The organism is Cobetia sp. MMG027, from assembly GCF_027947415.1.
GTDB lineage: Bacteria > Pseudomonadota > Gammaproteobacteria > Pseudomonadales > Halomonadaceae > Cobetia > Cobetia marina.
In genome coordinates this window covers 115,343-173,013 of record NZ_JAQJIO010000007.1, presented here as the reverse complement: position 1 = coordinate 173,013, position 57,671 = coordinate 115,343, and the positions used below count along the sequence as shown (strand labels likewise).

52 protein-coding genes and 1 pseudogene (2 of these 53 running past the window's edge) are annotated in these 57,671 nt (G+C 62.2%); 21 read left to right on the top strand and 32 right to left on the bottom strand.

Translation table 11 applies throughout. The features are described from left to right. Window positions 1-576, bottom strand: the 5' portion of a protein-coding gene (locus PJK54_RS11445; protein WP_271302881.1) for a DUF1989 domain-containing protein. It extends 1,851 nt beyond the left edge of the window; 576 of the gene's 2,427 nt are visible here — the first part of the coding sequence; its start codon is at window positions 574-576; the stop codon falls past the left edge of the window. 274 nt (window positions 577-850) lie between these two features. Between PJK54_RS11445 and PJK54_RS11440 the strand changes: the two genes are divergently transcribed. The 7 genes from PJK54_RS11440 to PJK54_RS11405 all read left to right on the top strand — a co-directional run bounded on the left by PJK54_RS11440 (window position 851) and on the right by PJK54_RS11405 (window position 7,268). Further along, the gene (locus PJK54_RS11440) at window positions 851-2,161 is read left to right on the top strand and encodes a sensor histidine kinase (protein ID WP_271302880.1); all 1,311 of its coding nucleotides are present in this window, start codon (window positions 851-853) and stop codon (window positions 2,159-2,161) included. Continuing rightward, entirely contained in the window at window positions 2,158-3,045 is an 888-nt protein-coding gene (locus tag PJK54_RS17840; protein ID WP_333781915.1) for a response regulator transcription factor, read from the top strand. The genes PJK54_RS11440 and PJK54_RS17840 overlap by 4 nt, the downstream gene beginning before the upstream one ends. Next, on the top strand, window positions 3,042-3,899 hold the full coding sequence (locus tag PJK54_RS11425) for a PAS domain-containing protein (RefSeq protein ID WP_271302879.1): 858 nt from the start codon (window positions 3,042-3,044) through the stop codon (window positions 3,897-3,899). Before PJK54_RS17840 ends, PJK54_RS11425 begins: the two co-directional genes overlap by 4 nt. 171 nt (window positions 3,900-4,070) lie before the next feature. Next, entirely contained in the window at window positions 4,071-5,480 is a 1,410-nt protein-coding gene (locus PJK54_RS11420; RefSeq protein ID WP_191237177.1) for an NAD(P)-binding domain-containing protein, read from the top strand. 224 nt (window positions 5,481-5,704) lie between these two features. Continuing rightward, entirely contained in the window at window positions 5,705-6,073 is a 369-nt protein-coding gene (locus PJK54_RS11415) for a DMT family transporter (protein ID WP_077371218.1), read from the top strand. A 14-nt stretch (window positions 6,074-6,087) separates the two neighbouring features. Then, complete coding sequence (locus PJK54_RS11410; protein ID WP_077371216.1) at window positions 6,088-6,408, top strand: DMT family transporter; 321 nt, start codon at window positions 6,088-6,090, stop codon at window positions 6,406-6,408. A gap of 110 nt (window positions 6,409-6,518) precedes the next feature. After that, window positions 6,519-7,268 (top strand): 2OG-Fe(II) oxygenase, encoded by a 750-nt coding sequence (locus tag PJK54_RS11405; RefSeq protein WP_271302878.1) that lies wholly within the window; start codon window positions 6,519-6,521, stop codon window positions 7,266-7,268. Between the two features lie 21 nt (window positions 7,269-7,289). Here PJK54_RS11405 and PJK54_RS11400 read toward each other — a convergent pair. Next, window positions 7,290-8,148, bottom strand: a pseudogene (locus tag PJK54_RS11400) (LysR family transcriptional regulator). A 203-nt stretch (window positions 8,149-8,351) separates the two neighbouring features. Between PJK54_RS11400 and PJK54_RS11395 the strand changes: the two are divergent. Both PJK54_RS11395 and PJK54_RS11390 read left to right on the top strand, forming a co-directional pair. Next, window positions 8,352-8,813 carry a LexA family protein gene (locus PJK54_RS11395; protein WP_176503848.1) on the top strand — a complete coding sequence of 154 codons (462 nt, stop codon included), beginning with the start codon at window positions 8,352-8,354 and terminating at the stop codon, window positions 8,811-8,813. An 8-nt stretch (window positions 8,814-8,821) separates the two neighbouring features. After that, window positions 8,822-10,153: a Y-family DNA polymerase gene (locus tag PJK54_RS11390; protein WP_271302975.1), complete on the top strand. Its 1,332-nt coding sequence runs from the start codon at window positions 8,822-8,824 to the stop codon at window positions 10,151-10,153. Here the strand turns inward: PJK54_RS11390 and PJK54_RS11385 are convergent. The 3 genes from PJK54_RS11385 to PJK54_RS11375 form a co-directional block, all read right to left on the bottom strand. After that, window positions 10,110-11,000, bottom strand: coding sequence for a LysR substrate-binding domain-containing protein (locus tag PJK54_RS11385; protein WP_191237181.1), 891 nt, complete (start codon window positions 10,998-11,000; stop codon window positions 10,110-10,112). The two genes, PJK54_RS11390 and PJK54_RS11385, sit on opposite strands and share 44 nt — an antisense overlap. Before the next feature lie 160 nt (window positions 11,001-11,160). After that, entirely contained in the window at window positions 11,161-12,015 is an 855-nt protein-coding gene (locus PJK54_RS11380) for a trimeric intracellular cation channel family protein (RefSeq protein WP_333781914.1), read from the bottom strand. Between the two features lie 63 nt (window positions 12,016-12,078). Continuing rightward, window positions 12,079-13,173 (bottom strand): GlxA family transcriptional regulator, encoded by a 1,095-nt coding sequence (locus tag PJK54_RS11375; RefSeq protein ID WP_255303267.1) that lies wholly within the window; start codon window positions 13,171-13,173, stop codon window positions 12,079-12,081. A 342-nt stretch (window positions 13,174-13,515) separates the two neighbouring features. Here PJK54_RS11375 and PJK54_RS11370 point away from each other — a divergent pair, with 342 nt between their 5' ends. From PJK54_RS11370 to PJK54_RS11360, 3 genes are all read left to right on the top strand, one after another. Beyond that, complete coding sequence (locus PJK54_RS11370; protein WP_077371205.1) at window positions 13,516-14,685, top strand: iron-containing alcohol dehydrogenase; 1,170 nt, start codon at window positions 13,516-13,518, stop codon at window positions 14,683-14,685. Window positions 14,686-14,774: 89 nt separating this feature from the next. Further along, window positions 14,775-16,208 (top strand): hypothetical protein, encoded by a 1,434-nt coding sequence (locus PJK54_RS11365; RefSeq protein WP_271302877.1) that lies wholly within the window; start codon window positions 14,775-14,777, stop codon window positions 16,206-16,208. 65 nt (window positions 16,209-16,273) lie between these two features. Further along, window positions 16,274-17,893 (top strand): sigma-54 interaction domain-containing protein, encoded by a 1,620-nt coding sequence (locus PJK54_RS11360; protein ID WP_271302876.1) that lies wholly within the window; start codon window positions 16,274-16,276, stop codon window positions 17,891-17,893. Here the strand turns inward: PJK54_RS11360 and PJK54_RS11355 are convergent. The 3 genes from PJK54_RS11355 to PJK54_RS11345 form a co-directional block, all read right to left on the bottom strand. Then, window positions 17,877-19,103 (bottom strand): GGDEF domain-containing protein, encoded by a 1,227-nt coding sequence (locus PJK54_RS11355; RefSeq protein ID WP_176494118.1) that lies wholly within the window; start codon window positions 19,101-19,103, stop codon window positions 17,877-17,879. The genes PJK54_RS11360 and PJK54_RS11355 overlap by 17 nt on opposite strands. Before the next feature lie 241 nt (window positions 19,104-19,344). Beyond that, entirely contained in the window at window positions 19,345-20,856 is a 1,512-nt protein-coding gene (locus PJK54_RS11350; RefSeq protein WP_077371197.1) for a sodium:solute symporter family protein, read from the bottom strand. Continuing rightward, window positions 20,849-21,184, bottom strand: a complete 336-nt coding sequence (locus tag PJK54_RS11345) for a hypothetical protein (RefSeq protein WP_271302875.1) — start codon at window positions 21,182-21,184, stop codon at window positions 20,849-20,851. The genes PJK54_RS11350 and PJK54_RS11345 overlap by 8 nt, the downstream gene beginning before the upstream one ends. Before the next feature lie 401 nt (window positions 21,185-21,585). Between PJK54_RS11345 and PJK54_RS11340 the strand changes: the two genes are divergently transcribed. Further along, the gene (locus tag PJK54_RS11340; RefSeq protein ID WP_271302874.1) at window positions 21,586-22,530 is read left to right on the top strand and encodes a hypothetical protein; all 945 of its coding nucleotides are present in this window, start codon (window positions 21,586-21,588) and stop codon (window positions 22,528-22,530) included. 94 nt (window positions 22,531-22,624) lie between these two features. On the opposite strand, the gene PJK54_RS11335 is transcribed toward PJK54_RS11340, so the two are convergent. From PJK54_RS11335 to ltnD, 6 genes are all read right to left on the bottom strand, one after another. Then, window positions 22,625-24,001, bottom strand: coding sequence for a GntP family permease (locus PJK54_RS11335; RefSeq protein WP_136939259.1), 1,377 nt, complete (start codon window positions 23,999-24,001; stop codon window positions 22,625-22,627). Between the two features lie 155 nt (window positions 24,002-24,156). Continuing rightward, window positions 24,157-25,152 carry a D-erythronate dehydrogenase gene (denD, locus tag PJK54_RS11330; protein WP_271302873.1) on the bottom strand — a complete coding sequence of 332 codons (996 nt, stop codon included), beginning with the start codon at window positions 25,150-25,152 and terminating at the stop codon, window positions 24,157-24,159. A 100-nt stretch (window positions 25,153-25,252) separates the two neighbouring features. Then, window positions 25,253-26,065: a 2-oxo-tetronate isomerase gene (gene otnI / locus PJK54_RS11325; RefSeq protein WP_271302872.1), complete on the bottom strand. Its 813-nt coding sequence runs from the start codon at window positions 26,063-26,065 to the stop codon at window positions 25,253-25,255. Window positions 26,066-26,103: 38 nt separating this feature from the next. Beyond that, window positions 26,104-26,757 (bottom strand): 3-oxo-tetronate 4-phosphate decarboxylase, encoded by a 654-nt coding sequence (gene otnC, locus PJK54_RS11320; protein ID WP_077371185.1) that lies wholly within the window; start codon window positions 26,755-26,757, stop codon window positions 26,104-26,106. Beyond that, on the bottom strand, window positions 26,754-28,106 hold the full coding sequence (gene otnK, locus PJK54_RS11315; RefSeq protein ID WP_271302871.1) for a 3-oxo-tetronate kinase: 1,353 nt from the start codon (window positions 28,104-28,106) through the stop codon (window positions 26,754-26,756). Before otnK ends, otnC begins: the two co-directional genes overlap by 4 nt. Beyond that, the gene (gene ltnD / locus PJK54_RS11310; protein WP_271302870.1) at window positions 28,106-29,044 is read right to left on the bottom strand and encodes an L-threonate dehydrogenase; all 939 of its coding nucleotides are present in this window, start codon (window positions 29,042-29,044) and stop codon (window positions 28,106-28,108) included. The genes otnK and ltnD overlap by 1 nt, the downstream gene beginning before the upstream one ends. A 208-nt stretch (window positions 29,045-29,252) precedes the next feature. On the opposite strand from ltnD, the gene PJK54_RS11305 reads away from it, so the two are divergent. Next, window positions 29,253-30,245: a LacI family DNA-binding transcriptional regulator gene (locus PJK54_RS11305; protein WP_271302869.1), complete on the top strand. Its 993-nt coding sequence runs from the start codon at window positions 29,253-29,255 to the stop codon at window positions 30,243-30,245. Between the two features lie 23 nt (window positions 30,246-30,268). On the opposite strand, the gene PJK54_RS11300 is transcribed toward PJK54_RS11305, so the two are convergent. The 7 genes from PJK54_RS11300 to PJK54_RS11270 all read right to left on the bottom strand — a co-directional run bounded on the left by PJK54_RS11300 (window position 30,269) and on the right by PJK54_RS11270 (window position 41,037). Beyond that, window positions 30,269-31,984, bottom strand: a complete 1,716-nt coding sequence (locus tag PJK54_RS11300; protein WP_271302868.1) for a sodium:solute symporter family transporter — start codon at window positions 31,982-31,984, stop codon at window positions 30,269-30,271. Between the two features lie 184 nt (window positions 31,985-32,168). After that, window positions 32,169-32,861 carry an oligogalacturonate-specific porin KdgM family protein gene (locus tag PJK54_RS11295; RefSeq protein WP_167592992.1) on the bottom strand — a complete coding sequence of 231 codons (693 nt, stop codon included), beginning with the start codon at window positions 32,859-32,861 and terminating at the stop codon, window positions 32,169-32,171. A gap of 336 nt (window positions 32,862-33,197) precedes the next feature. Continuing rightward, complete coding sequence (locus tag PJK54_RS11290) at window positions 33,198-34,985, bottom strand: sodium:solute symporter family transporter (RefSeq protein ID WP_077371173.1); 1,788 nt, start codon at window positions 34,983-34,985, stop codon at window positions 33,198-33,200. Between the two features lie 224 nt (window positions 34,986-35,209). After that, window positions 35,210-37,351, bottom strand: coding sequence for a heparinase II/III domain-containing protein (locus tag PJK54_RS11285; protein WP_271302867.1), 2,142 nt, complete (start codon window positions 37,349-37,351; stop codon window positions 35,210-35,212). A gap of 105 nt (window positions 37,352-37,456) precedes the next feature. Continuing rightward, the gene (locus tag PJK54_RS11280; protein WP_271302866.1) at window positions 37,457-39,616 is read right to left on the bottom strand and encodes a heparinase II/III domain-containing protein; all 2,160 of its coding nucleotides are present in this window, start codon (window positions 39,614-39,616) and stop codon (window positions 37,457-37,459) included. Window positions 39,617-39,753: 137 nt separating this feature from the next. Further along, entirely contained in the window at window positions 39,754-40,527 is a 774-nt protein-coding gene (locus PJK54_RS11275) for an SDR family NAD(P)-dependent oxidoreductase (RefSeq protein WP_271302865.1), read from the bottom strand. A gap of 165 nt (window positions 40,528-40,692) precedes the next feature. Further along, window positions 40,693-41,037 carry a cupin domain-containing protein gene (locus PJK54_RS11270; RefSeq protein WP_271302864.1) on the bottom strand — a complete coding sequence of 115 codons (345 nt, stop codon included), beginning with the start codon at window positions 41,035-41,037 and terminating at the stop codon, window positions 40,693-40,695. Window positions 41,038-41,388: 351 nt separating this feature from the next. On the opposite strand from PJK54_RS11270, the gene kdgR reads away from it, so the two are divergent. The 6 genes from kdgR (at window position 41,389) to PJK54_RS11240 (ending at window position 47,935) form a co-directional block, all read left to right on the top strand. Beyond that, window positions 41,389-42,189, top strand: coding sequence for a DNA-binding transcriptional regulator KdgR (kdgR, locus tag PJK54_RS11265; RefSeq protein WP_077371163.1), 801 nt, complete (start codon window positions 41,389-41,391; stop codon window positions 42,187-42,189). Window positions 42,190-42,786: 597 nt separating this feature from the next. Beyond that, window positions 42,787-43,815: a polysaccharide lyase family 7 protein gene (locus PJK54_RS11260; protein WP_205632749.1), complete on the top strand. Its 1,029-nt coding sequence runs from the start codon at window positions 42,787-42,789 to the stop codon at window positions 43,813-43,815. A gap of 728 nt (window positions 43,816-44,543) precedes the next feature. Beyond that, on the top strand, window positions 44,544-45,479 hold the full coding sequence (locus tag PJK54_RS11255) for a 3-keto-5-aminohexanoate cleavage protein (protein WP_024952191.1): 936 nt from the start codon (window positions 44,544-44,546) through the stop codon (window positions 45,477-45,479). Further along, window positions 45,476-46,429 (top strand): L-carnitine dehydrogenase, encoded by a 954-nt coding sequence (locus PJK54_RS11250; RefSeq protein WP_136939245.1) that lies wholly within the window; start codon window positions 45,476-45,478, stop codon window positions 46,427-46,429. Before PJK54_RS11255 ends, PJK54_RS11250 begins: the two co-directional genes overlap by 4 nt. Then, on the top strand, window positions 46,429-46,896 hold the full coding sequence (locus PJK54_RS11245) for a thioesterase family protein (protein ID WP_271302863.1): 468 nt from the start codon (window positions 46,429-46,431) through the stop codon (window positions 46,894-46,896). Before PJK54_RS11250 ends, PJK54_RS11245 begins: the two co-directional genes overlap by 1 nt. A gap of 118 nt (window positions 46,897-47,014) precedes the next feature. Continuing rightward, entirely contained in the window at window positions 47,015-47,935 is a 921-nt protein-coding gene (locus PJK54_RS11240) for an alpha/beta hydrolase fold domain-containing protein (protein WP_271302862.1), read from the top strand. Window positions 47,936-48,103: 168 nt separating this feature from the next. Here the strand turns inward: PJK54_RS11240 and PJK54_RS11235 are convergent, their stop codons facing one another. The 11 genes from PJK54_RS11235 to PJK54_RS11190 all read right to left on the bottom strand — a co-directional run bounded on the left by PJK54_RS11235 (window position 48,104) and on the right by PJK54_RS11190 (window position 56,961). Continuing rightward, window positions 48,104-49,012, bottom strand: a complete 909-nt coding sequence (locus PJK54_RS11235) for a hypothetical protein (protein WP_271302861.1) — start codon at window positions 49,010-49,012, stop codon at window positions 48,104-48,106. Window positions 49,013-49,112: 100 nt separating this feature from the next. Beyond that, complete coding sequence (locus PJK54_RS11230) at window positions 49,113-49,811, bottom strand: PEBP family protein (RefSeq protein WP_271302860.1); 699 nt, start codon at window positions 49,809-49,811, stop codon at window positions 49,113-49,115. 75 nt (window positions 49,812-49,886) lie between these two features. Continuing rightward, the gene (locus PJK54_RS11225) at window positions 49,887-50,513 is read right to left on the bottom strand and encodes a YbhB/YbcL family Raf kinase inhibitor-like protein (RefSeq protein WP_084208411.1); all 627 of its coding nucleotides are present in this window, start codon (window positions 50,511-50,513) and stop codon (window positions 49,887-49,889) included. Continuing rightward, window positions 50,510-51,631 carry a YHYH protein gene (locus PJK54_RS11220; RefSeq protein WP_271302859.1) on the bottom strand — a complete coding sequence of 374 codons (1,122 nt, stop codon included), beginning with the start codon at window positions 51,629-51,631 and terminating at the stop codon, window positions 50,510-50,512. The genes PJK54_RS11225 and PJK54_RS11220 overlap by 4 nt, the downstream gene beginning before the upstream one ends. Before the next feature lie 135 nt (window positions 51,632-51,766). Next, window positions 51,767-52,318, bottom strand: a complete 552-nt coding sequence (locus PJK54_RS11215; protein ID WP_176503826.1) for a hypothetical protein — start codon at window positions 52,316-52,318, stop codon at window positions 51,767-51,769. After that, the gene (locus PJK54_RS11210) at window positions 52,315-52,905 is read right to left on the bottom strand and encodes a HupE/UreJ family protein (RefSeq protein ID WP_271302858.1); all 591 of its coding nucleotides are present in this window, start codon (window positions 52,903-52,905) and stop codon (window positions 52,315-52,317) included. Before PJK54_RS11210 ends, PJK54_RS11215 begins: the two co-directional genes overlap by 4 nt. A 270-nt stretch (window positions 52,906-53,175) precedes the next feature. After that, window positions 53,176-53,454, bottom strand: a complete 279-nt coding sequence (locus PJK54_RS17885) for a YHYH protein (RefSeq protein WP_442870678.1) — start codon at window positions 53,452-53,454, stop codon at window positions 53,176-53,178. Beyond that, entirely contained in the window at window positions 53,340-54,236 is an 897-nt protein-coding gene (locus PJK54_RS11205; protein ID WP_271302857.1) for a hypothetical protein, read from the bottom strand. The genes PJK54_RS17885 and PJK54_RS11205 overlap by 115 nt, the downstream gene beginning before the upstream one ends. Window positions 54,237-54,385: 149 nt before the next feature. After that, window positions 54,386-54,676 carry a hypothetical protein gene (locus PJK54_RS11200; RefSeq protein WP_176503824.1) on the bottom strand — a complete coding sequence of 97 codons (291 nt, stop codon included), beginning with the start codon at window positions 54,674-54,676 and terminating at the stop codon, window positions 54,386-54,388. A 100-nt stretch (window positions 54,677-54,776) separates the two neighbouring features. Beyond that, a complete protein-coding gene (locus PJK54_RS11195) occupies window positions 54,777-55,820 on the bottom strand; it encodes a YHYH protein (protein ID WP_271302856.1) in 1,044 nt (347 codons plus the stop codon). 184 nt (window positions 55,821-56,004) lie between these two features. Beyond that, window positions 56,005-56,961, bottom strand: coding sequence for a GlxA family transcriptional regulator (locus tag PJK54_RS11190; RefSeq protein WP_176494141.1), 957 nt, complete (start codon window positions 56,959-56,961; stop codon window positions 56,005-56,007). Window positions 56,962-57,444: 483 nt separating this feature from the next. Between PJK54_RS11190 and PJK54_RS11185 the strand changes: the two genes are divergently transcribed. Continuing rightward, window positions 57,445-57,671, top strand: partial view of a BCCT family transporter gene (locus tag PJK54_RS11185; protein WP_271302855.1) — the 5' end (the start) only. It continues 1,480 nt past the right edge of the window; only the first 227 of its 1,707 coding nucleotides appear in the window; the start codon lies at window positions 57,445-57,447; its stop codon lies beyond the right edge, outside the window.

Here is a 57,671-nt window from a genome sequence, read left to right as displayed (position 1 = left end):
CCCGGTGCAGAAATGGGACACCTCAAGCTCGGTGGCCAGCCGCTCTCCTTCGATCGTCATGTCACTGCCGGGGGCCAGCAGAATCAGGCGTGCGGCAGGCGCTTCCAGCGGCCAGCGAATCTCGGCCGGCAATCCGGCCGCTGACAGGCGCTGCCAGTACGATGGCGGGCAATGCGCGACCCCCAGCGCCTCCAGGCGTGCCTGAGTGTGCGGACTCCGAGTGTGCGGACTCCTGTTGCCGGACGTCTCCTGCGCCTCACTGGCCTGAGGCTGACTGGCGAAGGCGTGATCTCCCTGGCTGACGACGCTCGCGAAGTGCGCAAGCGACGCCTCGATTGTCGTGCCTGCCCCCTTCACCGCTTCGCGGGGGCTTTCCCCGCTCTGCTGTGCCGCATCGGCGGCTTCATCACCCGTTGCCTTCAGCGCCAGCCACTCACAGGACTGCGCACCGTCCACGGATGACACCTGCACGCTATCGCCGGGCGACAGATCAAGTGCCAACACCTCCAGGCCGGCGATTCGGTAACGATACGGCTGGTTCGGCGTGGCAGCGGGTATCTCGACTGCAAGTCCCATCCTGGTGATACCTCTTGTTGTCATGGCAGGCGAGCCAGTCGAAGGAAGTGCTCGAGGGGCAAGCCTGGATCAGATGTGCCTGGATGGTGCATGACCCCTTGCGTCGCGCACCACGTTCTTCATGGTTAATTAAATTTACTCTCAGTAGATACGACGACAATCCATCAAGAGAGGTACCCATGAAGGAGTAATCCATTCGCTGGCATGAAGCTTGCTGGTGTGACACTCGAATCATGGCGCGCCGCAGGGGCGGCGAAACGACAGAGGAACTCGCATGGCACTCAGTCTCGGCGCATCGAAGACAGGCAAGGCGCCTGCATCGCAAGGGATAGCGCATCGCCTTGATGTCCAGCGCGCACGAGGCTGTCGCGCCGATGCCGAGACTCCCGTTCGCCCTGCTGCCATCCCGCCGCCTGATCTGCGTGACAGACACCACCTCGATGCCATCACCTTGCGCATCGCTACCTGCGCTGACCTCGAGGAGGCGTTGCCATCCGTGCTGAGAGAGCTGCTGGACATGCTGAACGGCTGTCCTGAAAGCGGCACGGCGCACTCCTCGATTGGCGAACTCTGTGTCGTGCATCGCGCACCCGGTCAGGCGACCCATGCGGTGATTTCCCCTGCCGGCATCGCTTTGTCAGCCGCTGCGCGCCAGAGATTGCAGGAAGTCGTCAGGGATATCGGTCGCGATCCCGGCGCCCGACAGCAGGCGTCTGGCACAGCCGGCACGCCAGGTGGCGTGCTGATCGCCCTCACGGACGCCGCTGACAGAGGGGAGACGGGCAGAGGGGCGACGGGCGATGCCTGGTTATGGCTTGGAGAGCCGACAGCCGCAGCCCCCTCACGCGAGACACCGCTGGCACACGCCGTCATCGACGCTCTGAGCCGTGGCCTGGCATTGCAGCAGCAGCAACAGACGCGTCACGCTGAAGACAGGCAGGCAGCGGTGGCACAGGCCCTGAAGAACGAACGCCGACAACTGGCGGCAGAGCTGCACGATACCCTCGCCCAGGAATTGAGTTATCTGCAGATGCAGAGCGCACGCCTGACACGTGCCGCCCGCCATGCGCCACAGGAGGTGCAGGCACTGGCTGAGGAGGTGCATACCCAGGCCCGGCGCGCCTTCCGCCAGACCCGTGAACTGATCAATGGCGCGCACGCCACCTGGGGAGACGCGCCGCTTGCCTGTGTGCTGGAGGCCTTGATCGAGGAATTCGAGACCCGTTCCAGCATGGTGTTCGAGCTCGACAATCGCATCCAGTCACTGCACCTCCCCGATGCCCTGTCCCTGCAGGTGGTGTTCATCGTGCGCGAAGCGATGACCAACAGCGTGCGTCATGCCAGGGCCACCCACCTGCGCCTGCAACTGCTCTATCAGTCTTCAGGACAGCAGCCGGCGGCGCGGGTGTTGCTGACCATCGAGGACAACGGCTGCGGGTTCGATCCCGCCGAGATCCCCGCCGCGCATTTCGGACTGGGCATCATGCAGGATCGCGCACGCCACCTCGGGGCCGAGTTCGCCATCACCCAGCCTCGCCAGGGCGGTACCCGCGTGACACTGAGCTGGGAGCGCCGCGACACATGACCGCGACACGACAGACACCCTCGACGCACCCGACACGTCATACACTCCCGACAAGAGTGGTACTCGTCGACGACCATCCGCTGTTTCGGCGCGGGCTTGCCGAGCTATTGAGTGAAGGTGGCCTGTTCGAGGTCGTGGCCGACTTCGATGATGGTGCGCATCTGCTCGAGCGCCTCCCCATCCTCGCCCCCGAGCTGGTGATCGTCGACTGGCAGATGCCGCAGCTTGATGGCCTGACCCTGATGCGCCATCTCAAGCAGCGTGATGCCGCTCTCAAGGTCGTGCTGCTGACCGCCTCCGACGACAGCCGCCACCTGCTGGATGCCATCCAGCAAGGGGCGGATGGCTACCTGATGAAGGACACCGCCCCCGAACGCATTCTCGAGCGCCTGCAGGCCGTCATCGACGGCAAGCTGGGGTTGGAGGAAGAGACCTTGCTGCTGCTGGCCAGGCGCCTGCAGCAGGACCACCGCCAGCGCTCGGCACGCGAACATGCACCGCCGGAAGGTGGCGTTCCCACGCCGGGTTCAGCCGTGCCGCTGACCGAGGCGACAGACGCTGCCCTGACTGACGGCATGGCTGAGACCGAGACGGCGGACTGGCATCGCGGTCTGACCGAGCGTGAGCGCGATACCCTCAAATGGATCGGGCGCGGCCTCAGCAACAAGCTGATCGCGCGCGAGCTGGGCATCAGTGACAGCACGGTGAAGGTCTACGTCAAGAATCTGCTGCGCAAGCTGGATCTGCATTCGCGACTGGAGCTGGCCGCCTGGGTCTACGCCCACCCGCTGACGCCAGCGAGTGATGCCAGCCGAGCGCCCGCCGAGGACGCGACAAGCGCCAAAGAGGCCATGACACGGGCCGAAAAGGAGAGCCTGAGATGATGCGCTTTCTCGAACAGTTCGCCTCCGCCTCACCCGCCTCGACGGCCTCGCCCTTCAGCGCACAGGCGATTCTCGACAGCCTGAGTGATGCCGTGGTCGTGGTGGATGCTGACAGCACGCTGCTCTATGCCTCGCGTGGCTGGCAGGCCCTGAGCGGACACGAATCGAGCGGCCCACGGGAAGACACGCCAACCGCCTCTCGGACGGAGGGGGGCGGCACGGCACCGCGGCGCCTGCGGGAAGCACTGCACCCCGCAGATCACGCGCGCTGGGACGTGCTCGCCCGGCACGTGTCACGCCGTGAGCGGCCTGACTGCTGGCGATTGCGCATCCTCGGGCCGGACCACCACTATCGCTGGTGTGAAGTCCGTAGCCAGTCGCTCTCGCTGGCCTCGCCCTGGCCCGCCACGCTCACTCTGCATGACATCAGCGAGCGCGTGCAGCAGGAGCAGATCGACGCCGCCAACCTGCGCAGCCTGACGCGCCTGATCAAGGGCCTGCCCGCGATGGTCTATCGCGCGCGCAACAACCGCCACTGGTCGATGGAGTACATCAGTGACGGCTGCCTGGCCATCACCGGACTCAGCCCGCGCGAGCTGCTCGACCACCCCTCCCTCACCTACGGCGACATGATCCACCCCGAGGATGCCGACCGCGTGTGGGACCAGGTACAGGCCGCCCTTCAGGCACACACACCCTTCACCCTTGCCTACCGCATTCGTCACCGCGATGGCGACGTGCGCCGGGTACAGGAAAAGGGCCATGGCATCTATTCACCTGACGGCACGCCACTGGCCGTGGAAGGCATCATCTTCGCCGTCGACACCTCGGACCTGGCAGGGGATTCTGCATGATCCGCAGAGCATGGCATCGACGTCGCATACTCCTTTATGGCTACCCTTTCCGAGCAATGTGCAGCCAGGTCACATCTCGCTAGCCTGTTTCGTTGTCAGTGTTTCACGACGTCATCACGTCACGAAACCTCAGGTAACGCATCAAGACACAACAAGAACAGGATGGTATCCATGACCCAACGTATCGCGATCATCGGCGCAGGCCCCAGTGGACTGGCTCAATTGCGCGCCTTTCAATCCGCTGCCGACAAGGGCATCGAGATCCCCGAGATTGTCTGTTACGAGAAGCAGGATGACTGGGGTGGTCTGTGGAATTACAGCTGGCGCACCGGCCTGGATGCCCACGGCGAGCCGGTCCACGGCAGCATGTATCGCTACCTGTGGTCGAATGGTCCCAAGGAGTGTCTCGAGTTCGCCGACTACTCCTTTGAAGAACATTTCGGGCGCCCTATCGCCTCCTACCCGCCGCGCGCCGTGCTGTTCGACTATATCAAGGGGCGTGTCGAGAAGGCTGGCGTGCGCAAGTACATTCGCTTCGGCTGTCCGGTCCGTCAGGTCACCTTCGATGAGACTACCCAGCAATTCACGGTCAGCGTGCATGATCAGGCGCTCGATCTGGTGACCAGCGAAGAATTCGATCACGTCATCGTGGCTTCCGGGCATTTCTCGACACCCAATGTGCCGGAATTCCCCGGTTTCGCGACCTTCAATGGCCGCATTCTGCATGCGCATGATTTCCGCGATGCACTGGAATTCAAGGGCAAGGATCTGCTGTTGCTCGGCAGCAGCTATTCCGCGGAGGACATCGGCTCGCAGTGCTACAAATACGGTGCGCGCAGCATCACCACCAGCTATCGCACCGCCCCGATGGGCTTCAAGTGGCCGGACAACTGGGAAGAGAAGCCGCTGCTGGTGAAGGTCGATCGCGATACCGCCTATTTCAGTGACGGCAGCCACAAGCGAGTCGATGCCATCATCCTGTGCACCGGCTATCTGCATCACTTCCCGTTCCTCGAGGAGTCGCTGCGCCTCAAGACTGCCAACCGCATGTGGCCGCTGGGGCTCTACAAGGGCGTGGTATGGGAAGAGAATCCGCGCCTTTTCTATCTCGGCATGCAGGACCAGTGGTACACCTTCAACATGTTCGATGCCCAGGCCTGGTGGGTGCGCGATGCGATTCTCGGCACCCAGACACTGCCGGCGAAAGCGGCGATGCAAGCCGATAGCCAGGCATGGCGCGAGCGTGAGGAAACGCTGGATAGCGACGAGGCGATGATCGTCTTCCAGGGCGACTACGTGAAATCGCTGATCAGCGAGACCGACTACCCGAGCTTCGATATCGATGGCGTGAATCGCACCTTCCTCGAGTGGGAGCATCACAAGCACGAGAACATCATGACCTTCCGCGATCACGGCTATCGCTCCTTGATGACCGGCACCCTGGCGCCCAGACATCACACGCCGTGGCTTGAGGCGATGGATGACTCGCTGGAAGCCTATCTGGCCCAGCCGGCCGAGGCCCAGGCGCCATCCGACGAGGAGTCAGCTGCTCCGGTGACGAGCACGCCGCTGGCCTCCTGACGCTTTCTGGTCACTGTACACAAGAGCTTCTGTTCACAGGGATGCAAGTCAGACGAGGCTGCACCAACGACTCGCCAGGCACCAGGCGGAGGGGCTCCCTCCGCCTTTTCATGGCCAGAAACATCAACAAAAACTCATATAGACTCGCATTCATGCAACGCATGTCTTTCGCTGGCGATTGAACGCCTCATTTTCCCGACACCTCACAAGGACGCCCGATCACCATGCGCATCACGCTCTATTTCCTGATCTCGACCCTGTGCGAAATCGGCTGGGCCACGGGCCTGAAGGTCGCCGACACTCCCCTGGAATGGGCACTGACGGTGCTGCTGGTCATCATCAGCCTGAGTCTGGTCACCCAGATCGCCAGGACACTGCCCGCCAGCACCACCTACGCCATCTTCGTCGGCCTGGGCACGCTGGGGACGGTGGTGACTGACCTGCTGTTCTTCGAGCTCGAGTTCCAGTGGTCCACGCTGGGCTTCGTGGTGCTGATGCTGATCGGCATCATCGTGCTCAAGACGGCCCCCGGCGCGCCTGCCGACAAGCAACCTCGCGCGAGTGCCACACCACAGACCACCGTCAGTGAATGAGCAGGAGGGATGACATGGATTGGGTCTATCTGATCGCCGCCGGCTGCTGTGAAGTCGTCGGCGTCACCGGTTTCAACCAGTACGCCAACCACCGCCGCCGACGGGGTGTGCTGCTGGTAACGCTGGGCTTCAGCGCCTCCTTGAGCCTGCTGTATCTGGCCATGGACACCATCAGCCTGGGCATCGCCTATGCCGTATTCTCCGGCATCGGCACCGTGGTCAGCGCCATCATCGGGGTGCTGTTCTGGCGGGAGCATTTCTCGTTTCGCCGCATGGCCTGCATCGGCCTCATCGTGCTGTCGATCGTCGGCCTCAACCTGACAGGCGGACATTGATCATTGCCATTCGTGCAATGACCAATTGCCGTCAGGTGCCTTTTTCTGTCGTCGGCAGTGCACTAGCCTCTCGGGCAACATTCGTGATCATGCCATTCAGGAGTCTTGCCATGAGCCTGTCCTTCTACGCCGTCAGTCACGAACGCGGCTTCTCTCCCACGCCCCTGCCCATCTGGACCGACAACGGTGACGTGTCTGACCTCTTCGAGACCGAGGCGACACCAGAGGTGGTCCGTCAGGAGGTCGAGGGTGTCCCGGGCGCCTTCCAGCTGCTCAATGTGCTGACGCCTGCCGAGGCCGACAACTTCGTCGCCACCCTGGAGGCAATGGGCTTCGAGGAGGATGCGCCCGTCTCCCTGCCGCGTTCGGTACGCCACAACCTCAACGTCAACTGGGTCGTCAGTGACGCCATCGATCAGGTCATCTGGGCGCGCTCGGCGCCACTGGTGACCGAGCAGATCCAGGGCGAAGGCGCAAAAGGCATCAATGCGCGCTTTCGTGTCTATCGCTACGAGGCCGGTGACTTCTTCAAGCCGCATACCGATGGTGCCTGGCCGGGCAGTCGCGTCATCAATGGCGAGATCGTCCAGGACGCCTATCCGGGCCTGATGAGCCAGTACACCTTCCTCATCTTCCTGAGCGATGGCTATACCGGCGGGCGCACCGAGTTTCTGGTCAGCCGTCGCGACCCCGAAAGGCCTGCCCAGTCACGGGACGACATCCAGACAGTCTCGGTCGCAACGCCCAAGGGCGGCGTGCTGTGCTTCCCGCATGGCTCGCACCCGCAGCACTGCGTGCACGCAGGCGAGCCGATCCGCGATGGTGCCAAGTACATCATCCGCAGCGATATTCTCTACTGATCACCACCTGCCGAGAACCTGCTAGCGACCGGCTAGCCGCTCGCGGCGGGCGAGCAGGAAATCGACCCAGGCACGCACGCGCGGGTTGTGCTGATTCTCGCGCGCGAAGACGACATGGATGCCAGTGTCGAAATCCGACGACGTGACCTGATGGTCCTCCAGCACCGCCACGAGGCGTCCCTGGTCCAGTTCTTCACGGATGGCCCAGAGCGGTTGCACCACGACACCAGCTCCCTCGAGGGCTGCCTGGGTCAGAATGTCGGCGTTGTTGGTACGCAACGCGCGTGCTCGCGCCGAGATGCGGTGCTCCCGCTCACCCTGCACCAGCCGCCAGTGATGATTGGCGGTGGTATAGCTGAAGGTCAGCAGGCGGTGCCGCGGCCAGCACGAAACGCTGGTCACTGATGTGCCGTGCGATCAGACTCGAGTCTTCCAGATGGCCGATGCGGATGGCGACATCGAACTGCTCCTCGATCAGATCCACACGCTGATCACTGCTGACGATATCCAGCGCCACCTCGGGGTAGCACTGCATGAATTCACTCACCAGCGGTGCCAGATAGAGGCGCGAATATCGCCACGGCACCGAGATGCGCAGCGGCCCCGCGACTCGCTCACTCAGCGTCTCGAGCTCATCCGTCAATTGAGCCACCTCGCCCAAGATGGCACGGAAACGGATCACGACTCGCTCACCGGCAGGCGAAAGCCGCACATGGCGCGTGGTGCGCACCAGCAACGGCTCGCCCAGCTGTCGCTCCAGATGATTGACGTGACGCGTCGCCGTGGAACTGGCGATCTCCAGCTCACGCGCAGCCGCATTGAAGCTCTGATGCTCCGCCACCTTGAGGAAGGTGCGCAGTCGTTGGGTCAGTTCGTTCATGGCTCTCCACAGTGAACCCGCCTTTCACGTAGACACCGGACCTTACGCCCGATGGCATTCGCCGATGCCGAGCATAACACCCTCGCCATCCGGGCTTCGCAGCGGCCACTTTCACTTGAGGCGGCTTTGCATATTAGCGGTTGCCTAACGCTTGCCTGCCACGGATACTGTATATAAATACAGCCATGACAGGAGAGCTTTCCATGACCGCATCTGCCCCCCTTGCCACTCACGAGACGTTGGCTCGCCCTCATCCCGCTCCTGCGCCATGTGAGCTGCCATACCCCCACATCACGGGGCGTGCGGGAATTTCCGGCTTTCCGTCACCGGCCGAGGATTACGCTGGCCGGACATTGGATCTCAACGAGCGGCTGATCAAGCGTCCAGCAGCGACCTTCTTCATGACGGTGGCAGGTGACAGCATGGAAGGCTTCGGCATCTACGAGAATGACACCCTGGTCGTGGATCGCTCCATCGACGCCCGCCCCGGACATATCGTGGTGGCGCTGGTCGAGGGCGAGGTGGTGGTCAAGCGCTACGAACTGATCGGCCAGCGGCCGTATCTGTGCTCCGGCAATGCCCTGTATCCGCCGGTGGCTATCGTCGATCTCGAGTGTCAGGTCTGGGGGGTGGTGCGCTCCGTCATCCACGAATACGCGGTATGAGCGCGCCGATGATCGGGCTGGTCGACTGCAACAACTTCTACGCCAGCTGTGAGCGAGTCTTTGATCCGCGCCTGGAAGGCCGCCCTGTGGGGGTGATGTCCAACAATGACGGCTGCGTGATCGCACGCTCTCAGGAACTCAAGGCGCTGGGCATCGAGATGGGGACCCCGGCCTTCCAGCTGCAATCCCTGGTACGCGAGGGGCGCATCCACCTGCTCTCCTCGAACTATGAGCTGTATGGCGACATGTCGGCGCGCGTGCGCGACGTGCTGGAGGAATACAGCGCGGGGGTCGAACCCTACTCCATCGACGAGATGTTCGTGCGCTTCGATGGCTTTGACCGCAACGCGATGCTGGCGCTGAGTCGTACCCTGCACCGCAATGTGCGCAAGTTCACCGGCATCCCGGTATGTGTCGGCGTGGCCCCCACTCGTACCCTGGCCAAGCTGGCCAACCGTACCGCCAAGAAGCGGCCGGAATTCGGCGGCGTCTGCGTGCTGGAACCTGCCGAAGTCGGCACCCAGCGCCTGCTGGAAGACACACCGCTGGGCGATGTCTGGGGCGTGGGCCATCGCCTGGTCGAACGGCTGGCACTGCAAGGGCTGCATACCGCCTGGGACCTGCGCTGTGCGGACCCGCGCGTCATCGGTCAGCGCTATTCCGTCGTGCTGGAGCGCACCGTGCGCGAGTTGCAAGGCACGCCCTGCTTCGAGATGAACGACCCCGATGATGCCCGTCAGCGCATCATGACCTCACGCTCCTTCGGCCGCATGACCGATGACATGAATGAGCTCAAGGATGCCATTCGCCAGCACGCCCAGCGCGGCGCCGAGAAGCTGCGCCATCAGGGCAGCCAGACACGTGCCGTGCTGGTCTTCCTCAAGAGCAACCGCCACCGCCCGGATCTCCCGCAATACTCGCCCAGCACCATCATCGAACTCCCCGAACCGACCAGCGACAGCCGCGAGATACTCGCCGCCGCCCATCAGGCGCTCGAGCGTATCTATCTGCGCGGCTATCGCTTCATGAAGGCAGGCGTGATGCTGCTGGACCTCATCGACCAGCCCCGAGAGCAGCTCTCGTTGCTCGACAGCGAGGCCGATATCGCCAGACGAGAACGCAACCAGCAGCTGATGGCGACACTGGATGCGATGAATCAGAAGATGGGTCGTGGCACCGTGCGTCTGGGCGTCGCGCGCCCGGATGCCGCCTGGCAGCTGCGCTGCGCGCATCGCAGCTCACGCTATACCACCCGCTGGCAGGAGCTGAAGCGACTGGGGAGCCCCCCTCGGCTCCCTACAACGTCAGGCGCGACGCAAGAAACTCGACAAAGGCACTGATACGGGGCGAGAGCGTGCTGTTGCGGTAGTACACCGCCTGGATCAACTCACGCGGATTGGGCGACTGGACCTGCCCCGGCAGCACTTCTACCAGAGCGCCCGACGCCAGGTCATCGGCGAGCATGAAGCGGGAGATCAGCGCGATGCCGTGGCCGGCCAGGCATAGCTGGCGCATGACTTCACCGCTGGAGGTGGAAAGGTGCGGCGTCGTTTCCAGCTCCCGGGGCGCACCCTTGAGTGGCCAGCGATTCAGGCGACTGGGCGGCAGGAACCCCAGCAGGCGATGCGACGCCAGCGCCGCGACGCTCGTCGGCGTGCCATGCCTTGCCAGATAAGCGGGGCTGGCGACCAGGTGCAGGGTCGAGCGCCCCAGTACCTTGGCGTGCAGGGTCGAATCCTCGAGCTCGCCGATGCGAATGGCGACATCGGTGCGCTGCTCCAGCAGATTGATGATGTCGTCACCCGCCGAAAGCTCCAGGGAAATGCCGGGATAGCGACGTTCGAACTCTCCCACCAGCGGCACCAGCTGATGCAGGACGAAAGGACTGGCGGCATCGACCCGCAGACGGCCGCTGGGTTGATCACGCTGCTGACGCAAGACGTCTTCGGCCTCGCTCAACTGCTGCAGCCCTTCCCTGATGCGCTCGACGAAAGCACGCCCCTCGTCCGTCAGGGCGACGCTGCGAGTGGTACGAGTCAACAGCGGTGTCTCAAGCTCGCTTTCCAGCCGCTGGATGGCCCGCGACACCTTGGCCACGGGCACATCCCGCTGCTTGGCGGCAGCACTGAAACCTCCGCTGTCGACCACCGCCAGCAACCATTCAAGGTCTTGTGAGCGACTGCGCATGATGAAACTTCTCCCAGAAGACGATGGCCCTTGTCAGACCTTGATGACCCCTTGTTCGGCCCGAATCCTTGCAGAAATCGCAATGATCGGCACCTGTCAGGCACTTCTTGCACCATAATCACGCACCGCTTCCAAGCGATCACGCCATGGCCTTCCGTGCTCAGTTCCTGCCTCGCCGGCTCTCGCCGGGGCGCAGCATGCGCACCCGCGCCTTGGGAGTACGACGTGGCAGCATCGGCGGCTCGGGGGGCTGGTCGATCTTCATCGAGGCCTCGAGCTTGCTGAGCCCCACTGAGCCCCCCAGGGTGGTGGCGAATTCGGCATCACCCTGCTCGCGCTGATTGTCTGAGGGCGTGCCCGACGTGCGGGGTTCACCACTCGCTGACAGGTCCGGTGGCGGGATGATGACCCAGGCGAAGGTCGGCAGCGTCAGGTTCCAGTAGATGGCCGGAAGTCGAATCATCAATACCATCACGATGGCCGCGCCTGTCGCCCAGGCAAGCGGCATCCCGAGCTCGAGCAGCGTGATATAGAGAATCCCGCCCGCCAGCGACGCCGAGGCGTAGATTTCCTGACGCAGCACCATCGGCACGCGGCGCGCCAGTACATCCCGGATCATGCCGCCTGCCACGCCGCTCATGGTGCCCATCACCACGACAACGATGCCGTCTACCCCCATCGTGCGGGCCTTGTGAGCGCCCAGCACGGTGAACAGCGCAAGGCCGAAGGCATCCGTCACGGGCAGAAAGACCCGCGTCAGGCGGTGGATGTAGTGAAAGCCCAATGTCGCCACGCCCACCGTGAGCAGGATCACCCAGAGATAGACCGGCTGCTCGACCCAGAACACCGGCCTGATGCCCAGCACAAGATCACGCAGGGTGCCGCCGCCGATACCGGTCACGGCGCCGAGCACCAGCATGCCGATCGGGTCCATCCGCGAACGACAGGCCACGACGACGCCTGTCAGCGCGAAGATCATCACACCGGCCAGATCCAGCCAGGTTATCCAGTTCATACCCATAGCATCCTCAGACGACGAAACTGTCATTCATGCGCCACACGCGAGCGTTATGGCCGTTCATTCAGCGGCCAGTCCGCGACGCGCCGTCACGCTGGGCGCCTCACCGAAACGCTGTTGATAGGCACGAGAAAAGTGCGCCAGATGGGTGAATCCCGTGGCAAAGGCCGCCTGGGAGACACTGACCCGACTGTCGGCGAGCACCCGCTGTGCATGATCCAGACGCATGCCGAGATAGCACTGCTTGGGGGTCTCGCCGAATTGCGCCACGAACAGGCGCGTCAGCTGGCGCTGTGACTGCCCCGCGAGCCGGCAGACCACCGGAATGGGCAGGGCCTGGGCAAGATTGGCCTCCATCACCGCCAGCGCCCGCACGACACTGCGCGGCAACGACGAATCGCGCGGAGTCGGGCTCTCCACATTCACGGCCGTGCGCTGGTGCATGATCTGACGTCCCACGGCATCGGCCAGCGAAGGGCCATAGAGCCGCTCGATCCAGGCCAGCATCATGTCGATGCTGGCCGCCCCGCCGGAGCCGGTCAGACGCTCACCCTGCCATTCATAAGGGGCCGAGCTGACGTCCAGCTCAGGAAACTCCTGCTGAAAGGCAGGCACGCTTTCCCAGTGCAACGCCACCGGATGCCCCGCCAGCACACCGGCCCGCGCCAGAATGAAGGGGGCGGTATCCAGTCCCCCCAGCCAGGCACCATGGGCCGCCAGCCAACGCAGCACGGCACGCGACTCACTGTCGACACTCGCTTCTGGCTCATAGGACGACACCACCATCAGGCGCATCCGGGCCATGGATGCCGAGGCCTGTTCACACACCGCTTCCGATGCCTGCCGGGGCTCCCACGTCATCAGCTGATCGAGGCGACCATCGACATCGATACGGACCCCGTTGCTGGCCACCACCGCCTCACCATCCGCTGACAACAGCCGCCAGGCGAACAGATCCCGCCCGAAGCGATTGGCGACCCTCAAGGGCTCGAGCAGGCAGAACAGCGTCAACATCGAGAAGCGCGGTACCAGCCAGACATTCAGCGTATTCTCGGCGGCGCCGGGCGCCAGCACGGGCGGTGAGTCCGGCCGCGGGTAGGGATGCGCGCCAGTGCTCAAGGGCTTCATGTCCAGCGCGGTCGGGGTATCAGGCATATGGCGATTTTCATCAATCCTTCGGCGGTTTTCATCAAACGATAATGACATTGGGGAAAAGAGACCAGTGACCTGTGCAGAATCGCGGCTTTCGATCGTCTGTCACCTGCCATCATCGCATCGCGTTTGATGACATAACGCATCACTCAAGCCACGCGAGTGATTCCATATGTCATCAGAACATCGACCTTGGGCGTAGCGACCTTAGGCGAAAACTCAATAAAAACCCATTGAATTCAGTAGCTTGTAAAGAGCAATAAACTGGCATGCCATTTGCTAACCATCATGACAGGAGACGCCAACCAGCGCCCTTCCCCATGTCATCCAGGACAGGATATCGCCATGAGCATCGCCAGCTTCAAATCCGCCCACCGCCTGATAACGGGCCAACAGGCCTCATCACGCCTCAGTGAAGAAATCCTTCGCCTGGGCATGCGCTGCCCGATGGTGGTCACCGACCCCGGTGTGCTGGGATCGGGTACCCTCAAGCCGATCACGGATCAGCTCGATGTATTGAAGGCCAATGGCCAGCTGACCCATTACCGCATCTTCAGCGAGGTCAGTGCCGAGCCGGAAGTGCACATCGTGGAGGACTGCATGAGCGTCTACCTCGAGGCGCAGTGCGATGGCCTGATCGCGCTGGGCGGCGGCAGCGCCATGGACATCGCCAAATGCGTGGCGGTGTACGCCACCCATGACGGCGATCTGGAAAGCCTGTTCGGGGAAGACAAGGCCCGTGTGCGTGGTGCACCGCTGATCGCGATGCCGACCACGGCAGGCACCGGCTCCGAAGTCACCAACATCGGCATTCTGTCTGACACCGAAGCACGCATGAAGAAAGGTATCGTGAATGACTACCTGCTGCCGGACGTCGCCATCGTCGCCCCGGAGCTGACGGTCAGCTGTCCCCGCCATGTCACTGCCGCCAGCGGCGTCGATGCTCTGGTGCATGCCATCGAGGCCTATCTGTCCAACTTCGCCACGCCCATCACCGATGCACTGGCCATCAAGGCCATGCGCCTGATCATCAAGGCATTGCCCAAGGCCTATGCCAATCCCGGCAATCTCGAGGCGCGTGAAGCCATGGCCACGGGGAGTCTGCTGGCAGGCATGGCCTTCGGCAATGCGGGGGTCGGGGCGGTCCACGCCCTGGCCTACCCGCTGGGCGGGCGCTACCACCTGCCCCATGGCGTGACCAACGCCCTGCTACTGCCGCATGTGATGCGCTGGAATGCGCTGGCCTGCGTCGAACGCTTCCGGGATATCGCAGAGGCACTGGATACTGCGCATCATGCACTCAAGGATGAGGCCGCGGCCGAACTGGTCGTCGAGCGCCTGCACCAGCTGTGCCGAGACGTGGACATCCCCAGTGGCCTGCGCCATTTCGACATTTCCGAAAAGGATATTCCTTCGCTTGCGGCAGATGCCGTCAAGGTGGAACGCCTGCTGCGCAACAATCCGCGTCAACTGACCCAGCACGACATCGAGTGCATCTATCGCGCCGCTTGGTGAAGCCCGCCAGGCATGAGCACTGCCCCTTCTCGTGAACACCATCTTCACCCCAGGTGAAGATGAATAACGATAACAACAGGAACGCCATCATGAGCCACTGGAAAACCCGCCAACCCGGAGAGGAAAGCCCCTACTACGCCCTGGGGCCTTTCAAGATTCGCCTGCCCTTCCTGCACTATCGATTCGAGCTGCCCGACTATCTGCAGGGGCTTCTGATGTGCGCGGTGGATCTCGCCGCCATCCCGCTGATGACGGAGCTGCTGGGCATGCCGTTTGAAGCCGCCCTGGCCATCGTGATGCTCAACGGGCTGCTGTATCTCGTTCACCATCTGCTGGGCGACCCGGTCATTCCCGGCTGGATCACGCCGGCCATTCCTCTGCTGATGGCCTATGTATCCACCTTCCCCGAGGGCGAGACGCGGGTGCATGCCCTGATCGCCTTCCAGCTGCTGCTCGGGATACTGGCCATCGTGCTCGGACGAACGGGGCTGGCCAGCAAGGTGGTCAACCTGATTCCCTCGGCCATCAAGGCCGGCATCATCATGGGGGCAGGCCTGGCCGCGATCAGCGTGGTCTTCAAGGAAGGCGGACGCTTCGACACCTATCCCATCACCATCAGCATCGCCGTGGGTCTGGCGTTCTACATCATCTTCTCGCGCCACTTCGCAAGGCTGAAGACCTCGAATCCGTTCTGGGGCAACCTGGGCAAGCTGGGGATCTTCCCGATCATCCTGCTGGCGATCATCGTCGCACCGCTGGTCGGCGAGGCTGCCTGGCCTGACGTGCAGTGGGGCTTCAGTCAGCCGGACTTCGTGACCATGTTCAGCCAGTACACCGTCTTTGGCGTGGGCTTGCCGCCGCTGTCGATGTTCCTGACCGCCCTGCCCACCGTACTGGCCGCCTATATCGTGCTGTTCGGCGATGTCCTGCAATCCAAGGCGCTGGTCGAGGAAGCCGATGAGTCACGGCCTGACGAGAAGATCGACTATGACGCCAACCGTGCCCACATGATCTTCGGTGGCCGCAATACGCTGATGAGTCTGTTCGGTCCGGACGTCACCATGTGCGGGCCGCTGTGGGCCGCCATGCAGGTCGTCGTGGTCGAGCGCTACAAGGAAGGCAAGCAGGCGATGCACTCGCTGTTCGGGGGCTCAGGCTCCTTCCGCTGGGGCACGAATACCGGCCTGCTGTTGCTGCCCATCGTCAGTCTGGTCCAGCCCATTCTGGGGATCGCGCTGGCGCTGACCCTGTTGATCCAGGGCTATGTCAGCGTACGACTGGGGATTCTCGAAGCCCGCAGCCAGCGTGACCTCGGCATTGCCGGCGTGATCGCCGCCGTTCTGGTGATCAAGGGCGCCGCCTGGGCCTTCGGAATCGGGATCGCCCTGTGCCTGTTGATCTATGGCAAGCGCTTCTTCTCGGGGGAAAACGACGAGACCTTCAGCCGCGATCTCGGCAAGGGTGATATCGACGCTCCCGCCAGTGACGTGACGCCAACCGTTTCCACGACATCCTCGCATTGACGTATCGTAACCCCATGGCCCCCCGCCGCCTGAGCGCGCGGGGGCTTCTGTCAGGGGAACCCTCAATGCAGAACGTGGAACAGGATCTCAAGCTGGAAGCGGCGCTGGCACTGCTGGAACGTCAGTCACTGGAGGCCGTCGAGGTCATCGACACCCGCGGCGAGGTGATCGGCGTCTTGACGCGCCAGGAAGTGGAATCCGCCGCCGAGCGCAAGGAACGCCTCGCCCGGTCGAATCAGCGCACCCTCGCCGCCGGGCCGGACGGCCCATCGGACACCGCCACGAACCTGCTGGCCGAGGTTCCGGTGCAGCGAGTGCTGGATGCCTTGCACGACGGGGTCTACATCACCGACGCCCTCGGGGTGACCGTGGCCATCAACCAGGCCTATGAGCGCATCACGGGGCTCAAGCGCAGTGATGTGCTGGGCCGGCACATGCAGGAACTGGTGCGCAGAGGCTATATCTCCAAGTCGGTCTCTCTGGAGGTCATCCGGGACGGCAAGCCCGTCACTCTGGTCCAGAGCCTGCACGATGGCCGCAAGATCCTGGTCAGCGGCCTGCCCATGCACGCGCGGGATGGCGCCTTGAGTCACGTCGTCACCAGCGTGCGTGATATCACCGAGCTGCTGCGCGCCAAGCATGCCCAGGAGCAGCTTCGCCAGCTGCACTCCCTGCACGAGACCTACAGCGTCAACGCCGGTACCGACGAGCAGGCACTGGAACTCGTCACCAGCGAGGCCACGGCCGCTTGCTTCGCGCTGGCAGAACGCGTGGCCGCCACCGACGTGAAGGTCCTGATCCAGGGCGAGACGGGCACGGGCAAGACATTGCTGGCCCGCTATCTTCACGAGCACAGCGAACGCTCTGCCGGCGTGTTTCTGGAACTCAACTGTGCCGCCCTGCCCGAAGGACTGCTGGAGGCGGAACTGTTCGGCTATGCGCCCGGGGCCTTCACCGGTGCCAATGCCCGGGGGAAACAGGGGCTGTTAGATGTGGCCAATGGTGGCACGCTGTTTCTCGACGAGATTGGCGACCTGCCACTCTCGCTGCAGGCCAAGCTGCTGAAGGTCGTCGAGGAGCAACGTTTCATGCCCGTGGGAGGGACCGAGCTCAGGCGGACCAACGTGCGCCTGCTGACCGCGTCACATCATGACCTGGCCGCTCGCGTGAGGGAGGGGCGCTTTCGCGAAGACCTCTATTATCGCCTCAGCGTCGTCCCCATCACGCTGCCCCCGCTTCGCGAGCGCCGTGGTGAGGTCATCCCGCTGCTACGCCACTATCTGGGTCACTTCTGCCAACGCCATGCCCGCGTTCGCCACTTCGATCCCGAGGTGCTGGAACTGCTGGCCTCGCATCAGTGGCCGGGCAACATCCGTGAGCTGATCAACCTGGTCGAGCGACTGGTCGTCACCACCGACCAGACGCTCATCACCACGGACATGCTGCCCGCCGAATGCCTGGGGCCAAGCGGTCTCGCGGCCCCCTCTGCCGCTGCGACGATACCTGCCGGAGTGCGCGAGAACCACGCCACACTCACGCAATGCACCCAGGCCCTGGAGCGGGAACTGATCCACCGGGCGCTCGAGCGACATGCCACGACGCGTGCTGCCGCTTCCTCGCTGGGCATCAATCAATCGACACTGGTCAAGAAGATGCAGAAGTACGCCATCAGGCGTCAGCGGTGACCGGGGTCTCGGGCAGCGAGCGAGGTGACAACACGCAGCGGTCCCTGCCTCTGGCCTTGGCGTGATAGAGCGCTTCATCCGCCTGATTCAGGATATTCTCGAAGTCGTAATCCTCCCCGCTGCCTGCGGCGGAGACCCCCACGCTGATGGTGACGATCCCCTGCTGCGGATTGCCCGCATGCGGTAGCGCCAGTCCGCTGACATGCTCGCGAATCTCCTCCGCTCGCGCCAGCGCCGCTTGCGGGGAGCAGGATGGCAGCAGCACCACGAACTCCTCCCCCCCGAAACGCGCCACGATGTCGACATCGGGGTGCACGCTTTCGAAGATGGCCGTCGCGATGCGCTTGAGGCAGACATCGCCTTTCACGTGACCGTAGTGATCGTTGTAGGCCTTGAACTGATCGACATCGATCATGGCGACGCCGTACTGGAGTCGACGATCGACCTGCTTGCCGATGAGGGAACTCACCAGGCTGTCGAAGTGGCGGCGGTTGTAGACTTCCGTCAGGGGGTCGATGGAGGCAAGTCGCCGGAACTCTTCATTCTTCTCCGTGAACTCCTCGACCCGCAACTGCTCGCGCAGCAGCAACAGGTAGGAAAGCCGCTCGGCCTTCTCGCTGCGCAGATTGGAGATGATGGAAAACAGCGTGATGGAGAAGAACACCATCAACGCCATGAACCCTGCCGATTCGTAGGGGGCAGGATGGGCGGTGACCAGGTACAGCATCACGCAGAAATGGAAGGCCGAGGAACACAGGGCGTACCAGAAACGCAGCTGGAACAGGACATTTCCCACCAGCACGATGAGCCCGAGCGCGAACAGATCCAGAAAGGAATGCGGTGACACTGACAACTGGATCAACAGGGCCGTGAAGATCATCGCGAAGCACACCAGAGCGGTCATCAGCATCTCGCGCAACACCGGCGACACACCGCGCTTGAGTAGGTAGATGCAGAACAACGCGATGGGCGTCATCACTCCGACCCGGATGATGATGGCTTCCAGCATGTGATCCGGCCGAAAGCGCCAGTCATTGATCAGAAACAGCAGGTAGATGCTGATCGCCACCGCCCCCATGCAGACAAGCTTGTGACTGCGCTCTGCGTGGATGTCCCGCTCGAACCGCGCCTCGATCTCGTCCGGGAAATCGATACCCAGCCCGCCGTTGCGGTGTATCTGCCTGTCCACCTGTACCATCAGATCATTCATCCACGCCCCCTCCCTTGAGGACAGTCAATCAATGATCACACTCTATACAAGGCGACACCGGTGAATAAGGCATGAGGGCCAAACGTGACAATCGTTCACGCTTGTCAAACGATTGTCCAAATATTCGAGACCACGGACATTGCCCCCACGCCCCGGCGGGTGGGACGAAGCGACGGGGACCCTCCCGTCTCGCTCGTCACCCGAGATTCTCCCCCTGCAGGCGACAATCGGCAGTGCGCCCTCAGCGATCGGCAGGCAATGAAAAGCGCCACGGCGCGGCAATCCGGAAGAAGCGCCGCGTGACGGCCTCGTCCACGGGACGCGTGATCAGCGAGACCAGCACGAAGACCGGCAGATTGAGCATCAGGCCCCAGAAACCGGCGTGAATCCCGAGCGGATGCGGCCAGACGATGGTCAACAGCACCGTGACGACAAAGCCGGCGCAGATGCCTGCAGACACACCGGCTGCCGAGGCACGCGGCCAGAAGAACATGCCGAGAAACGCCGGCAGCACCTGGGAGGCAAAGCCCAGCCCGATCAGCAGGATCATCACCAGATTGCCCGGTTCGATGATGGCCAGCGGCGCGATGATCAGAAACATCACCGGGAAGATCAGCCACCGTGCCCATTGGCCGGCGCGTGCATCACTGAGCTTGAACCCGGGCTGCAGCACATCCCGGCTCAGGCTCAGGGCTACCGAATGGATGAAGGGCTCGCTGGAGGACATCGAGGCAGCCAGCGTCCCCGCCCCCAGCAGCCCCACCAGCCAGACCGGCATGTTGGCCATCGCGTACTCCAGCACCACCGTATCGGCACGCTCAAGCTCGGGCAGGCTGAAGATGCCGATGAAGCCCACCACCACCAGCGGCAGGATCACCACGTAGTAGGTCGGCAGCCAGCTGGCGCTGCGGCGGATGGTCTGCGCGGAGGAGGCACTCATCCATTGCGTCCACACCGGTGGCATGAAGGACAGCATCGAGACGATGATCGAGGTGGTCCAGAAGCTGAAGCTCATATCGCCCCCCGCCCCCGGCAGGCGGAGATACTCGGGATGTGACCGCTCGAGGCGCTCGAACACTCCGCTGAAGCCCCACTCCCCAGTGGCCAGGTGCGCCGCCCACAGGCCGATGACCCATGCCACCACCACCATCAGCACGCCCTGGAAGACATTGGTACGCCCGATGGCGCGCTGACCACTGACGAACAGATACACGGCGATCGCCGCAAGCACCAGCAGCACGCCGGCCCACAGCGGGATACGCCCCCCGCTCATCACCAGCAGGATGTAGGCCGAGCCGATGGTCTGCAGCACCGCATAGGCCACCGAGGCGATCGACATCACCAGCGCCGAGAGCGCACCGAGTGCGGGGCTCTGATAGCGATCCGCGATCGCGCTTGCCTGGGTGACATGCCCGAACTGCTCACCGAACTTCCACACCTTGGGCCCGAAGTACCAAGCCACCAGCGCCAGATAGGCCAGATAGATCGCGACATAGAAGACCGGCACTCCCTTGCTGTAGGCCCAGCCCGGCGCGCCCATGAAGGTGTAGGCACTCACGCTGCCCGCCGCGATCAACAGATACAGTGTCATCGGCCCCATCGAGCGGCCGGCCACACCCCACTGCTCCAGCGAATCCATGCGTCGGCCGCCGCGCGCGCCCAACCCGATCAGCATCGCCAGCGCGATATAGCCCAGGGTCATCATCAGCGGCACGCTGCCCTGCCAGGACGTGAGAGTCAGTGACTCACTCATGTGACGCCCTCTCATCCTCGCGCGGTGCGCCATCCTCTTCATCCGGCAACAGACGATTGCCCAGCAGCATGGCCCCGCTGCAGGCGAAGATGATCAGGTAGCTCCAGAGGATCAACGACGGCATGCCCCACAGCGAGCTCTGCTGATTGACCCAGCCGATCACCGGCCAGATACCCAGCGCGATCAACAGCAGAAAGACCGCCAAGAGACTCCAGCCCCGCCAGCTGGCAGGTATGACGACGCATGGCAGGCGTGACGTGGAGGCAACCTCGCCGGTGTCCGGCGCGGAGGAAGGAGAGGAAGACGACGAGGTGTCAGGCGTAGCCAAGACAAGCTCCGATATGAACAGGGAGTGAATGAAAAATCTCGGCGCGCAGTGTAGCCGCTTGAAGCGCGGCTGGGGAGTTCCCATGAGGGTAAAAGGTCTGACCGCCGGGGATGTCAGTGGTCATGCTCTGACCTCTTCATCCGGTCAGAGTCAGGGCAGAGTCCGGTCATGCGGATGCGATGAGTCTCCACCAGCACTGAATGGAGGGCATCGGCTGGCTGTGGTAGCGTTCGCGCGATCTTTCATCAGACAAGACGCATTCAACCAGGGAGAATCGAGAGGTGCTTGATCCCCAGGCCTCCTGAGCAGAAATTCTGCCGAGAGCCACCTCTTGAGACGCCTCGCTCACTTGCAGCGCGCTGAGCGAGCTCTCCCTCATCTACCGACAAGGCATTGGTACCGTGACCCCCATCTTCGAAAAGGACATTCGATATTTCACTCGGCACGAACAGGAATATGTCGCCCCGATCCGCAGACGCAAGCTATATACCGCCTGGAGCCTGGCGCTGGTAGGCATCCTGCTGGTGGGTCTTTCATGCGTATTCCTGATGGCGCCATTGCTCTTCCCGGAGAAGGACAGCCTTCCCTGGCCTGCCGACCTGGTGGTGATCGTCATCGTGTGGGTGGGCCTGTTTCTCATGAGCCTGCCCTACCACGCCCGTCATGGCATGCCACCGACGGCAGGACGGATGACCGGGCAGCTTGAGGAAGTGACATCCTCGACCCCCACTACCCCTCCGGACTCGATCATCGAGGACAGATTTCAAAGACAGGGATGGAAACAGACACATGAAGGCATCAGCTATCACTCCAGCAACCCCAGAAAGATCACCACTCGCCACTACTATCTGGGCAATACCCGCCTGATCTTGCCGCCCGGGGCTGATGACATCGTCCGTCCAGCTCTCGGCGAGGAGATATCCGTCATTGGTGCCCATGTCCCTGACGGCGTATCGCCACCGTTTCGGACTCTCTTCCCGTTCTTGAGACTCGCGCGCCAGGGAAGCCCAGACCACGGCTACATGGTCGTGCTGCAATATGACGACAAGATCGACATCGATGGTGTCCTCGAGAAGTACGGCAAGCACTTCTTCTGGCGGCGCAGGATGAGGAAACCTCTGCTGGCTCTGGTCATGGTGCTTCTGCTCATACTGCCTTTCCTCTCTTCCCTCATCATCGCCCTCATCGATCACTTCTCCGAGGGGCTGGGTCCCTGGTTGACCTACCCCTGGTGGGCCGCATGTCTCTGCCTGGTGCTGTCCTTCCCGGTGATCTATCTCAAGACCCGAAAGGCGCTGATCGGCAAGAGCGACATGATCGATTATCAGGAGCAGCTCAAGGGCTGATGGATACACGGCTCAAGAACACGCAGCTCAACACAGCAACGCCGGACCTCGATGAGGCCCGGCGTTCTTGTTGCAGCAGACTGTCCTGACTGGCTCAACCGACGATGGCGTTGAGCATCAACAGCGTGATGATGGAAATGGCCCAGGCGAGTGTCGTCGGCAGGGTCAGCACCAGCATCTGATGCTTGGTGCTCTTGACGCCGAGCATGCGATTGACGACCCAGAAATAACTGTCATTGAAGTAGCTGAAGAACATCGCGCCGATACAGGCGGCCTGCGCGGCCAGCACCATGTTGACGTCCGGCATGCCCATCAGGATAGGCGCGGAGATCGAGGCTGCGGTAATCATCGACACCGTGCCGCTCCCCTGGATGAAGCGCACCAGCGTTGCGATGATGAACGGGATCAACAGCGGCTGAAGCCCCAGTGCCGCGACCTGCATGGCGATGTAATCGCCGCCGCCACTGGCACGCAGTACCGAGCCCAGTGCACCACCGGCACCGGTGACCAGCAGGATGATCCCCGCCGTCTCGACGCCCTTTTCCAGATGATCGAAGACTTCCTGCCTGGGGGTCTTCGGCATCAGGCCATAGATGGCGACCAGCACCCCGATGCCCACGGCGATTACCGGGTTGCCGATGAAGGCGATGGTACTGGTGAGCGCATTGCTGGTATCGCCCATCACGGCACTGACCAGCGTATTGAGGAAGATCAGCGCGATGGGCAGGCCGATCGGCATGCAGGACATCAGCAGGGACGGCAGCTCCGATTCAGGCAGCATGCTGTCGGTGTCATGCTTGACGCTACCTTCGAAACCACCCGGCTGGGCCTCCAGCATCGCCTCGATGCGCGGGCCCATGATACGGGCATAGATGACCAGTGCGATCAGCGCAGGAGCGGTGATCACCAGGCCCCAGCCGATCATCAGACCGATGTCGACACCGAAGATACCCGCCACGCCCAGCGGACCCGGGGTCGGTGGCACGCTAGAGTGGGTGATGATCAGGCCAGCCGCCAGCGCGATGCCCAGACCGATCACCGAACGTCCGCTGTTGCGCGCCAGTGAACGCACCAGCGGGTTGAGGATGACGTAGGCCGAATCACAGAATATCGGGATGGAGACGATGTAGCCCGTCAGCGCCATCGCGGCCTCTTCCTTGTTCTTGCCCAGCAGATTGAGGATGGCATAGGCCATGCGCTGTCCGGCACCGGTCACCTCCAGCACACGCCCCATCATCACGCCGAAGCCGATCACGAGACCGATGGTGGAAAGCGTCTTGCCAAAGCCGGTGGTGATGGCACTGATGACCTCATTGGGCGGCATGCCACCGATCAACCCCGCCAGAGAGGCGGCGATGATCAAGGCCAGCAAGGCATGCACACGGGTCTTCAATACCAGATAGATCATGACGAAGATGGCGATACCCAGGCCGATGATGACCTGTGGCCCCGCGACGGCGGCGTCTGTCATGGGTGATGCTCCTGTCGATTGTTATTGTGTGGCGTGCGGTGTCGGCGCTGCCGGCTGGCATGTCACCGATCGTTGTTATTGACGTACGGGTGTGACGAGCAGGTCTGGCAAAGGTGTCTGGCGAGCTCGTTCTGGATGAGATGCCCGAACGCTGGCTAGGCGATGGCACTCTCGTCACGGTAGGCATTGAGAATCTCGTGCAGGTCGGCATCGCCAACGAAGCCCAGAGAACGTGCCTTGCGGGTGTCAAAGCGCGCCGGCCAACTGCCGACGATGGCGGTGATCCGCGGGTCAGGCTCATGCTTGACGAGGGCCAGCGCCTGCTCGCCGGCGATGTCTGCCAGCGCCTTGAGCATCTCGGTGACGCTGACGGTGATGCCCGGCAGCATGAAGCAGCGCGAGAGGCCGAAATCAGCCGCCGGCACTTCCGCACCCTGGATCAGGGCCGCGACCACGCGACGCGGCGACATCACGAACATCTCAAGCTCGGTCGGTACCGGGCAGATGGCGGTTTCGCCATTGAGCGGTTCGCGCAGGATTGAGGAGGCGAAGCTCGAGGCCGCCGCGTTGGGGCGCCCCGGGCGCACGATGATGGTGGGCAGGCGCAGCACGCAGCCATCCACCAGACCGCGACGGCTGTAATCATTGATCAGCAGCTCCGACATCGCCTTCTGGGTGCCGTAGGAGTTCTGCGGCACCAGGGCAGTCATGTCGCTCAGCGTCTCGGGGAGATCACCGCCATAGGCGGCGACCGAACTGGCCATCACCAGTCGGGTATCGCTCAACCCGCGTGCAGCGCAGCCTTCCAGCAGCAGGCGAGTCGCGTCGAAATTGACGCGCATGCCGAGTGCCAGGTCCGCCTCGGCCGCCGAGCTGACCACGGCTGCAAGGTGATAGATCACCGCAGGCTCGCCCGCCAGGCAGCGATCAAGCACCTCGGCGTCGGCGATATCATCGGCGATGATCTCGACATCCAGCGAGGTGGCCGGTTCGGCTGCCAGACATGACGCCGCCTCGGGACGTGGCGCCTCGATCTGATCCAGCAGGGTCAGGCGTGACAATGGCTGGCCGTTCAGGCTGCCCTTGTCGATCAGGGCCTCGGTCAGGCGCTGACCGAGGAATCCGGCGGCGCCGGTAATCATGACGTGCATCGTGTGGACTCCTTGCCAGCCGTCGGCATGACGGCCCATGGCGTGTTGTCGTTGTTATGGTTGTTGGCGTTATCGGCGTTGTTGCTGGCTTGTCTGATGATCAGGCGGTGCCGGACAGGCCGTCGTTGAGCCCGAAAGCCTGTCCCCACCCCAGGCCTGCGCGCGTCTCACCGCGTGGACGATATTCACAGCCGATCCAGCCGTCGTAGCCCAGGCTCTCCAGTCGGGCGAACAGCGCCGGATAATGCACCTCCCCCACATCCGGCTCGTGACGGTCCGGCACGCCGGCGATCTGCACATGGCCCATGTGTGCGAACTGCGCTTCCAGATTGCGGATCAGGTCGCCCTCGACGATCTGGCAGTGGTAGAGATCGAACTGCACCTTGAGGTTGGCGGCGCCGACCCGGGCGAGAATCTCGCGTGCCTGCGCCTGGCCACTCAGATAGAAGCCGGGCATGTCGCGCGGGTTGATCGGTTCGATCAGCAGTGTCTTGCCGACCTTCTCAAGCTCGGCGGCGGCGTAACGCAGGTTGCTGAGGTAGGTCTCGGTGCAGCGCGCGCGCATGGCGTCATCCGCACCCTCCGGCACCAGCCCCGCCATGGCATGCACGCGGGGACAGTCGAGCGCTTCGGCATAGCGAATCGCCTCGGCCACCGAGGCCCGAAACTCCTCCTCGCGCCCCGGCAGACAGGTCAGGCCGCGCTCACCGGCCTCCCAGTCGCCCGGCGGCAGATTGAACAGCACCTGCGACAGCTGGTGTGCATCGAGCCTTGCGCGCAGTTCTTCCGGGGCATAGGCATAGGGGAAGAGATATTCGACCCCGCGAAAACCGCTGTCGGCCGCAGCCGCGAAGCGATCAAGAAAGTCATGCTCGGTGAACAGCATGCTGAGATTGGCGGCCAATCGGGTCATGTCAGATCCTTGGATGTCACAGACGAAGAGGTCATCACTCAGGGGCGGCCGAATTTGGCTTCGAGTTCCGCCACCTGTTCCGGGGTCATCCCACGCGGGTTCTTGCCTTGCAGCAGCAGGAACAGCTTGGCGGTTTCCTCAAGCTCTTCCGTGGCATAGACCGCCGCTTCCAGGGTCTTGCCGGCCACCACCGGGCCATGATTGGCCAGCAGCACGGCACAATGCTTGCCGGCCAGGCCACGCACGGCATCGCCCAGCGCGGGGTCGCCCGGCATGTAGTAAGGCACCAGCGGCAGCTTGCCGACCCGCATCACGTAATAGGCCGTCAGCGGCGGAATGCACTCGCAAGGGTTGACGTCTGGCAGACAAGACACCGCCACCGAGTGGGTCGAATGCAGGTGAACGATGGCACCCGACTGCGGGCGCTCGTCATACATGGCGCGATGCAGGAAGTGCTCCTTGGTCGGCGCGTCGCCATCGATCAACACGCCCTGGGCATCCAGGCGTGAGATGCGCGCCGGGTCCAGGCGCCCCAGACAGGCATTGGTCGGGGTCATCAACCAGCCACCATCGTCCAGCCGCTGGCTGATGTTGCCACTGGAGCCCATGGTCAAGCCGCGGTCGAACAGTGACTTGCCGTAGGTGGCGATCTGCTCGCGCAACACGTTGATGTCGTGCCGTGACTGACTCATGCGGTCTCCTCGCGGGGATTCATGGCATCGAGGACATCGAATGCCCGAGTAAAGAAGTCTTCGCCGCCGAAGTTGCCGGACTTGAGGGTCAGCGAGAGCATCGCCTCCGGCCGCGAGGGGCCGGCGGCCGGGTGCGGTGCCTGTGTCCAGGGCACGCCGGGGTCGATCTGACCGCCGATGCGCAGCTCACGGATGTCGAGTGCCGAGACCACCGCGCCGGAGGTTTCTCCCCCCGCCACCAGCAGGCGCCCGACCCCTTCGCTCACCAGCGTGCTGGCCAGACTGGCCAGGGCGCACTCGATGAGTTCGCCGGCCTGCTTGACGCCCAGTGACGCCTGCGCCGCCTTGACGCTTTCCGGCTCGGCAGAGGCGTAGATCAGAAATGGCCTGGGGTCCGCCACCGCCAGTTGCTCACGGGCGAAGTCGAGTGCCGCCTCGAAGTGGGCATCGCTCGCGTTGAGCTTGACGGGGTCCAGCGCGAAGGCAGCATGCTGCTGGGTAAAGTGCGCCACCTGCTTGAGCGTCATGCGCGAGCAACTGCCGGACAGCACCATCGCGGCGCCCTGCGCCGGAGCCAAGACCGCCGCATCATCAATCTGCGCAAGCCAGCCCTTGCGGCGGTACTGGGCAGGCAAGGCCTGCGCGAGGCCAGAGCCACCGGTGACCAGCGCGTGCTCCACCAGCGCCTCGGCCAATACCTCGAGATCACGCTCGTCGAGACTGTCGCAGACCACATGACGCGCTCCTTGCGCCTTCAGCGTGGCAAGTCGCTCACCAGCGGCCTGCGCTCCCTCACTCAACGTGGCGTGGTTGAGCAGCCCCACACCATGGGGCGTCTGGCGTGACAGCACGCGCACGATGTCGGCATCGGTCATCGGGTTGAGGGGGTGATGCTGCATGCCGCTGTCATTGAGCAGACGGTCACCCACGAACAGATGCCCCTGATAGACACTGCGCCCGTTGATCGGGAACGCCGGCACGAAGGCGGTCTGTGTGCTGTCCAGCGCCTCCAGCAGCGCATCGGCGACCGGGCCGATATTGCCCTCCGGCGTGGAATCGAATGTCGAGCAGTACTTGAAGAACAGCTGGCGCGCGCCCTGGGCTTTCAGCCATTCAAGCGCCGCCAGCGATTCACTGATCGCCTGATCCACCGGGCAGCTCCGCGACTTGAGCGCGACCACCACGGCATCTACCTCAGTCAGATCCAACCCGTTCGCCTCCCCTTCCTGCAGCGCGTCCTGGGGGACCCCGATCACCTGCACGGTGCGCATGCCGGCCCGTACCAGGTTGTTGGCAAGATCCGTCGCGCCGGTGAAGTCATCGGCGATTCCGCCCAGTACGATCGGCATCACTGCGCTCCTTCATCATTGGCGGCCGGCAGGCTGAAGCTGCCGAGACGCTGATAGACCTTGATGACCGCCGAGTCATCCTCGCGCCCGAAGCCTGCACCACTGGCGGCGGTGAACTGCTGCAATGCGCTGCCGGCCACCGGCATGGCAAGCTTCAGCTCGCGCCCGGTGCTGTGCACGATGTTCAGGTCCTTGACGAAGATGTCGACGGCCGACAGCGGCGTGTAATCGCCCTTGAGGATGTGCGGCACGCGATTCTCGAACATCCAGGAATTGCCCGCGGAATGGGTGATGACGTCATACAGGGTGTCGGGGTCGATCCCCATGCTCATGCCCAGCGCCATGGCTTCGGCCGCCGCCGCGATGTGCACGCCGGCGAGATGCTGGTTGACCAGCTTGACGCTCGAGCCCGGGCCGGCGCCGTCGCCCAGCCGATAGACATTGGCCGCCATCGCCGCCAGCACGCGTTCCGCCCTGACGTAAGCCGCTTCACTGCCGGAGGACATCACGGACAGCTCACCGCTGCGTGCCTTGACGGCACCGCCGCTGATCGGGGCGTCGAGCAGCTCCAGCTGCATGCCGTTCAGGCGGGTTTCCAGTTCACGCGCGAAGCTCGGAGCCACGGTGGCGCACTGGATCACCAGGCTACCCGGTGCGAGTCGCTCGGCCAGCCCCCTCTCGCCCTGGGCCCCGAACAGCACCTGCTCGACCTGATCGGCATTCACCACCACCAGCACCACCACCTGACACTCGGCTGCCAGTTCCAGCGGTGAGGCCACCGTGCGCCCCCCTGCCGCTTCGAAGGCCTGACAGGCACCAGGCGAGATATCACAGCCGATCACGTCCAGGCCTGTTTCCAGCATGGCGCGCGCACTGCCCATTCCCATCGCGCCGAGGCCGACAAGGCCAATCACTGGTGAAGTCGTTACTGCTGTCATCTGGCGTCTCCCGCTGAACCTGTTCCGAGTGACGATCAAGGCGGCCTCTTTCAGCGACATCGATCTGCACTTCCATGAATGTTAGCGCTACCATGTTAGCGCTAACATCATTAATAGATTAGGCTCCAAGCCACGACAAGCGGCAGATGAGAAAACGCGACAAATGTCTAATCAATCAGAATCATCCCGACGCAGCCGCAGGGGGGCCATGCAGCCGACCCTGAATGATGTGGCCCGGGAAGCCGGTGTCTCGTCGATCACCGTCTCGCGCTACTTCAACAGTCCCGACAGCGTGCGCGAGGCGACACGCCTCAAGGTCGAGGCGGCCATCGAGAAGGTCGGGTACGTGCGCAACCTGATTGCCGGCAGCCTGGCCTCGGCCACCAGTCGCGTGATTCCTGTCATCGTGCCCTCGCTGTCCAACGTGGTGTTCATCGACGTGATCAAGGGGCTCCAGGAGGAATTCGAGGCGCACGGTTATCAGCTGCTGCTGGGCAAGACGGATTACGATCTGGCTCGCGAAACCCAGCTGATCCGAACCTTTCTGGGCTGGTCGGCCGCGGGCCTGGTGGTGACGGGACTGCGCCATGACGAGGCGACACGCCAGATACTGGAGAACTGGAATCAGCCGATCGTGGAGATCATGGAGCTGGGGGAAGGGTTGGATCTGAACGTGGGGATGGATCATGTCGCCGCCGGGCGCGCCATGACCGAGCACCTGCTGGCATGCGGGTATCGCACGATCCACTTCGCCGGTGCCGAGCTCGATCGCGACTATCGTGCAGCGATGCGCTACGCCGGGCACCGTGAGGCGCTGGCCGCCGCCGGCATCGAGGAGGCTCCCCTGCTCGACCTGCCCGTGCGTCAGCAGATGACCAGCGGTGCGCAGGCGCTGGAGCGCATCCGCGAGAGCCACCCTGACTGCGACGCCATCCACTTCGCCAACGATGACATGGCCTGTGGCGCGATTCTCGCCGCCGCGCGGCTCGGCGTGAGCATCCCGGACGACATCGCCATCGCCGGCTTCAATGGGCTGCCCATCGGTGAGCACGTCACCCCGCGCCTCACCACCATCGTCTCACCGCGAGAGCAGATAGGCCGTGTGGCCGCACGCAAGTTGCTGGCACGCATCCAAGGCGAGCCCGTGGGTGAGCTGAATCACGACCTGGGATTCACGCTGCGGGTCGGCGACAGTACCTGAACACCCCCTGAGCACACACAAGCTCAGCGCATCACCCACGCCATCATCAGCTGGCCCAGCGCGAGACACACGAAGACACTCAGGCCCGCCAGCGTGGAGGAGAAGCTGGCCAGCGCCACGGACAGCAGTGCCGCGACGCACAGCAGACGCGACGGCAGGCTGATTCGACGACGGGATACGCTTTCTGGAGGCGGAGGACTGACGGGACGCTTGAGGTTGGCGAAGAACTGCGCCAGTCGACGCCTGCGTCTGAACGAGCGCCGTGGTGCATGGACATGCCGGGCCAGACACAGGAAGCCGACGACAGTGACGATCTGGATGACCAGCGATATCGCCAGCTTGATGTCGACCAGCTGGGATTCCGGAAAGCCCGAGAGCCAGGGCAGACGCTGCAGTGTCGGCATGTCGAGCCAGAGATAGCTGCCAAGCGTGACCGTGATCCCCACCAGCACACTGCCCCACCCGGCCCAGTCAGGCGCCCCCGTTCTGAAGAGCACCATCAGAGCCGGGAGTGCCAGCGGCATCTGCAGCAGCACACCGAACATGATCATGATGTCGAACAGGCTCACCAGCTCAATGCGACTCAGGACGATGACGAACAGGACGACGATGACGCCCTGCACGACACCGAACATCCGTCCCAGACTCACCAGTCGCGTTGCCATGCCGGAGGTCTGCTCGAGCAGTGGCATCACGAGTCGCATCATCACGCCGGCATCACGATTGAAGGCCGTGGTGATGGGCGCGATGGTGACCGCCAGCATGGCGGAGATCACCAGTCCCAGTACACCGGACGGCAGGTAATGGATGATGAAATGCACATAGGCCACGTTGGCCGCGTCATTGCCGAGCGCGGGATAACGTGCCGCCAGGTCGATGCCCGCCGACCCCAGCAACCACGGCGGCAGGAACCAGGTCACGGGCCCGATCACGAACAGCACCGACGCCAGGCCTGCCGCCTTGCGCGCTTCGCCGTCATCTGCCGTGGTCAGAAAGCGATAACTGGAAGTGGCATTGTTGATGCTGATGCACTGCTTGACCAGCATGGCCAGTGACCAGATACCCATGATGAGCAGGCTGTTGTGTGAACTGCCAATCCAGAAATCCCGGTTCGACTCAGGGAAGCTCAGCGATCCGTTCCACATCAGCGTGAGGCAGAAGCCACCGATGACAAGCGTGAGAATCGCCAGCTGCATCATCTGGATGAAGTTGTTGGCCGAGACGATCCACACGCCGCCCACCAGGGTAATGGCGATGATGAGGCTGCCGATCAGCACGGCGATGCTCACCACCGGAAAGCCGAAGACCGCGCTCAGGAAAAGCGAGACGCCGTAGAGGCCGATGGAGGCGGTCATCAGCGTAAGGAAGATCTGACTGATGACATACACGAGTTGCGTCGTCTTGCCGTAACGCAGCTCCAGGATGTCGGAATAGGTGCTGACCCTCAGCCGGCGGAAACGCGGCGCGAAATACAGCGCCGCCAGCAGAAAGCCCAGCGCATTGCCCCAGAAGATCACCAGCACGGCAAAGCCATCCTCGTAGGCCTTCTGGGCGGCCCCGGTGAAGGTCCAGGCGGAGAACTGCGTCATGAACGCCGTACTCCCCGCCATCCACCAGGGCACGTTGCCGCTCCCCCGGATGAAGCTGTCCGGGGTCTGGCTGCGACGTCGATAGACCAGGATCGTCAGCACGATCAGGATGATGGAGAAGAACAGTGCGACTCTATCCAGCTGTGTCATGTGGCTCCCTGCCGATCATTCCCGTGCCGACGCTCACGATAGCGCCCTCGAGGTGTGACTCACGCGCGCTCATGCTCACGATCTTGCTCATGGGGCTGGCCTCGAGGGCTCACCCCGTAGTCGGGGCGAACTATCGACAACTGCCACGCACGTCATGTCGCATGTACCGCGTGGCATCTCTGGATCAGTAATAATATTTCAAGCCGACACGTGTCTTGAGCTGACGCGTATCGGAACTGGAACTGGAACTGACATCCGCGAATTCCAGATACGGGAACCATGACCCCATGCGACGCCCCGCACTCAGAATATAATCGTAGTTCTCGCGGGTATTGTTGTAGATGTCCTTGTCTTCGTTGCGATAATAGTTGGCCTCCAGCCAGTATTTATTCTTGCCGTGGTTGTAGGACATGGTGAAGGTGATCTTGTTCTGTTCATAATCATCATTGGAATCTTCACTGTAGTTGGAGTATTCCCGACGATAGCGCAGCGCCGTGGTCAAGGGGATACTGCTGGCCTTGTAGCCGACACGCAGCTGCGGCTTGATCGTGTACTTGCCGTCCCCGAACGCGATGGGCATGCCGGGTTGGATATACCAGTTATCGTCCAGCTTGAACTTGAAGCCCCAATCGATCTCACTGTCACCGCGCTCCAGATTCCCCATCGCGGGTTGTGAGCCATCTTCACGCTTCTCGGACGCAAACTTGGATTCCAGCCCGTAATAGAAGTTGTCGATGGAATCGCTCACCTTGACTCGGGTGGCATGTTGCTTGGCGTGATGCTTGTATTCATGACGAATATCCAGTGTCACGGCCTGGGCGCTGGTAGTGAACACCAGTGCGGCAATCGAAAGGGAGATCTTGTTGTAGTGTTTCATGGCGTACCTCATTGTTTTTATGGGGAGTCAGTCAATTGACTTGCAGGCAACCTGCGTCCTGTCGCGTGCCCGGCATTGGCTAGCGCGTGGGTTGCCTTGTGTTGGCATCGGCGTACTGGATCGATCCAGACGCCAGATGCAGGCCGCAGAATCCCCTGCCGATGGCGCAAAGGCGCATCGACTCTCCTGCTGATGTGGTCATTGGCGTTGACCGAGTCAGGAGGGGGGATTCGGGTTCGGGGTATCAGAGGTTTACGGAGCGAGTGGCGCGCACGAATGGCGAGCCAAGTGAGCGACGAGGCACCAGGTGCCAGCGCCGCTCACCATCACGCCGCGTCAGCGCGTACTGCCATCGCTGACCAGGCGCTCTTCCCTGGAATGTGACGTCTTATCGATGGAGGTCACCAGCAGCAGACCGATCGCCACGATGATGCCGCCACACAGCACGAAGACCATGCGTCCCCAGAAGGGATTGGGTACCAAGAACATCAGCATCACGCCCAGGCCGGCAACCAGGATCAGGTAGCCGAGAATGTTGCGCTGGCGGTTGTCGACGCTGCGATGTTCCTCGTCATCGCTGATGACGGGCGTGTCACGGTTGGTGAAGAAGGTCGCGACTTCCGCTTCGCGCTCGGCGGAAAGGCCGCGATAGAACAGCGTGGTCAGCACGAAGAAGCCTGCCGTGATCACGGTGTGCGCCATGATGCCGACCGCCACCTTCATGTCGCTCCATTCACGCGAGGTCAGGTCCGCGTCGAGACCGAAGGTGTTGACGATGAAGTCCGGCGTCATCAAGAAGCCGACCACATAGGACACCAGGCCACCGACCACCAGCGTCGCCCAGGCCGCCCAGTCAGGCGTCTTGCGGATGAAGAAGCCGAGCAGGCCGGGAATGGTCATCGGCAGACCGATCAGAGCGCCGACATACATCATGGCGTCGAACAGGCTCAGTCCCTTGAGGGAGTTGATGAACAGAGCAAACCCGATGATCGCTAGGCCGAAGACGGTGGAGGACAGGCGCGACATCAGCAGCAGTTCACCTTCAGACGCCTTGGGACGCAGCACGACCTCATAGAAGTTCTTCACGAAGATCCCGGAATTGCGATTCAGGCCGGAGTCCATCGAGGACATGGTCGCGGCGAACATCGCCGCCACCAGCAGCCCCAGCATCCCGGCAGGCATGTAGAGGCTGACGAAGCTCATGTAGGCAAAGTCAGCCGCCTTGGCACCTGCCTCGGGATACATCGCGAACAGATCCACCCCTTCACTGGCCATGAACCAGCTGGGCATGAACCAGATGAACGGCCCCATGGTCATCAGGACACAGGCCAGCAGACCCGCCTTGCGCGCATTCTTCGAATCCTTGGCCGCCAGGTAGCGATAGGAGTTGAGCAGGTTGTTGGTGATGCTGAACTGCTTGATGAAGATGAAAAACCCCCATAGCGCGAACAGCGACAGGTAGTTCATGTCACCCCCGATCAGGAAGTTCACCGGGAAGTCTTCCACGACATGGCTCGGGCCGCCGGCGTGGATCACGGCCACGATGGCACAGGTGATGGTGACGGCCATGATGATGACCATCTGCATGTAATCGGACGCGATGACCGCCCAGGAACCGCCGGTCACCGACATCACCAGCACGACCAGACCGGTCACGATGATGGTGGTTTCCATGTCATAGCCGAACAGGCCGGAGGTCACGATGGCCAGACCATTGAGCCAGATGCCCGCATTGATGATGCTGGTGGGCATGGAGGACCAGGTGAAGACCTGCTCGTTGACGGCCCCGAAGCGCTGCCGGATCGCCTGGATCACGGTGATGACCCGCAGCTGCCGGAAGCGTGGTGCGAAATACAGATAGTTCATCAGATAGCCAAAGGCATTGGCCATGAAGATGATCGCCACGGCAAAGCCATCGTTGTAGGCCTTGCCTGCCGCACCGGTGAAGGTCCAGGCACTGAACTGGGTCATGAAGGAGGTCGCACCGACCATCCACCACAGCATCTTGCCGCCACCGCGGAAGTAATCACTGGTGCTTGAGGTAAAGGTTCTGAACAGCCAGCCTATGGCGATCAGAAAGAGGAAATAGATGCCGATGACGGCAGTATCCAGATCTAGGTTCATGGCAATGCACTCTTGTCTTTATCTGTCTTGTCATTGTTGTTGCGCACCCGGCAGTGCACGTTTCCCCGCCGCCTTTCCCTGACCACGGGGGCCGCTGTCTCATCTGTCGCTGGCAGCGCCTTCCATCTCCGGGAAAGATCCCGGCCGTTGTTTGGATCGGTCCAATTCACATCCTGAATCGACTCCCGGATGACGCCATCCAGACCTCGGACGCCGACGGCGGGTCAGGCGTTGTGTGACACCCGCGCCTTGTCTGGGAGATCAATGAGCGTGACATCCTGCTCGATTCGCAGGGGGCGCTCCCCGGCCTCGAGCGTCAGGCTTTCCCCTTGTCGGGCTGGCTCGGCCAGCACCACCAGCAGTCGACCGGTGGCGAAGGTCAACTCGAGAATCGTCAGGCCATCCGCACTCGGCAGCACCCGGAAATGGATCACCTGCGGACGCGCCCCACCACACTGCTCCAGAGCTTCATCGAAATGCCCGTGACTCTCGAACAGGGAATAGAAGGTCTGCGAGGTGGCGGTCAGGCGCGTCATCACCTTGGCGTCAGGCCGCAGGTTGTGATCAGGGTCATTGGCACCGACACGCAGCTGGAAGGCTTCAGCAGGCGCCTGGGTGATCTGATGCCAGCTATGGAAACTGTCACCCTCAAGCCAGGTCATGCTGTGTCCGGTGGCGGGTCGGCACTGCCCCTGCTTCCAGAGGTGCTGATAGCCGTGGCGATCCCCCATCACTTCCAGGGCATCCAGCGCGGTGAATTCACTTCCCCACCAGCGCACGACATGGCCACCATGATGGAAGGTGTAGTCATAGACGTGCGGCTGCTCCGAGGTCAGCGTGAAGACATCCAGCAGAATCGGCGTCTCGGTATGGCGGCTTTCCACCAGCAGCACCTCACGCTGCATGGCCACGCCGTCATGCGCGTTGTCACATCGGGCACGCGCACCCGCCGCGCAACCAGTCAGCAGTGAGATCTCGCCATGTCGCTCGTCCGCCAGCGCGTGGTTCGCCGCGTGCTGCGACTGCATGTCCACCACGACCAGGTTGTGGGCGACACTCTGCTTGGCATAGCCCTCGTTTTCCTTGAGGTAGCGCCCACCGAACTTGGTCTCCACATTGACCCAGCGTGCGAAGCCATATTCCTTGAGCACTTCCTTGCCGCGCGAGAAGAAGCTCAGCCCCAGCTCATCGAAGTGGCCATGCCCCATGCCGTGCTGACCGGCCGTCAGCACGACATGCTGTGCCGCAAGCCCCTGCCCACGCTTGAGGTGTGCATGCCCGCCAGACTGGCCGTCCGGGCCATCGCGGAAGAGCTGGGTGGTCGCTTCCACCTGCGTGTCGACACCCTGCACCGCGTTCAGCAGCGCCAGTCCATTGGCATGGATCCAGCAGCCCTGCTGCTGACGCGCCAGGGCCAGCAGCTCCCGGGGTGCCTCATAGCGTGCCGCCAGCAGCGACATGGCGCAGCGCGCGCCCTCATCATCGAGATCCATGCTGCGCGAGGCGTCATTGAGCGCCGGAAAGCGTCCGTCCGGATAGGCCGTGGACAGCAGCACGTGCAGCGATTTCTCGATGCGTCCGTCGGCATGTGTCAGCACCCTGCGTTCAGGGTGGTGACGCTCGATCGCCTCCGCGAACAGACACAGCGGATGGATGGCGAAGCGGTGGTAATAGGGGCCCTCGACGTAATAGCCCTGCGGGGAGAACAGCAGCGCGATCTGGGCGAGAAAGCCACCGGTCTCGCCGCTGCCATCCAGGCCATCGATGGAGATCGCCAGATGCTCAGGACTCTCGATCACCATCGCGCAGATCCCGACTGCCGCCACGGCCCACAGGCCGTGATTGTGAATGCGGTCGAAATCGTGGCGGTAGGTCTCGGTGAACATCTCGAGCATCGGCTGGAAAAGCCCATCCAGCAGCGACTGATACCGCGCATCGCTCAGGGACGGCTTGAGCAACGCCAGCCCCAGCGAGGCATGCAGCAGCCAGATATGCTCGTTGAGAATCTGATGGAACAGCCTGCCGGGCGGATTGGTATTGCGCGCGACCTGATACGGCATGTCGCGGTAGCAGGCCGCGTAGCCCGCCAGCAGCTCCTCGGCGTGCGCCAGGGCCTGCGCGTTGTCACTGAGTCGTCCCCACAGAGCCGCCCCCTCGATCACGCGGGCATTCTCCTTGTGGGTATTGTGCTCGAAGCTACCCGCCTCGCCCTGCCCCGGAATCACGATACCGCGCGCCATGCTGGCCGCCACTCTGGCCTCCAGCGCGGCGAGGCTGCGCCCCATCGCATTGTCCTGTCCCTGCTGCCTGCGAATCTCGTCAAGCTCTTCACGGGTCCAGAGCAGGTAATCACCTTGTGCCGACATAGATAGAATTCTCACTGAATGAAGCGTTCACTGATCCTGCCTGTTGCCCGGGTCCTGCCTCGCAGCGACCGACACTGATGGCCTCACGAGGCAGGTGGCGGTGCATCACAGCAAGGCGCACCCGCCTTGCCATTCGAGACGCTCGCCTGCCACGCTCACCGCATGCTGCTGGCCGGGCGTCAGCGCGACGGCGAGACGGTGTCGAGTGCCATCGCGCAGCTCAAGCGCCAGCACACAGGCCTCGTCACTCTCCTGAAGCAGCTGAAGCTTGAGGACACGGGGACGCGCCTCACTGGCGATCTCGCGCGCTTCCTCAAAGACACCGTGTGTCTCGATGACACAGGCCACCGTCTGCGAAGAGGCCTGAGAGCGCAGCAACAGGTAGGGCTCATCGCGCAGATTGCGCTCGGGATCATTCGCCCCGATGACGCCCTGGACCAGCGTGGCAGGCGCGGTGCACACCATGCGCGCGGTGACGAAGTGGTTCTCCTGCAACCAGGTGACCGCCTGCGAGACGCCCGCCGCCTGCTCCGCGCCGGACGCCATCTTCCACAGATGCTGGTAACCATTGGCTGCACCCAATGCCGTGGGTGAGGCCTGCTGCTCGAGCGCCGGCTCTGCCATCATCAGTTGCCCCTGATAATGCAAGGGGTAGTCATAGCGATGCGTGCCATCACTGCGTGCCTGCATCAGGTCCACGACCAGCGGCTCGGCCATCTCCGGCAGCGAGACCAGCAGCAGGCTGCGGGTGAGCACCACGCCCGGCACGTAATCCCGAAGCCGCGCCCGAACCATCTGCAGACGCGGGTCAGTCGTGTCAAAGGCGCCGAGTTCCCCGTGATGTTCACAGGCACGCGCGGTGTCCAGTCCATGGTGCGAGGTTTCATCCACGACCAGGGTGTTGTGCGCCACGCTCTGCTTCGCGTAGGAACGGTTCTCCGGGGTGTAGCGGCCACCGAATTTCGGTTCGATATTGACCCAGCGACTGAAGCCATAGTCGGTCAGGACTTCGTGCTGGCCGTTGTGATAACCGAAGTGCAGGCCATCGAAGTGACCATGATCGAGCGCCGAGTGCAGCGTGGGGTCACTGCCATGCTGTCCGAAGGCCAGATACACCATGGTTTCCGCACCGCTCGCCGAAGGCGCACGCAGGATGGCCAGACCGCCCGCATTGCCCTCGCGTCCATCGGAAATGAATTGACTGGCGCGTGCGCCGGGGGCCCGTGATGCCGTCTCGGCGAATTCCGCCAGCGACTGACTGCCACCACACAGCGGCAGGCGTTCGACCTTGTCGCGCACCAGCCCGGCCACCGCCGGATTGAGCCGCGTATCCTGATAGCGCTTGAGCAGCGTGGCAGCGCCCAGCATCGCGCCCTCATCGATCAGTCCCATGGTTCTTGAGCTGTCATTGAGCGCCAGGAAACGGCCATCGGGGAACGCGACCTCCTGCAGACACAGAATCGCCTTGCGAATGATCTGATCGCGATGATCATGGATGTCCGGCCGCACGCCACTGTTCACCAATGCCTCGGCGAAGAGCACCATCGGTCTGAGGGCGAAGCGATGGTAATAGGGGCCTTCCAGGTAATAGCCGTCCGGCGAGAACAGCTGGTCCAACTGGGCGAGAAAGCCACCGCTGACGCCATCGCGGGCATTGCCGAGCAATGACTGCTCCACCAGCGCCTCGTCTCCCAGTACCAGCCCGGCAATCCCCGCCGCCGCCACGGACCAGATGCCATGGTTGTGCACCACATCGAAGTCATGGGCGTTCTGCACCACCAGCAGGTCGATCATCGGACGCAACAGATGCGCTTCGATCTGCTCACGCTCAGCCTCAGGCAATTCGGAGCGGATATTGCCGTAGGCATCCGCGGCGTACAGCAGCCACATCCCCTCGTTCAGACACTGGTGAAACAGCTTGCCAGGCGGATTGCTGTCCCTGGAGACATGGGCGGGCAGCGCTTCATAGATCTCGGCATATCCCAGCAACAGGCCACGCACGAATTCGAGATAGCGCTCATCATGTGTCACCAGCCACAGCTGAGAGGCCAGATTGACGTGCTGATAGTTGAGTTTGTGGCGTGCATGCTCTTCTCCGCCCGCCTCACCCTGCCCGGGAATGCACAGGGGTGCCGAGAGGACCGATGCCAGGCTCTTCTCGGCATGTGCCAGCCGGCGTGCCAGCAGTCCGCTCCTGTCCTGCGATTCATGGGCCTGGCGCAGCGCCGTCAGTACTGCGCGATCCAATAGCAATGTCTGTTCCATGGCGTGGCCACTCGTGATGATGGTTGGCGTGTCGTCTTGATGCCCGACAGCTCGTCGGGCGTCCCTGGTTGGCTCAGTCTCGCCCGGCCCCGCGACACCAGGGGGCGCTGGGGTTGCCTGAGCACGGATTGACGAACTCACGGACACATCTGCCCACCATTGACGTCGATCACCTGCCCGGTGACATAGCCACTGGCCGCATGCGAGGCGAGATAGAGGTAGGTCGGCGCCATTTCCTGGCACTCGCCGAAGCGCCCCATGGCGATGCTGCCGGCGATGGTCTGCTTGAGCGCATCGCTCTTGTCGGCATGGAAGGCCGTATCGATGGTGCCCGGCGCCACGGTATTGAAGCGGATACTGTCCTTGGTGAATTCCTTGACCCAGTTGCGATGCAGGTTGTGCACCATCGCCTTGCTGCCACCGTAGAGGCACGCGCCCAGGCCACCGCCTTCACGCCCCGCGATCGACCCGGTCGTGATCACGCTGCTGCTCTGTCCGGACTGGCGGGCCGAGGCGCGCAGCGGCTCAATCGCGAAGCGCGTCACCATCACCACCGAGCGAATGTTGAGGTCGATGACATTGTCGAAGAAGTCATCGTCAATGCCCTCGAGCCCCTGGCGCCCGCCAAGACCGCCGGCATTGTTGACCAGCACGTCCAGTCCGCCCATGGCCTCGACGGCCTGCTTCACCAGCGCCTCGCACTGAGCCGTCTCGCGCACGTCCGCCTGTAGATAGAACAAGCGTCCCGGCGCGGAAAGCTCGCTCAGCAGCGATTCCGCCTGAGACGGGCTCCGGCTGCCGTGCAGCACGACCTTGGCACCTGCCGCCAGGAAGGCTCGCGCCACCTCAAGCCCGATGCCTGCAGTGGAACCGGTCACCAATACACGTCTGTCCTTGAGATCTTCAAACATCACGACACTCCTGAAATTGTGGAATGAAATTGGGGGAATGGTGGGCGTCAGTGGCCCCGGCACAACGGCCATCACCCATAAATCAATGAAATCTTATTTAGACAAACCGCATCATTAAGGACGCCAGAGTGCCAACCCGGGCCAGAGCCCGAGAGCGGCGTAACGTCACGGTGTCAGCATGTCATCGCGGCGCGGCGAGAAGAGATCGATCACCACACTCTCAGACTCCAGCGCCACGGCGCCATGCAGGGTGTGATGCGGTGCGACGAAGGCATCGCCCGGCCCGAGCCGGCGCTTCTCGCCGTCAAGCTCGACCTCGAATGCGCCCTGCACGACGTAGCCGATCTGGTCATGAATCTCATGCTGATGGGGCGTGCCGACGGCACCGAGGTCGAACTTGACGCATACGGCCATCAGGTCCGGGGTGTGGGCGACGATCTTGCGCTGGATGCCCGGCTCGACATCCTGCCAATCCTGTTCGTCGTTCATGAAGAAACTGCCTGCGTTCATCGCTGTCGCTCCCTGCTGAGTACCGGGTACTGAATCCTGAGCACCATGTCCCATCCTTGAGACGCTCCCCCGCACTCGCAGCGCGAGCAGATTCGCGAGGGACACCGTCGATTGAGACATCAATCTGAAATGGCGTTTTGAAAACGTAGCAGGGGGTTTTTATTTTTGAAACAGCATTTCATTCCATCTTAGACTTTTAGACCGCTCCAATGCCTGGACGATGATCTGCCGCTCAGCGCATCCATCGATGCCACCACCGGCCGCAAGCGTTGTGGTAGCGCGGCTGAGGGTGTAAAAGCGAAGGTGGGTGTTCTAAAATCAAGTTTCATTAATTTCAGAATAAGGGATCTCATGTCTTCAGAAACCAAGGCTGCTGAAGCCAAGGTCGACAACGTCACCGCGGTGATGAAGGTGATGGCAGTGCTGGAGGGGCTGGATATCGACCATGAGTCCAGCCTCGCCGAACTCTCGCAGCGTGCCATGATGTCGAAAAGCACTGCTTATCGGTTTCTTCAGACACTCAAGAACCTCGGATATGTCGCCCAGGACAGCGAAAGCGAGAAATACCGCCTGACCATGAAAGCCTTCGTGCTGGGCAGTTCAGCCTTGGGCAACATGGACCTGATCAAGATGGCGGACCCCGACATGGCCGCCCTGTCGCAATTGACCCGTGAAGCGGTTCACCTGGGCACTCTGGATGCCAGCACCGGGGAGATCGTCTATGTGCACAAGTACAACTCGCACTTCAATCTGTGCATGAATACCCGCATCGGTGACCGTTGCCCCGCGCACACCACTGCCATGGGCAAGGCGCTGATGTCACGCATGACCGAAGCCCAGCTTGAGCACCTGCTGACACTGCAACCACTGGAACCGCGTACCGAGCGCACGCTGACCTCGCGTCAGGCGCTGGATGAGCAGCTCGCACAGGCGCGTCAGTCGGGTCTGGCAGAAGATCTCGAGGAAATGGACGCCGGAGTGTGCTGTTTCGCGACACCGATTCTTGATCACACCGGCAAGGCCATTGCCGCCTTGAGCATGTCCATCCCCACCATTCGCTATCACCAGGACATCACCCTGGCCTACAAGGCCAACCTGTGCGAATCCGGGCGCAATATTTCCCGCCAACTTGGCTGGAAGGAAACGGATTGAGACACGCATCACCCCTGAACGACGTCAGGTAGCGCTTCGCTATCCGACACGCAGCGTGCAAGTCATTGCTCGCCAGTCGCCTGACATCCATGGATGGATGTCATAGCGTGAAAGAATCTCCGCTGTCACACCGTTGTCCGCATGCCAGCACTTCATGCCAGCAATTGCGTCGACACGCCGTGCCACACCTTCTTCATTATCTTCAGGCAACTACTCACTCTCTTCTTGCGTGAGGCGGTCAAGTCTTGTCTTCATTCAGCGTCCACCATGGCGAAATCGCCATGCATGACCAATGGATGACATGGAAATTCAAGAAAACGCATTGATATGATTTTTTCCTTATCAATCATTGAGATGCCAACAGCGATACCTTTCCTCTCTCATGGCTGAAAGCACGACTCCACCTCTCAGATCACCACATAACCCTCTGTAAAATATTGGAAATCCAGTTTTCAAAACGCTATTTCATTTTCATCAATAATCGTCTTGACAGTCATGATCAACTGGCTCTAGCCTTCGACTGCCATCTTGGCACTCACCCCATAAGCATAAAAAAGGCTTGAGACCATGCGTAATACTCGGGTACGCCACCCCTTGGTGACAGCATTTCTCCTCGCTGCCAGTGCAGGTATCATTTCATCGCCAAGTGCTGCCAATGACACTCCCCCCGGAGAGACATTCGATCTCGGCACCTGGAAACTGACACTGCCGATGGACGCCGACGGCAATGGCAAGGTGGATGAAATCAAGGTGTCAGACCTTCAGAGCTATCGTCACTCTGACTACTTCTATCTCGACGATGATTCCCATATGGTCTTCGTGACGCCCAACAGTGCCTTCACGACGCCAAATTCAAGCAATGCCCGCACGGAACTGCGTCAGATGCTACGCGGTACCGACACCAGCATCGGCACCCATGATCCGAAGAACAACTTCGCACTCGCCTCGCATGAAAAGGCCGATGAATTCGCTCAGATAGGCGGCTACCTTGAGGCCACGTTGCGCGTGGAACATGTCGCGGAGCGTTCGAAGAAACCAGACAGGAAGTCAGCCTATTCGGTGGTAATCGGCCAAATACATGCTGGCAAGGACCAGGCATTGATGGAGGCGAATGAAGGCTTTGGACATGGCAACGAGCCACTCAAGATCTTCTACAAGAAGCTGCCGGATCAGGACACTGGCTCGGTGTTCTGGAACTACGAGAAGAATCTCGCCAAGGAAGATCCCAAACGCACGGATGTCAGCTATGCGGTATGGGGCAACGACTGGAGCAGCAATGCTGATCCCGGCAAGGAAGGCATTTCGCTGGGCGAGACCTTCAGCTACAAGGTCGAGGTCAAGGGCGACATCATGCATTTGACCTTCAATTCGGACGGCCATCCGACACGCAATTTCGAGATCAATCTTGCCGACAATGTCGATGCCAACGGCAAGGTGGATGCAGATGACCTTCCGGCGGGCTACGCCGGTGACTGGATGTACTTCAAGGCGGGCTCCTACAACCAGTGCAACACCAAGGCCAGTTCCAATGCCTGTGAAGGTACGGGCGTATGGGAAACCGACAAGGCCAACGGCGACTACGCCAAGGTGGTCTTCTCTGAGCTGAAAAGTGGCAAGATTCAGTGATGAAAGATTGAACTGATCAGACGCTGAAGCGCTGAGACGCCCAAGGGATGAGACCCGCGTGAGTCATGAGTCTCGGGCAAGGGATTGCCACTCATACTCTTGAGCCAAGGCCATGTCTCTTCAGCCAGGGCCATGTCTCTTCAGCCAGGGGCATGTCGACCTCTTCCCCCCGGATTGTCAGAAGCCCTACCTCTGGCAATCCAGGGGGAGTTGCGTTGCCGATGACCAGGGCACTCGAGACTGTCCATTTCCCTTGGCTTGTCTCTCCTTCCTGTCGCTCTCTTCTCACTCCACCTTTCTTCTCTCTCCTCTCGCTCCCTCTCGCTCCCTCCCTCTCTCCTCTCACTCCCTCTCACTCCCTCTCACTTCCTCTCTCATCTCTTCTCGCTCTCATCTCTCTCCTCTCTCATCCCTACACTCTTCCTTCATCTCGACCCTCTCCTCCTCGACGCAATGAGCGTATCGCTACCCTTGGCCTGCCTGTCGGAGAAAGACGTCGAGAAGCCTGCAAGAGATGTCAGTGATCACCCTCAATCTGCTGCGAGCGGCAGGTTGACGTAAAACGCAAAGTATCCAGCGCATTCTGATCATCTCGCTGCCCCCAACTTCACGACACTGTGTTCAACAAAGGCGCAGAGGCGATGCGACCGGGGCGTGCAGATTGACGTCTGGTGACATGGCCGCTGCGACTTACCGCAGACAAGTGTCCTGACACGTGAGGCTCGACGATGAATCGCAAGACTATCCTGACATGCGCCATCACTGGCGCGGGTGATACCGCCAGCAAGAACCCGAATGTCCCGGTGACACCGAAGCAGATCGCCGATGACTGCATCGCGGCGGCCAAGGCCGGCGCCAGCGTGGCCCACATTCACGTGCGTGATCCGGAGACCGGCGGCATCAGCCACTCCACCGAGCACTTCCGTGAAGTCATGGACCGTGTGCGTTCCGCCGACACCGACATCGTCATGAACATCACCGCCGGTGGCGGCGGCGACTGGATTCCGGACGTCAACGACCCGACTCGTGGTGGCCCGGGCACCGACATCCAGACCCCGGCCGAGCGTCACGCGCCGATCCAGGAACTGCTGCCGGAACTGTGCACCCTGGACTGCGGCAGCCTGAACTTCGGCGACATGGTCTACATCAACACCGCTGACTGGCTGCGTGAGCACGCTCGTCTGGTGCAGGCCGCTGGCGTCAAGCCGGAGCTCGAGTGCTTCGACCTGGGCCACGTCTGGTTCGCTCGCCAGCTGCAGCAGGAAGGCCTGCTCGACGACGACCTGCTGTTCCAGCTGTGCCTGGGCATTCCGTGGGGCGCGGAAGCCGACACCGAAACCATGCTGACCATGAAGAACAAGCTGCCGACCAACTCCAACTGGGCAGCCTTCGGTATCGGCCGCATGCAGATGCCGATGGTCGCACAGGCCGTGCTGCTGGGCGGTCACGCTCGCGTCGGTCTCGAAGACAACCTCTATCTGTCCAAGGGCGTGATGGCGACCAATGCACAGCTGGTCGAGAAGTCCTCTGGCATCATCGAGAACCTGGGCTCCAGCGTGATGACCCCGGCCGAGACTCGCGCCTTCCTCAAGCTGCGTGATCCGTCCACCGGCAAGACCGCCGGCGACGTGGCAGCCCTCGAAACCGCAGGAGGTGTCGCATGAGCCAGTTATCTGTCGTAGGAACCGGTGTCATCGGCAATGGCTGGATCTCCCGTGCATTGGCCAATGGCTGGGATGTGGTCGCCTTTGATCCGGCCCCGGATGCCGAAGCCCGCACTCGCGCCTTCGTCGAGAATGCCTGGCACGCACTGGAGAAGGATGGCCTGGCGGAAGGCGCTTCCGTCGAGCGCCTTCGCTTCGCCGCGACCCTCGAGGAAGCTGTCGTCGGTGCTGATCTGATCCAGGAAAACGTGCCGGAGCGTCTGCCGCTCAAGCAGGAAATCCTCAGCGCCATCGATGCCGCGGCCGAAGAGCACGTGGTGATCGGCTCTTCCACCTCCGGCTTCAAGCCGACCGATCTGCAGCAGGATTGCAAGAAGGCGCCGGGCCGCGTCATCGTCGCCCACCCCTTCAACCCGGTCTATCTGCTGCCGCTGGTCGAGCTGGTGGGTGGCGAGCACACCTCCCCGGCGCTGCTGGAAGGCGCACGCGAAGACTATCAAGCACTGGCCATGCGTCCGCTGATCGTGCGTCGCGAGATCGAAGGTCACATCGCGGATCGTCTGATGGAAGCGCTGTGGCGTGAAGCCCTGCACCTGGTCAACGATGGCGTCGCCACCACCGAAGAGATCGACGCGGCCGTCGTCTATGGCTGTGGTCTGCGCTGGTCGCTGATGGGCACCTTCCTGACCTTCCACCTCGCCGGCGGCGAGCCGGGCATGCGTCACATGCTCGAACAGTTCGGCCCGGCCCTGAAACTGCCGTGGACCAAGCTCGAAGCGCCGGAGCTGACCGACGAGCTGATCGACAAGGTCGTGGAAGGCTGCGAATACCAGGCAGCGGGTCGCCCGGTTGCCGAGCTGGATCGTCGTCGCGATGACTTCCTGGTCGAGCTGCTGACGCTGACGCGCAAGTACTGGCCGGAAGCCGAAGGTCTCGAGGGGCGTATCTGATGGACCTGCTCGAGATCACGGTGCCGCATGAATGGGTCGACTACAACGGCCACATGAATGATGCCGAATACGCGCGCGCCTTCTCGATGGCAGTCGAGGCGCTGATGGAGCACGTGGGCCTGGATGCCGAGGGTCGTCGCGAACACGACCTGACCATCTACACCCTGGAGACGCACCTGTGCTACCTAGCGGAGGCGCACGAAGGCCAGACACTCAAGGTCAAGGTCCTGCTGCTGGATCACGACCCCAAGCGTCAGCACGTGCTGTTCACTCTGACCGATGCCGACGGCGGCGAGATTGCCACCAGCGAGCAGATGTTGATGGCGATGAGCATCAGTGGCGGTCGTCCGACTCCCTGCCCGGAAGCGGTGGCGGAGCGCATTGCCGCCCTGCCCCAGTCGGCAGGCGACGATGACTGGCCCAAGGCGGCCGGCCGGCGTATCGGTATCCGTCGCAAGACGGCCTGATACACGCACCGGCAGCGTCAAGAGGTAGCCCGTCCTTTCGAAGGATAGACCGACACCCCGTCAGTTTCTGGCGGGGTGTTATCGTATGCATGACATTTTTCCTTTCGGGCCAGAGACCATGACACACGAGACATCTTCACCGCTGCGTTGCCAGGCGTTCATCGAGGCCTTCGCCGACGGCATGGCCGAATTGGCAGGCCTGTCAGTCGCCGAGAGCCGGCCTCAGTGCGAAGCCCTCTACGCGCGCCTGGCCGCACCACTCGCAGACGGCGTCACGCCAAGCGACGAGACACTGCATTCCGATGATGGCCACGTCATTGCCCTGCGACGTTTCCGCCCGACGCGTGAGGCGCCACGCAAGGACGGCTGTGTCGTCTATCTGCACGGCGGCAGCTGGCAGGTCGGCTCGCTGGATAGCCATCAGGGCGTGGCCTCAAGCCTGGCGTCACGGCTCAATCGTGAGGTCATCAGCGTGGATTACCGGCTGTTGCCGGAAGCGTCCTATCAACAAGCGCTGATGGATTGTGAGGTTGCCGTGCGTGAACTGACCCCTGTCGCAGTCGTCGGCGACAGTGCTGGCGGTCGCCTGGTCATGGATGTCTCACGGCTGCATCACGAGACACACTCCCCCTATCTGCTGGGCCTCATCTACCCGCCGATGGACCCGGTACTTAGCCTCGACAATGAAGACCTCGCCACACTGGGGCCAACGGCGCCATTGCTGAGCCGTAAAGAAATCGTCGCCATGTGGCAGCTGGTGGCCGAGGGTGACCCCTCGCACAGTTACGCCATGACGCCACCCCATTCACGGCAGGCACCGGCGCAGGTCATCGAAGTGCTCTCGGTCGAACATGACCCTCTCACGCCGCCGCTGGAGGCGGCCGTCGCCACCTGGAAGGCCCAGGGGGCGGAAGTCGGCTATCACTGCGCGACGGGGATGGTCCACGCCGCCCTGCACGCCCATCATGAATTGCCTGAGATGGGCATCGCCTGGCGTGATTTCTGTGACGCCTTGACGCGCCGTCTTGACGAGGCATGATGCCGCCCCGGGCGGTCGTGCCATGAAAAGAGGCCCGTACCGATGGCATCGGTACGGGCCTCTTTTCGTCGTGATCCACCTCAAGCACTGGCCGGCCCGAGGTGCACCCTCATCTGCCGTGTCTGGACGAGACATTCTCATGGCTACGGTGGATCACGCCTCAGCACATCACGCTGCCTCACAGCGCACGTCATCGCGTCGAAGAACACGCAGTTCGACATCCACCGGGCAGTGTGAGACCCGCGGCTGCCAGCGGGCCTGTAGTCGCTCACGCAGGTCCGCGTCGCCGTAGATCACGACCACGACCATCAGACGAAAATCATCCTCCAGCGCCCGCTGTGCGATGAGAGCTTCATAGAGGATGCTGTCGAGAATACGCTCGGCCCTGGCGTGATGCTTGAGCACTCTGACATCCACGAAGGTAGTCGTGGAGGCCTTGTCGGCAAACACCGCATCGAAGCAAGCCCGCGTATCCCCTACCTGGACATCATGACGTACCTCGCCGGACGGCTCTGCCCCGGACTCGCGGACGATCTGTCCTACCAGTGCGGTCTTCAATGCGCGCAGCTCATGGCGATGCTCTCGCGTCATCTTCTCCCGCGACATCTCATGCGATGTCACCGCCCCACCGGCGGGTGACGCCATTGGCGTATCGTCACTGTCGTCGTGGAGCAGTTGCGCCACGTCGGCATCATCCACAGGTGGCTGGGCAGACGACGCCTTGGCTGGCGGCATCTCGATGCCAGGCTCTCCGCCCAGTGAGTCCTGTACCTCGGCCGTCAGGCGCTCCTCCTGTTCGGCGGGCGACAGGGTGCGCATGAAGGAGCGGTCCTTGTGGTAATCGCCGGGGGCATAGAGCTTGCCATGATGCCTGGTCACCAGACGATAGAACACGCCCAGCACCAATAGCGGAAAGATGACGATGAAGGCGATCAGCGGCCAACGCTCGACCTCTGTCAGCTTGTCTGCGGATGAATTCAGCAACAGGCTCGCGAAGCCGTAGATCAACGAGATGAACAGCGCGATGATGCCGAGCGGATTGCGCGCCAGTTCCTTGGCATTCTTCATGAACTGCATAAGTGCTCCATTCCTTGAGATCTCCCTGCCCCTCCCTCAGGGATGGGGGAGGAACGGGCACAATGCAATGTCATGGCGCTCACGCCTTTCGCGTGTCTTCTCAGCCGTCGAGGGTCATGCGGCACAGCAGGGTGTTGTCCTGCTTGAGGCTTTTCCCCCACACGAACCTGGCACTGTCATCCCAGTCGATATCGTCGTAGCCGTCCTTCGGGCTGACATCGCTGTACTGATGCTCGATGGCAGCCGGCCAGGCGCTGTCATCGAAGTCCGGGGCCGTCCAGTCACCGTCCACCGTGGTTTCCTCGAAGTCACAGGCGCCCTCGCCTGCCTGTGGGTCGCTCTCATCGGCACAGGAAGCCTCGACAGGCGCGTGTTGCACCACCAGGCAATGCATGTCGCGGTTGGTGACCCCGATGACCTCGCCTGTTCTGGCATCACGGAACTGGGCAATCATGCCGCCATCGCCCATCTGCTGGCGGTCCGTGCCGATGTACTCAAGGCCTGTGTCATTTTCCTTGAAGTCCTTGGCCTTGATGGCGATCGTCACCGGGAATTGCGTCTCGATGATGGCGGTTTCTGAATTGAAGGAACGCTCCGTGGTGATCGGCACGCTGTCTTGCATCGCCTTCTCGCCATTGACGTACATCTCGAACCAGTTATCGACCCAGACCTCGGCCTTGAGTCTGGTGCCACTCTGGGGGCCGGCCTTGGGCTTTGCTGCATGCTCATCCTTGGCATGTGAATCGGCAAAGGCAGGTGCGGCAGCCAGAATGAGGGCGGCGGTCAGCAATGTGCGCATGGAAAAATTCCTTTCGTGGTGAATGGCGATCGCGCTTCCTGGCTTGCAGGGGGGTGTCTTGCGTCCATCATCTGCTCAGTTACGGAAAGTGATGGAGGAGGAATCCAGCACCTTGCCCTGCAGTGCCTCGGTCATCGTGTCCCAGTTCACGCTCATGTCGTCATGATCCGGCAACGCCTCCAGCGGTGCCTTCAAGGCATACAGCGTGATCGTGTAGTCGTGATATGAGCCCTCAGGACCGGGAGGTGAACAAGGTGGCGTATACCCGATACGTTTCTTGTCCTTGTCGGCGCCCTCATCCCCCAGCGACGCCGGGTTGCCGCGCGGCAAGGCGTGGGTGTCTGCCGGAAGATTCCACAGCAGCCAATACTGGCTGGGAGCATCACGACCTTCGACGGTGCCTTTGGGATAGTGATGCATGATGAGGGCGAGGCTCTGTGTGCCGTCAGGCACATCACCCCATGTCAGCGGCGGCGTGACGCCATCGCCGCCGTCACGAGTGCATTTCAGGTCATCCGGCAACCAGCCATCATCATTGAAGGCAGGGCTGGTGAGCGTGAAGTCGCCTTGTGCCAGCGCCGGTGTGGCCAGGGCCATCGCACCAAGCCCGACGACCAAGCCACGTGCTAGACGCGTCTGCCATGCACTTGAGAACTTGCCCGCCAGATTGCTCGATAACTTGCTCGACCATGCCCGAATCATCGGCAGTACTCCCCGGTCTTGACGTCGCCACCATCCGTCACGGTACGCGTCTCGAAGTCATAGCAATTGGGCGTATCGGTGGGCGTATAGCGAATGTAATAGGCTTCACCGTGATAGGTGTAATCCATGCTGCGCTTGCCGTCTGCCTGCTGGGTAAAGACCAGGTCTTCCACGCCCCCTTGCGGCGGAGTGCCGGCAGGCCGCCCACGACTGTCGGCCTGCGTATCGCCACTCGCGGCCTTCAGCGGCGGAACACGCGGCAGGTCTTTCGCCTCTGGCACCTCGCCCATCAGACACTGAATGATGTAGGGCGCCTGTTCGGAGGTGTGATAGCGATACCCGAAGGTGTCATCAGGCTGTCCGTTGCAGACATCCAGCACATCCATCGCGATATGGGAGCCATCCGGGTTGTCATCGCCATAGATGGGGTAACCATCGAAAGCCCAGCCAATGATGGGGTTGTCATCGGCATTCTTCATCTTGTCGATCATGCAGACGGGTTTGACGTGATAGTGGTAATCATCGCCGCGGCCGGCGTGCCCGCCACAGGCATCCAGCTGTTTGGTGGCCAGGGTGTCATTCTTGGCCTGATAACTTGAGAGGTCATCCTGAGACATCTCTCCGCCGCCGGTGTAGTCATAGATGGGCACACCATTGACCGCCACCCCCAGCGCCGCGTCTCGCGTCTGGGGGGTATCTCCCAGCGTGGGTTCGAGCATGACGGGCGAGGTGTAGTGATTGGCGGGCACCGGCACCTGCTCATTGGTGCCCACGATACCGGTCATCATCTCGTGATCCGGGTAGGTATCCGAGGTGATCAGCGCCTTGCCGTCCTGGCAGGTGACAGACACCGAGTCGGCGAAGCCGGCATCTTGCACGGAAGCCTTCACGGCGGCGCAATGCGCCTCGGCGGCGGACCTGCCCGTACGCTGTGCCGCTGCCTCCGACGTGGACTTCTCTGAGCCGGACTGAGCCTTCGCGAGCGAGGGTTGATCATTCGCGACTGACTGCGCGACATGGAAGAACACTGGCACCATGAGAACGGATGCCACCGTCAGTGCCACGACGGGCTTCACGATACGGGGTCGTCCCCGAGACGTCAGGGAATGTGGGCGCATGGGCTTTCCTGTGTGTCGGACGATGAATTCATGAGGCATTCGCGCATGGCCGGGTGGCCTGAGGTGTCAGCCAGTCAGACGCGGACGCAGGAAGGCCGACAGGGTCTCCGGGTTCTTCTCGTCATGCCGGGGCGGCTACCACTGCATCACGATGAAGGTCAGTGACATGGCACCGATCGCGACCATCCAGGCGCCCAGCACTCGCTGCGCGATCACGAAGGCCGCACGAGGCAGAAGGCGACCTATCAACGCGAATATCGCCCAGCAAAGCAGGACACCCCACATCACCGTCATCATGACACCGAGAAGGATGGCAAAGGGTGTCGAGGCCACCTCATGGCCCAGAAACAGCAGCGCCACCACCAGCCCGGCCAGCAGCGCCGGCACCCGCTGGAAGATGCCCTGACCGAAGGCATGGCGCAGCGGTACGTGAATCGCGACGAGCAACGACACCAGCATGGCCAGTCCCATCACGGCCATTACCAGCCTCTGTGGCGCAAAGAGTGACAGGGTGATCCCGAGCAGCAGGCCATTGATGAGCCGCAGCAGAATTCGCCCGCCCGCCTTCCAGGTGAGCGTGTCCTGACTGGCGACTCCGACAAGACCCGCCGTGACGATGAGATACAGGATCACCGGGCTGCCACAGACGGCGCGGACGCCGATCATCCACTGTTCCGGCCACATCATGACAATGCCTCGACCAGGAAGTAGACACCCAGCAGTGCCGTCAGAATCCCCAATCCGCGCAGCAGCATACCCTGACGGAAGCGCTCCGCCATGATGCCAACGCCGATACCCGCGGCATGCAGACTGCCGGTGGCCACCATGAAGCCCATCGCAAAGGCAAAGGGATCAGACGCCAGGGGCAACTCCGCCCCATGGGCGTAGCCATGACAGACGGCAAAGACGGAGATCACCGCACAGGCCATCCACAGCGGCAGGCGCACGCGCCCCGCGATGAAGCCGCCGAGCACCAAAGCCGACAAGGCAATGCCGATCTCGATTCCGGGCAATGCCACCCCCACGATGCCCACCACACTGCCCAGCGCCATGATCATCGGGAAGACCACCGGCAACAGCCAGGAAGCAGGACGGCCCAGAATCACCCCCCACAGCCCCACGGCTGCCATGGCGGTAAAGTGATCCAGACCCGTGAGGGGGTGCAGGAAGCCCGCGGCAAAGCCGCCGACGCTATCCGTATCGACATGCGCGCTGGCTGTCTGGGTGAAGAGCACCGTCAACATGCCGACAATGACAGCCGTCAGACGGGGCATGCGGCAAGGCCGCGAGTCACGACGCCGAGCGGAGTGAGCCGCGAGAGGCGCAACGCGAGAAGAGGTGTGAGATGTGGTGCGAGATGAGATGCATGAAGAGGTGCGAGAAAGCGACATGAAGGCAAATCCAGTGAAGAGATCTCTCGGTTGGGGGGGGAGACAGCAGCAGTGTGAAACACGCACCGAGACGCGAAAGTCTCGGCAAAGACCATGACATTCGTGCAGACAGCAGGGTATGGCATGGCACGCAGCGCCGGACGCCGGCGCTGTTCAAGTCGCCCCGACCCCGGCGCTGTCATCATCATTTCCCGGCATTGGCCCGCCCGGATGTCCGTCGCCTGCATGGCCGGGCATGGGGCCCTGACCCGGCTTGCGTGGAGAGCCGATCCCCATCCTGGCATTGGTAGTGAAGTTGTCCTTCGCCACCACACCCTTCAGACATGCGGGCAGGTTGGGGAATTTCTGAGTGGCGTGATAGTGATACTCGCCTTCCGGGTGACGCTCGGTCGGGCCAAAGTGGCCATTGCAACGGTCGAGATCGGTCGGCACCTCGCCCGTCGGGTCTTCACTGCCGAACATCGGATAGCCATCGAAGGCATAGGCGAACTGGGCGCTCTTGCTCTGCGGTTGCTGAAATGGGCATCCACGCCTTGCGTGTCATAGACGCTATCGATATCCGTGGCCGTCGCGTGCCAGTGATACCAGCCACCCGGGTCCACATGACCGCCGCAGGTATCCAATGCCGGCAGATTGCCGGTATCCAGCACCGAGGGAGCATCGGCGAAGATGGGCACGCCATCCAGTGCCAGGCCTACCTTGGCGACAGTGCCAAGCGACGTCGGCGAGTCGGCCGGCACCGGGACGACAGGCAGCAGAATGCTCATCTCGACGCTGTCATCTTCCGCCACGTTGAGGCAGTTGTTGGCCTCTTCCTGACGCTTGCTCAGGTCCGTCATGATGTGAAGCGTCTCGTCCTCATCTTGAAAATGAAACCCGAGCGTATCGAGCATCTCGAAGAAGGCACGATCCAGCCGATATAGACCGGGGTGCTGGCCATCCCACTGCCAGATACCGCCTTGATCATCCAGCGTCGGTGGGCAGAAAGGGCCGATCTCCAGGTCATCAGGCTGGTACTTCACGACAAGTCGGGTGCACTGGGCAGCGCTGCCATTCTCCAGCGTACAGCTGACGGTCTCCGGCGCCTTGACCAGCGCGGCCGTGGAGAATTGGCCCGGCACCACTTCGGCATGGGCCACCCCTGCCATCAACAGGGAGGCCGGCAACCAGGCCGTGATCGATGCGGTCTTTCGCACAAGGCGTGCCGTCTTCATGAGTAGGCTCCGAAGAGAGAACACCCGCCACGCTGTTGCTCTCTCGAGTGATCAGCGTGGCGGGTGTCGATGGGCGGGACAGCCGTGAGGGTCAAGCTCGGCCTGGACTCAAGTTCAGCCTGGTCTCAGGCTCGGCTCAGGCCCTGACCTCAGTGCTTGGGCCCCTGCTTGGCATCATCCGGCAAGCAGGCCGTCTCGCCACCCTGGGGCGGAGCGACACAATGCCCCGGCACCAGCGAGTCTGCCTCAGGCACCGCGATTTGGCACTGGTCTCCCACCTGCTTGCTGGCACAGGCATCGAAGGCTTCCTGCGGCGGCTTGCCACCCGGAGGCTGCGCCATGCTCATCCCGCTGATGGCCAGCAGTGCGCCCGCCATCAAGGCCAGGCTGCCACGACGACGAAAGGTCACGCGAGCGGAGGGAGTTTCAGAGGCTTTCATGTCGGTATTTCCTTGTGTCATCACTCAATGACGACAAGCTTGCTGACGCAATGTGCAACGAATATGTCAGAAAACGACAGGTGTCCAGGTGCCTGCAGGCTCACTCCTCCCCGGACGGCGGACGATCTTCCTCACCGGGAGGTGGCCCGCGATGTCCCATGTCATCTGCAGTGCAGACAGCATCCGGTGAGTCGAGTGCACAGCCTATCTCGCCATGGAAACATCCCAGAATCTCGTTCTTTTCGGCGCTGTTGCCATGATAGTGGTATCCGATGCCTGCACCGACATGGCCACTGCAGGCGTCGAGTTCTGCCTTCTCGGCCTCGTCACCGGTCAGTCTGGCCAGGATCGGATAACCATCCATGGCAAAGCCGATCATCGGGGCATCCGCCGCGACGTTCTCCTTCGCGGGACTGCAGCCATTGGCACCGTGATAGTGATAGCCGACATGCAGATTCACATGCCCTCCGCAGTCATCGAAAGGCGCCAGGGTATGGGCGGCAAGAATCGCATCCTGAGGCGCTGCCGCATCGAATCTGACGCCATTGAAGGCGATTCCCCGCGGAATTGGCGGAGTGCGTCCTGATGCCGCTTCCTGACGGGCAACGGGAACCAGTGGCAGCACATAGGTGGTCTCGACGACCTCATCCATGTATTCCGTGCGGCATTCCACACAGTAGTTGTGGTACGCCTCGGCCACATCCGGCCGCGCCGCCTGATCACAGGCCGTCCTGGTATCCGTGACGTGAACCTTGCCGGTGGCCTCGTCGAACAGCTGCCACTCGGGGTCATCATAGAAGGTGGCCAGATTCTCGATGAAGGCACCATCCACGTCGTACTGCTTGCCGTCACGCACCCAGATACCCCCCTTGTCGGCACCGTCCGAGAGCTTGCCGGGACACCAGGGGCCCATCTCGCTGGACTCCAGCGAGTTCTTCAGCGTGATGCTGAAGCACTGGGTCTCGGTCCCACCGGACAGCGTGCAATCCACCACCTCAGGGCCAGCCACGATGCTCCGGGCATCGAACAGGGAGGCGATCTGCGCCAGTCGCTCCGAGACATCCCCCTCGTGGGCCATCGCGGACACGGGGATCAGGCTGGCGACCCCCGCGCTGAACAACGAGGCCAGTGCCATTCGCTTCATCGTGTTTCCTCTTGTGATCACCAGGGCATCAGCACGTCATCAGCACTTCACCTGAACGGCCCTCCCATCGCGAGGCCAAGCCTATGGAAAACACGTCCCATAAGGAAAGACGCGCCGCTCATTTGCACAAAGCTGCCTTTTTCATGAGAACTGACTTTTTCGCGAGAACTGCCCTACCGAAGCCCTAGCGCTCGGCTCGCGGGGAATGCCCGAAGTGATTGCGATAGGCCCGCGAGAAGCTCGAGCTCGACGTGAAGCCACTGGACAGTCCGATGGAGAGAATATCGAGATCCGTCTCCTTGAGCAGATGCCGAGCACGCTCCAGCCGCAGCCTCAGGTACCAGGCTCGCGGCGACGTGGCGAGTTCCTGCTCGAACAGACGCTGCAACTGTCTGAGCGAGATACGACAGCGTCGGGCCAGCTCCTCCAGCGACAGGGGGGTGTCCAGATGCTGCTCCATCAAGGCGACGGCATCGACCAGCTGGCGCTTGTGAGTGCCGAGTCGCCGCGCCAGCGTCATGCGCTGCTGATCGGTACGCGTCCGCATGCGGTCATGGACAAGCTGCTCGGAGACATCGACTGCCAGGGCCGTGCCGTGCCGCCGGGCAATCACGTCCAATGCCATGTCCATCGCCGCCGCTCCCCCGGCACACGAGAAACGCCGTGCGCCCAGCTCGAACAATTCATCCGAGGTGCTGATGGCAGGGAAACGCTCGCGAAACGCCGGCAGACTCTCCCAGTGCAGCGTGACGCGTTCACCATTGAGCAGCCCGGCCGCAGCGAGCAGGAAGCACCCGGTATCCAGCCCGCCCAGCACACAGCCACCGGCATCGAGGCGATTCAGCCAGCCAGTGAGAGCACGATTCAGGTGAGCTTCCGGCTCGAAGCCACTGCATACCGCAAGCGAAGGCAGCGAGCGGATATCCAGAATGCTGTGATCCGCCACCAGCGTCATGCCACTCGATGCCGTGACCGGCTGGCCATCCTCACTGATCAGCAACCAGCGAAACAGCGGCTTGCCGCTGATGCGATTCGCGATGCGCAACGGCTCCACCGCCGCGAAGAAGGCCATCATCGAAAAACGCGGCAGCAGCAGAAATCCGATCGTTTCGGGCAAGGGGCCGGAATAGTCGAGACGCATGACGCGAGAGCCTCCGTGACAGGGAAAGAGAGATGTCATGGGTCATCACCCGAGAGCGTGACATGACGAAGACCGCCAAAAATGACGCATTACGTTAACAATAATTCGCCTGACGACAAAACAGACTGTTGAAATTTACCTGTCGTCGAGACTTCACCATGCCGCCTCCCGGGCATCCCCGGGGCCTCAGTGCGAGCGCCTGGCAATCATGTCCCGGTGATTCACGTCCCGCTTGCCCGACCCGCTTCTGGCGTAGCGTGATTTTTCCAGAAGCTGTAGCCATCAAAAACAATTCCATCCATAATATATCGTAATGTTTTTAGGCAGTTAGCCAAGAACTGCTCTTTCCAAAATGCGTTCCTCATCTCTTCTCGTTGCCAACACGACAACAATAATGGTGCCGGATGAGCGGTCGATATCCCCGATGCCTCGACCGAGACAGGGATCGCTGGCCCTTTGACCAGCTCGAACAGGAGTTACTGCGTGACCCCTTCCCAATCCGACCCCGCGTCCTCTCCCGATTCCACGAATACCGCCCCTCTGCCCTACCCCAACGCCAGTTCCAGCGTGCAGGTCGAGACCTCAGGCTGGCTGACCGGCATGCATAAGGGCATGACCCTGACCTCAGCGGGCCTGCTGCTGCTCTTCGTCCTGGCCACGGGCCTGGCACCCGACATGTCCGCGAGTCTGTTCGGCGCCGCCCGCGCCTG

Coding starts and splice junctions, on each gene's coding strand:
- PJK54_RS11295 (WP_167592992.1), bottom strand. CDS start 32,861: ATGAAACACTACAACAAGATCTCCCTTTCGATTGCCGCACTGGTGTTC.
- PJK54_RS11380 (WP_333781914.1), bottom strand. CDS start 12,015: ATGAACTGGATAACCTGGCTGGATCTGGCCGGTGTGATGATCTTCGCG.
- PJK54_RS11375 (WP_255303267.1), bottom strand. CDS start 13,173: ATGCCTGATACCCCGACCGCGCTGGACATGAAGCCCTTGAGCACTGGC.
- PJK54_RS11410 (WP_077371216.1), top strand. CDS start 6,088: ATGGATTGGGTCTATCTGATCGCCGCCGGCTGCTGTGAAGTCGTCGGC.
- PJK54_RS11415 (WP_077371218.1), top strand. CDS start 5,705: ATGCGCATCACGCTCTATTTCCTGATCTCGACCCTGTGCGAAATCGGC.
- PJK54_RS11225 (WP_084208411.1), bottom strand. CDS start 50,513: ATGATTCGGGCATGGTCGAGCAAGTTATCGAGCAATCTGGCGGGCAAG.
- PJK54_RS11195 (WP_271302856.1), bottom strand. CDS start 55,820: ATGAAGCGAATGGCACTGGCCTCGTTGTTCAGCGCGGGGGTCGCCAGC.
- PJK54_RS11300 (WP_271302868.1), bottom strand. CDS start 31,984: ATGACACAGCTGGATAGAGTCGCACTGTTCTTCTCCATCATCCTGATC.
- PJK54_RS11270 (WP_271302864.1), bottom strand. CDS start 41,037: ATGAACGCAGGCAGTTTCTTCATGAACGACGAACAGGATTGGCAGGAT.
- PJK54_RS11215 (WP_176503826.1), bottom strand. CDS start 52,318: ATGATGTGGCCGGAACAGTGGATGATCGGCGTCCGCGCCGTCTGTGGC.
- otnC (WP_077371185.1), bottom strand. CDS start 26,757: ATGAGTCAGTCACGGCACGACATCAACGTGTTGCGCGAGCAGATCGCC.
- PJK54_RS11420 (WP_191237177.1), top strand. CDS start 4,071: ATGACCCAACGTATCGCGATCATCGGCGCAGGCCCCAGTGGACTGGCT.
- PJK54_RS11355 (WP_176494118.1), bottom strand. CDS start 19,103: ATGAATGATCTGATGGTACAGGTGGACAGGCAGATACACCGCAACGGC.
- PJK54_RS11190 (WP_176494141.1), bottom strand. CDS start 56,961: ATGCGTCTCGACTATTCCGGCCCCTTGCCCGAAACGATCGGATTTCTG.
- PJK54_RS11335 (WP_136939259.1), bottom strand. CDS start 24,001: ATGACAGACGCCGCCGTCGCGGGGCCACAGGTCATCATCGGCCTGGGT.
- PJK54_RS11205 (WP_271302857.1), bottom strand. CDS start 54,236: ATGAAGACGGCACGCCTTGTGCGAAAGACCGCATCGATCACGGCCTGG.
- PJK54_RS11385 (WP_191237181.1), bottom strand. CDS start 11,000: ATGCGCAGTCGCTCACAAGACCTTGAATGGTTGCTGGCGGTGGTCGAC.
- PJK54_RS11360 (WP_271302876.1), top strand. CDS start 16,274: ATGCAGAACGTGGAACAGGATCTCAAGCTGGAAGCGGCGCTGGCACTG.
- kdgR (WP_077371163.1), top strand. CDS start 41,389: ATGTCTTCAGAAACCAAGGCTGCTGAAGCCAAGGTCGACAACGTCACC.
- PJK54_RS11350 (WP_077371197.1), bottom strand. CDS start 20,856: ATGAGTGAGTCACTGACTCTCACGTCCTGGCAGGGCAGCGTGCCGCTG.
- PJK54_RS11200 (WP_176503824.1), bottom strand. CDS start 54,676: ATGAAAGCCTCTGAAACTCCCTCCGCTCGCGTGACCTTTCGTCGTCGT.
- PJK54_RS11220 (WP_271302859.1), bottom strand. CDS start 51,631: ATGCGCCCACATTCCCTGACGTCTCGGGGACGACCCCGTATCGTGAAG.
- otnK (WP_271302871.1), bottom strand. CDS start 28,106: ATGCCGATCGTACTGGGCGGAATCGCCGATGACTTCACCGGCGCGACG.
- PJK54_RS11245 (WP_271302863.1), top strand. CDS start 46,429: ATGGACCTGCTCGAGATCACGGTGCCGCATGAATGGGTCGACTACAAC.
- PJK54_RS11275 (WP_271302865.1), bottom strand. CDS start 40,527: ATGTTTGAAGATCTCAAGGACAGACGTGTATTGGTGACCGGTTCCACT.
- PJK54_RS11280 (WP_271302866.1), bottom strand. CDS start 39,616: ATGGAACAGACATTGCTATTGGATCGCGCAGTACTGACGGCGCTGCGC.
- PJK54_RS11440 (WP_271302880.1), top strand. CDS start 851: ATGGCACTCAGTCTCGGCGCATCGAAGACAGGCAAGGCGCCTGCATCG.
- PJK54_RS11210 (WP_271302858.1), bottom strand. CDS start 52,905: ATGCCCCGTCTGACGGCTGTCATTGTCGGCATGTTGACGGTGCTCTTC.
- PJK54_RS11405 (WP_271302878.1), top strand. CDS start 6,519: ATGAGCCTGTCCTTCTACGCCGTCAGTCACGAACGCGGCTTCTCTCCC.
- PJK54_RS11305 (WP_271302869.1), top strand. CDS start 29,253: ATGCAGCCGACCCTGAATGATGTGGCCCGGGAAGCCGGTGTCTCGTCG.
- otnI (WP_271302872.1), bottom strand. CDS start 26,065: ATGACCCGATTGGCCGCCAATCTCAGCATGCTGTTCACCGAGCATGAC.
- PJK54_RS11240 (WP_271302862.1), top strand. CDS start 47,015: ATGACACACGAGACATCTTCACCGCTGCGTTGCCAGGCGTTCATCGAG.
- PJK54_RS11395 (WP_176503848.1), top strand. CDS start 8,352: ATGACCGCATCTGCCCCCCTTGCCACTCACGAGACGTTGGCTCGCCCT.
- denD (WP_271302873.1), bottom strand. CDS start 25,152: ATGCACGTCATGATTACCGGCGCCGCCGGATTCCTCGGTCAGCGCCTG.
- PJK54_RS11285 (WP_271302867.1), bottom strand. CDS start 37,351: ATGTCGGCACAAGGTGATTACCTGCTCTGGACCCGTGAAGAGCTTGAC.
- PJK54_RS11230 (WP_271302860.1), bottom strand. CDS start 49,811: ATGCGCACATTGCTGACCGCCGCCCTCATTCTGGCTGCCGCACCTGCC.
- PJK54_RS11235 (WP_271302861.1), bottom strand. CDS start 49,012: ATGCAGTTCATGAAGAATGCCAAGGAACTGGCGCGCAATCCGCTCGGC.
- PJK54_RS17840 (WP_333781915.1), top strand. CDS start 2,158: ATGACCGCGACACGACAGACACCCTCGACGCACCCGACACGTCATACA.
- PJK54_RS11290 (WP_077371173.1), bottom strand. CDS start 34,985: ATGAACCTAGATCTGGATACTGCCGTCATCGGCATCTATTTCCTCTTT.
- PJK54_RS11370 (WP_077371205.1), top strand. CDS start 13,516: ATGAGCATCGCCAGCTTCAAATCCGCCCACCGCCTGATAACGGGCCAA.
- ltnD (WP_271302870.1), bottom strand. CDS start 29,044: ATGACAGCAGTAACGACTTCACCAGTGATTGGCCTTGTCGGCCTCGGC.
- PJK54_RS11250 (WP_136939245.1), top strand. CDS start 45,476: ATGAGCCAGTTATCTGTCGTAGGAACCGGTGTCATCGGCAATGGCTGG.
- PJK54_RS11255 (WP_024952191.1), top strand. CDS start 44,544: ATGAATCGCAAGACTATCCTGACATGCGCCATCACTGGCGCGGGTGAT.
- PJK54_RS11425 (WP_271302879.1), top strand. CDS start 3,042: ATGATGCGCTTTCTCGAACAGTTCGCCTCCGCCTCACCCGCCTCGACG.
- PJK54_RS11390 (WP_271302975.1), top strand. CDS start 8,822: ATGATCGGGCTGGTCGACTGCAACAACTTCTACGCCAGCTGTGAGCGA.
- PJK54_RS11365 (WP_271302877.1), top strand. CDS start 14,775: ATGAGCCACTGGAAAACCCGCCAACCCGGAGAGGAAAGCCCCTACTAC.